Below are 56873 nucleotides of genomic sequence, written 5' to 3' on the forward strand. Positions count from 1 at the left end.
AGACGCGGTCGTCCGGCAGCGGAAACGTCACGTACTTGCCGATGAAGCAGAGGACGACGGCGGTGAGCACCATCGTGGCGTTCCGGTCGGCGCCGCGGCCGCGGGCGGCGAGCAGCAGCCAGCCGAGCAGCAGCACCGCCATGATCATCGGCCAGTTGTTGAAGCGCAGACCGACATTTATACCCCGCACGATGCCGTGCAGATAGGCGCCCACGCTGAAGGCCGGATCGAAGCCGCGCATGTCGTTCTGCAGCGCGATGTTCGAGAAATAATAGTGCGGCCACCAGCCGGGATGCCCGGCCGCCTCGGCAATCGGGCCGTAGAGCAGCACCGCGGCGAGGAAGGCGAGCAGCATCGGCAGCCGCCCCTGCCCGAAGGCCAGCGCTGCCAGCAGCAGCGCGAAGAGGAAGATGATCCCGTCCGGGCGCACCAGGAACATGGCGAGCAGGAACGGCACGGCCAGCCAGTAGCGACCCTTGGCGGCCAGATAGATGCCCGGAATGCCGAACGCCGCCATCATCATGTCAGGCGTCGCCAGCATCGCCATGTCGAAATAGCCGGCGAGCAGCAGCACGGGCGCGGCGAGCAGCAGCGATTGCGAGAAGCCGTGCCGGACCGCCCAGCCCAGCAGGACGAGACCGACGACCAGGGTCGACAGGCTGGCGACGATGGCCGTCGCGGTGACCGGCTCGACCAGCCGGTCGAGATAGCGCAGCGCGAGGATATAGCCGAGCTTCACCCGGTACATCGACAGCTGCGAGACGAAATGCTCGGGGTTGGCGAACTGGTCGACGATGTAGGTGTTGCCGCGGGTGATCTCGTACCACTGGAAGTCGGAGATGCCGTAGCGCGTCGCCTCCCAGGCGGCGGCGTGCAGCGCCTGCGGCTGCTCGTAGCGATCCTCCAGCGAGGCGGCAATGTAGGGCGCCATGTCCCAGTTGTGCTCGGGTTTGATCAGCCCGAACAGCGACGACAGCAGGACGAAGAGCGCGAAGGCGGCGACCGCCAGCCTCGAGAAGACGCGCGACGTCATCAAGGCGGCGACGCGGCGGCCGAGCTCGCGCATCGGGCCGGAGTCGATCGGGCGGTGGAAGTCGGTTGCAATGCTCATGCCGGGCTTCCCCGCGTCAGGTTGATATCGGGCAGGCTTCGGCCGGGCGCGACGTCGCGCGCTCAGCCCATCTGCGACTTCACGAAGTCCTTCACGATCGACACGATGCCGCGCGACAGGAGGTCGTCCAGCGCGTCGCAGAACTGGTCGACATGCTCCTCGCCGCAGATCAGCGGCGGCTCGAGGCGGATGACATTGCGGTTGTACTCGGTGAAGGCGACCAGCACGTCGTAGTCGCGCAGCAGCAGCGCCCCGATGAAGCCCGACAGCGAGCCCTTCAGCTTGTCGTCGAGGATCGCCACCATCGGACGGAGCGCCAGCGGCAGGGTGCGCGAGAAGTCCTGGAACTCCAGCCCGACCATCAGGCCCTGGCCGCGCACTTCCTTGATGATCGTCGGATATTTCTGCCGGATCGCCTCGAGGCGCTCCAGCAGATACGTGCCGACTTCCTCGGCATTGCCGATCAGGTCCTCGTCGTAGAGAACGTTCAGACCCTCGATGGCGGTGACGCAGGCTTCGCCGATGCCGCCGAACGTCGCCTGGGCGTGGATCATCGCGGTCTTCGGCGTGCCGTAGGCCTTCATGTAGACCTCGCGGCGGGCGATCATCGCACCGACGGCGGCCTTGCCGGCGCCAAGCGACTTGGCGAGTGCGGTCACGTCCGGCACGACGCCATGGTGCTCAAAGGCGTAGAAGCGGCCGGTGCGCCCGTAGCCGCACTGTACCTCGTCGGCGACCCACATCACCTTGTGCTTGTCGCAAAGTGCGCGAACGCCCTGCCAGTAGTAGGTCGACGCCTGGACGATGCCGCCGCCGCCCTGCACGGTCTCGAGCACGACGACGCCGATGTCGGGATCGCTCTCGACGCAGGCGGTCAGCGCCTCGAGGTCGCCGAACGGCACCTTGTAGCGGTTCTCCACCAGCTTGAACTCGCCCTGGTAGAGCGTCGAGTCGGTGATCGACAGGACGCCCTTTGTCTTGCCATGGAAGGAGTTCTCGGCATGGACGATCTTGCAGTTCTTCCGGCCCGAGGCGCGCTCGGCGACCTTGACGGCGGCTTCCATCGCTTCCGAGCCGGACGAACCGAGGAAGACCATGTCGAGGCTGCCGGGGCTGACGGCGGCGAGGTTCTTCGCCAGCGCCGAAGCATACTGGGAGAGGAAGGCGATGGCGATCTCGTGCCGCTTCTCGTCCTGGAAGCGCTGGCGCGCTTCGATGATCCGCGGGTGGTTGTGACCAAAGGCCAGCGAGCCGAAGCCGCCGAAGAAATCGAGGATCTTCCGGCCGTTCTGGTCGATGTAGAACATGCCTTCGGCGCTTTCGACCTTCACCTTGTGAAAGCCGAGCAGCTTCATGAAGTGGAACTGGCCGGGGTTGATGTGGTCCTTGAACAGGTCCGCCATCGACTGCGCGTCGAGGGCCTTGGCCTCTTCGACCGACAGCAGTTTCGGCTTGGCCGGGCCGCGGCGTAATGGAGCGTCGAGCGGCGGCGCGGTCACAACGGGACGGTCGAGCATGGCTGCGCTCCTCATTCGGCGGGTTGGATGGAGGTTTCGGCGTCGTCCTGCCGGCCTTCGCGCTTGGCGCGGTATTCGGTGTAGGCGGCGATCAGCATGTCCTCGTCGCGATACTGCGGGACCCAGCCGAGCTGCCGCTCGCCCTTGGAGACGTCGAGAACGCACATCTCGTCGGCGATCAGATACTGCTCGGGGTCCATCAGCGGCAGATTGAGCCGATCCAGCAGATCGAGCGTCCGCTTGACCGCCCAGCCCGGCGTCGGCACGAGCAGCGACTTCGAGCCGGCATGCTTGACGAGGTCGCCCAAGAGCTTCCTTACCGGCGGCGGGTTGAGCGAGCCGAGATTGTAAGCCTCGTTCGGAACGCCTGCCTTCCAGGCAAGACGGGCCGCCTCGGCGCAGTCGAACACCGAGATGAACTGGTACGGGTTCTTGCCCGAGCCGATCATCGGCACCGGCAGGTTGCCATCGACCAGCTTGAACAGCTTTTCGAGGATGCCAAGCCGGCCGGGTCCGATGATCAGGCGCGGCCGGAACAGCGAGATGTTCATGCCCCGCTCGCGCCATTCGGCGGCGAGGTGCTCGGTGTCGAGCTTGGACTGGCCATACTCGCCGAGCGGCGAGACCGGGTGCTCCTCCGTCATCGGATAGATCACCGTGTGGCCGTAGATCATGTCGGTGGTGAAGTGGACGAGGTCCTTCGCCCCAGCCGCATCCATCGCCTCGATGATGTGCTTCGTGCCGTGATAGTTCACCGGGTAGAAGAAGTCGTGGCGCTTGGCGCGAACCTGGATCGGCGAGAGCATCTTGGCCGAGAGATTATAGACCATGTCGCCCGGCTCGATCGGAACGGCGCGCACCGACGCCGGATCGGTGACGTCGGCTCCCATGAAGCGCGAGCGGCGATAATGCGGCAGGTCGCTGCGATAGATGTCGGCGACGACCACTTCCTCGCCGTCGGTCACCAGCTTGCGGGCAAGATGACGGCCGACGAAACCGTCGCCGCCGAACAGGATATGCTTCATCGTGACACCTCACGGGTGGAATCGGTGGGAAGCGCGGCGAGCTCGTTCTCGCCGTGGATGGGCGAGCCGCCCTGGGCGATGAACACGGTACCGACGCAGATCAGCGCGATGCCGGCGATGCGCATGGCGTTGAGATCTTCGCGGAAGACGAAGTAGGCGAAAACCGCGACCGCTACGTAAGCCAGCGAAAGGAACGGATAGGCATAGGACAGCTCGACCTTCGACAGGACGTAGAGGTGCGAGGCCATCGAGATCACGAAAACGCTCAACCCCATGAAAACCCAGGGGCTGAAGACGATCTGCAGGATCTTGAGCAGCGGATTGACGCCGGCGAACGAGAGCGGCCCGAGCTGCATCATGCCGTATTTCAGCATCAGCTGCGCCGCAGCGTTGGTCAGCACCGTAAACAGGATGAACGGCAGAAACTTCAGCATCTCAATAACCTGATTGGAACAAGCAATGGTCCGGCTCGCCGCGACATGCGAACATTACCGCACCGGGCCTTTTGGAAGGTTAATAGGCAGGACTACTTGCTTCGCCGACGATGCTCACTGCGCGGAAGGGTAAATTTTCGCTGAGTGTTTCCGGTAGAACTTTACGCTCGGCAGTCCTGGACGGCGTCAGGCGCAGCGCGGTGCGGCGCCAGAAATCCGAGCAGAAGGCCGGATCCCGCAGCGCCTCCAGCTCGGCCCAGCGGGCGAAGCCGGCGGCGAACGTCTCGGGCGACATCCGCGCATCCTTGTAGGGATTGACCGCCCCGCCCGCCCCGATGGCGATGGCATCGAGATCGGCGAGGAGTCTCAGCGTCCGTTCGCCGCGATGCGGGAAATCCAGCGTCAGCGTGTAGCCCTCGCGGGGAAAGCTGGTGAGGCCCGGGCTCGCCACCGCGCCGAAGCGCTTGAGCACGGTGAGGAACGACCCCTGCCCGGCCTGCTGGGCGCGCATGATCAGCGCCCGCACCGCGGTCGGGCCGGCCGCCAGCGGCACGACGCTCTGGTGCTGGTGCAGGCCGCGCGGGCCGTAGAGCCGGTTCCAGCCACCGATCCGGTCGAGCGGATAGAAGAAGCTGTCGAAGCGCACGACGCGCCGGCGGGAGCCCTTCGGTGCGCGGCGGAAATAGGCCTCGTTGAACGCCGAGAGGCCGAGCCCCCGCAGCGGGCTGACGAAGGGCGTGAACGGGATGCTCGTGATCGGCTTGCCGGCGACGCCCGAACGATCGCCCTCGGCGGCATGGTCGCCGGTGATCAGATGGCCCCGCCCGAGCGAAGCGCCGGTCACCAGCGAGTCGATCCAGGCGACGGCGTATTCGTGCCGGAGGTCGGCCGCTTCCGCGAGCTCGAAATACTCGTCGAGACTGTCGAACCGCGTCGTCGTCTCGTCGATCGACAGTGACGGCACCTTGAGCAGGCGGATCGTCGCCTGCCGAATGAGCCCGGTCAGGCCCATGCCGGCGATGGTCGCCGCGAAGAGCTGCGGCTCGCTGTCCCGGCTGCAGGTCAGCGGCCCCTGGTCGGACCGTTCGAGTTCGAGGCTCTCGACCCAGTTGCCGAAAGTGCCGCGGCGGTGGTGGTTCTTGCCATGGATGTCGTTGGCGATGGCGCCGCCGAGGGTGACGAACTGGGTGCCGGGGGTGACGGGCAGGAACCAGCCGGCCGGCGCGACTTGTCGTGTGATCTCTGACAGCAGGATGCCGGCATCCGCCGTCAGCGTCCCGGCGACCGGATCGAACGCCTGGATCCGGGCGCGGTCGCGGCTGTCGACGAGCGTGCCGGCATCGTTGTGGCAGCTGTCGCCGTAGGAACGGCCGTTCCCATAGGCCAGCAGGCTGCCGTCCGCCCTGCTCGCGAGCGACCCGAGATCGGCGACGGCGATCGCTGCGCGGCGGGCCGGCCTGAGGCGCCCCCAGCTCTGGTAGAGGGGCTCAGACATAGGCGCCGAGCAGGAACATGGTGGCGCCGAGTCCGATCATCATCTGGCTGCGCCAGTCCTGCATGATGAACACCACCGGATCCTCGTGCATCTCGTTGCGCCGGGCGAGGATCCAGATCCGCACGATGATGTAGAGCACCAGCGGGCACAGCGGCCAGACGAGGTACGGGACCGCGAAGTGCTCGCGGATCGCGGGACTGTCGATGTACAGGGCGAGGACGAGGACGGCGGCGAAACCGGACGACATGCCGGCCTGCGACAGCGTCTCGAGGTCGGCGTCGACATAGCCGCGGCCGGTCTTCGAGCGATGCGCGCCAATGCCGAAATCCTGCAGCTCCGTGAAGCGCTTCACCAGTGCCAGCGACAGGAAGAAGAAGACCGAGAAGGCCAGCAACCAGAACGACGACTCGGCACCGGCGGCTTCCGAACCGGCGATGATCCTCGTCGTGTAGAGGCCGGCCAGCGTCAGGACGTCGATCAGCAGCATGCGCTTGAGGAAGAACGAATAGGCCGTGGTGGTGACGATGTAGGCCGCCAGCACGACAGCGAACTCGATCGGCAGGATGGCGGCGACGCCTACGGACAGGGCCAAGAGGCCGCCTGCCAGCTTCAGGCCCGTCGGGATGGAGATCCTCCCGCTCGCGAAGGGGCGGCGGCGCTTGGTCTTGTGCCGGCGGTCGGCGGTCAGGTCGAGAAGGTCGTTCAAGATGTAGACCGCCGAGGCCGCGGCGGAAAAGCTCACGAAGGCGAGGAAACCGGCCAGCAGCATCTGCAGGTCGAGGAACTCGTGGGTCAACGCGATGGGCACGAAGACGAGGACGTTCTTCAGCCATTGATGCGGCCGCATCGCCTTGATGGCCGCCCGGGCCGCGCCGGGTTCGGCGTCGATCCGGGCCGAGCCGGTCCGGGTCTGCCAGGAGTGCGCCGCCTTGTCAGGCGCGACGACCGTCGCGGTGGCAGCCTTTTCGAGGAGGCAGATGTCCTCGTGGGAATTGCCGACATAGTCGAAATCATGCTCGCCATGCTCGGCGAGGATTCGGTCGAGCTTGCGCTCCGAGGTGAGGTTGACCGTGTCCGAGGAGGCCATCACCGCATCGAACAAACCGAGATGATCGGCGACCGCGTGGGCGAGTTTCTCGTTCGCGCCGGTGGCAAGGATGATGGTGCGGCCTGCCGCCTTCTCGCGGCGGAGCAGCGCGACCACTTCCTCCCGGTAAGGCAGCAGCGCGGGGTCCAGTTCGCAGCTGTGGGCGAGCTCCGCCTTCAGCCGCGCCTTGCCCTCAAACAGCCAGCCCGGGACCCGCAGCAACGCGACCGGCCGCTGGCGCGCGACGAGGAAAAGGGTCTCCCACAACAGATCGCTGCGGATGAGCGTGCCGTCGAGGTCGACGAAGATCGGTCGTTCAGTCTGCGGCGCTCTGGCGTCCACCGGTCATGCTCCCCCTGTCGCATCCAGCAACGGATCGCGTGAAGTCCGACCACATCAGTGAGCCAAAGCAGTTTCGACGGGGTGAATTCTGCCCGTCACAGCGGACCTTGCGGAAGATCAAGCTGCAAAGGGAGTCAACAAACTGCCAATTTGCCGGAGAGCAATTGACGAAATGGCAGCCGTCCGGCAGGCCGTCGCCGGCTCGGCCGAGGCAGGGCGGCATCCGTCTTCGCGACCAAGTCGCGGATTTCGCTGATTGTGCCCTTCCGGATTGCCATTCTCTTCCCTATAAGGCGGCCTCAGCCTCTCAGGAAAGATCTGCCGCCGGCCGCGCTATGCGCGGGTTCCGGGATTTCGGCACGCAACAACAGCGGATTTAGCCCTCCCATGCCGAAACGCACCGACATCAAGACGATCCTCATCATCGGTGCAGGCCCGATCATCATCGGCCAGGCCTGCGAGTTCGACTACTCGGGGACCCAGGCCTGCAAGGCGCTGAAGGAAGAGGGCTACCGGATCGTCCTGGTCAACTCGAACCCGGCCACGATCATGACCGATCCCGATCTTGCCGACGCCACCTATATCGAGCCGATCACGCCGGAGATCGTCGCCAAGATCATCGCCAAGGAGCGGCCCGACGCCATCCTCCCGACGATGGGCGGGCAGACCGCGCTGAACACCGCCCTCTCCCTGCGCCGGATGGGCGTGCTGGAGAAATACGGGGTCGAGATGATCGGCGCCGATGCGGACGCAATCGACAAGGCCGAGGACCGCGCCCTGTTCCGCGAGGCGATGGCGAAGATCGGCCTCGCCACGCCGAAGTCGATGCTGGCGAATGCGACGGAAGCCAAGGCTGCCGACCGGCGCGTCCACGACGAGCGCAAGGCGGAGATCATCGCCGAAACCGCCGACGACGCGGAACGCGAGACCCGGCTTGCCGCCCTCGAGCACGACTGGCTGATGGGCGAGCCCGACCGCAAGCAGCGTTACATGTCGCGCGCTCTCGGCTCGGCCGCCGAGGCGCTGGATGAGGTCGGCCTGCCGGCGATCATCCGGCCTTCCTTCACGCTCGGCGGCACCGGCGGCGGCATCGCCTACAACCGCTCGGAATTCTTCGAGATCGTCGAGACCGGCCTCGATGCTTCCCCGACCACCGAGGTGCTGATCGAGGAAAGCGTGCTCGGCTGGAAGGAGTTCGAGATGGAGGTGGTCCGCGACAAGGCGGACAACTGCATCATCGTCTGCTCTATCGAGAACGTCGACCCGATGGGCGTCCACACCGGCGATTCGATCACCGTCGCGCCGGCGCTGACGCTGACCGACAAGGAATACCAGATCATGCGCAACGCCTCGATCGCGGTCTTGCGCGAGATCGGGGTGGAGACCGGTGGCTCCAACGTGCAGTTCGCGGTCAATCCCGAGGACGGCCGTCTCGTCGTCATCGAGATGAACCCGCGCGTGTCGCGCTCCTCGGCGCTGGCGTCGAAGGCGACGGGCTTCCCGATCGCCCGGGTCGCCGCCAAGCTCGCCGTCGGCTACACGCTTGACGAGCTCGACAACGACATTACCGGCGGCGCGACGCCTGCCTCGTTCGAACCGTCGATCGATTATGTCGTCACCAAGATCCCGCGCTTCGCCTTCGAGAAATTCCCGGGCGCTGAGCCGATCCTGACCACCGCGATGAAGTCGGTCGGCGAGGTCATGGCGATTGGCCGGACCTTCGAAGAGTCGCTGCAAAAGGCGCTGCGCGGCCTCGAGACCGGCCTCGACGGGCTCGACGAGATCGAGATCCCCGGCATCGGCGAGGGCGACGACAAGAACGCCATCCGCGCCGCGCTCGGCACGCCGACGCCGGACCGGCTGCTGATGGTCGCCCAGGCGCTGCGCATGGGCACCAGCCCCGAGCAGGTCCACCAGTCCTGCAAGATCGACCCGTGGTTCATCGCCCGCATCAAGGCGATCATCGATCTCGAGGAGCGCGTCCGCGAGCACGGCCTGCCGGAGGATCCCGACAATCTGCGCTTCCTGAAGTCGGCCGGCTTCTCCGACGCGCGGCTGGCAAAGCTTGCCGGCACCGAGGAAGCCTCGGTATTGGCGCTGCGCGAGCGCCTTGACATCCACCCGGCCTACAAGCGGATAGACACCTGCGCCGCCGAGTTCGCCTCGCCCACCCCCTACATGTACTCGACCTACGAGCGGCCCTTCGCTGGTTCGCTGCGCTCGGAAGCCGACGTGAGCAGCGCCAAGAAGGTCGTCATCCTCGGCGGCGGCCCGAACCGGATCGGCCAGGGCATCGAGTTCGACTATTGCTGCTGCCACGCCGCCTTCGCGCTCAACGACGCGGGCTACGAGGCGATCATGATCAACTGCAACCCGGAGACCGTCTCGACCGACTACGACACGTCGGACCGGCTGTATTTCGAGCCGCTGACCGCCGAGGACGTCTTGGAAATCCTGCGCGTCGAGCAGACTGCCGGCACGCTGGTCGGCGTCATCGTTCAGTTCGGCGGCCAGACGCCGCTGAAGCTCGCCGAAGCGCTGGAGCGCGCCGGCATCCCGATCCTCGGCACCTCGCCCGACGCAATCGACCTGGCCGAAGACCGCGACCGCTTCCAGCGGCTGCTCAACGAATTGGGCCTTCGACAGCCGAACAACGGCATCGCCCGTTCGGTCGAGGAGGCGCGCGAGATCGTCAAGCGGATCGACTATCCGGTCGTCATCCGCCCCTCCTACGTGCTGGGCGGCCGGGCGATGGAGATCGTCCGCAACGAGGCGCAGTTCGAGCGCTACATGCACACGGCCGTCGTCGTCTCCGGCAAGTCGCCGGTGCTGATCGATTCTTATCTGTCCGACGCGATCGAGGTCGACGTCGACTGTCTCAGCGACGGCACGGCGACCTACGTCGCCGGCATCATGGAGCACATCGAGGAAGCCGGCATACATTCCGGCGACAGCGCCTGCTCGCTACCGGTGCATTCGCTGTCGCGGGCGATCACCGACGAGCTCTCCCGGCAGACGCGCGAGATGGCGCTGGCGCTGAAGGTCGGCGGGCTGATGAACGTCCAGTTCGCCATCAAGGGCGAGGACATCTACGTGCTCGAGGTCAATCCGCGCGCCTCGCGGACCGTGCCCTTCGTCGCCAAGACCATCGGCTCTCCGATCGCCAAGGTCGCGGCGCGGATCATGGCCGGCGAGACCCTCGATGCGGCCTTCGCGGCCTATGGCGGCGCGCCGGATCCGCACGGGCTGAAGCACATCGCGGTCAAGGAGGCGGTCTTCCCCTTCGCCCGCTTCCCCAATGTCGACACGCTGCTCGGACCCGAGATGCGCTCGACCGGCGAGGTCATGGGCCTCGACTACGACTACACGCTGGCCTTCGCCAAGGCGCAGCTCGGCGCCGGAGTCGAACTGCCCCGCGACGGGACGGTGTTCGTCTCGGTCCGCGACACCGACAAGGACCGGGTCCTCGCGCCCATCCGGCTGCTGCATTCGCTTGGCTTCCGGATCATCGCGACCGGCGGGACGCAGCGTTTCCTGGTGGAGAGCGGCGTGCCGGCGGAGAAGATCAACAAGGTGCTGGAAGGCCGGCCACACATCGAGGATGCGATCCGCAACCGCCGCGTGCAGCTGGTGCTCAACACGACGGAGGGCGCCAAGGCACTCTCCGATTCGCGCTCGCTGCGGCGCGCCGCGCTGATCCACAAGGTGCCGTACTACACGACGCTGGCGGGCATGATCGCCGCCGCCGAAGCCATTGCGGCGCTTCGCGAGGGCAATCTTGAAGTTCGCCCGCTGCAGTCGTATTTTACCGCGGCCTGATTGCAACAACGCCGCTCGGACGGGCGAATCAGACATCTTCGCAGTCCGTACTCACGCTGGTTCCGAACGGGTCGCACCGTCCGGAGCCGGTTTGTTATTGTGCCCCGGCCATGCCGGCAATGAACATAAGACGACCGGTCAGCCGGACGTCGGAAAGGTGGAGGCGATGGACAAGGTCCCGATGACGAGTGCCGGCTTCGAGTCGCTCAAGGAAGAGCTTCGTCGGCGTCAGCAGGAAGAGCGCCCGCGCATCATCGCGGCGATCTCCGAGGCGCGCGCTCACGGCGATCTCTCGGAGAACGCCGAGTATCACGCCGCCAAGGAATCGCAGAGCCTGAACGAGGGCCGGATCTCCGAATTGGAAGACCTGACGGCCCGCGCCGAGGTCATCGACGTCGCCAAGATGTCGGGCGACCGGGTCAAGTTCGGCGCGATCGTCAAGCTGGTCGACGAGGATACCGAGGAAGAGAAGACCTACCAGATCGTTGGCGACCAGGAAGCCGACGTGAAGAATGGCCGGATCTCGATCTCCTCCCCGATCGCGCGGGCGCTGATCGGCAAAGGTGAAGGCGACACGGTCGAGGTCACCGCGCCGGGCGGTGCGCGCTCCTATGAGATCCTCGAGCTCCGCTGGGGCTGATAGTTCCGACATATCCGTGGTCCTCCGCCTGAGTCTCTCGGGCGGATGACCACGGAGAGCAATATGGCTTCCCCCTTGTCCGGCCATGCTCGACCCGAGATTGGCCGGCCCGGTTGCCGGAATGTGATTGCATTCCCGTGATCGGCAAAGGCCTTCGCGATTGCGCGACCCGGTCCGTTTCCCTCGCCCCTTCGGCACGAGAACAGCCCCATGACCATCCGCGACGTCGAGGTCATCGCGCCGAACTTCAAGCGTCGCCTGTCCGGCGTAACCTCGACGATCGTCCAGCTGCTGCCGTTGCAGGCCCGCGACATCGGCATCGCGACGATGGGGCCGGACGTGCTGCCGGACTCCGTCCCGCGGCTCGGCTACGGCGCGCTTCTCGCCTTGTGGCAACGGTCGACCCGGAATAAGCGCCGCATCTGGCACGCCCGACGCAACACCGAGATGCTGGCCGGCGTCGTCCTTCGCGACATCTTGCGGATGAAGCTGCGGCTGCTCTTCACCTCGGCGGCGCAGCGCCGCCACACGGCCTGGACGCGCTTCCTGATCCGGCGGATGGACGCGGTGATCGCCACCAGCGAACGCAGCGCGGCGTTTCTCGACGTGCCCGCCACGGTCATCCTGCACGGCATCGACCTCGACCGTTTCGGCCCGGAAAGCCCGCAGCCGGCGGAGGCTGTCGTCGATGAATTCGAGGGCCGGCGCGTCGTCGGCTGCGCGGGGCGCATCCGCCACCAGAAGGGCACCGACGTCTTCGTCGACGCGATGATCGCCCTGCTGCCCTCGCGGCCAGGCTGGGTCGCCGTGATGACCGGCCGCACCACGGCCGAACATTCAGCCTTCGAAGCCGAACTGCGCGACCGGATCGAGAATGCCGGGCTTTCCGACCGCATCCGGTTCCTCGGCGAGGTCGACGACGTCGCACCGTGGTTCCGCCGCTTCGATCTCTATGTCGCGCCACCACGCAACGAAGGCTTCGGCCTGACGCCGCTGGAGGCGATGGCGAGCGGCACGCCGGTCGTGGCGAGCGACGCCGGCGCGTTCGCCGAGATGATCGTGGATGGCACGACGGGTCGGGTGGTACCGGCCGGCGATGCCGCTGCGCTCGCCGCAGCGATCGCGCCCTTCCTCGACGACGATGCCCTCCGCCGGCGTGCGGGCGAGGCGGCGCTTGCCCATGTCCGGGCGGCGTTCCCGCTGGCCCGCGAGGCAGATCAGATCGGCGCGGTCTACCGCTCGCTCTGGGCGATCGACGATCGCGACTGAAGATCTGCCTCAGGCTCGCCGGCCTGCCGGAACTCGTCGAGATCGACCGCCGGGCATCGAAGCTCCAGCGGCCCCAGCCGCCCCAGCTGATAGCGGATCAGGGCGAACTGCCCGGCGATCCGCCTGGCCCGGTATTTTATCGCGCCCTCGCGCAGCGTCAGCCTCAGGCGCGGCTGGTGGATCTGCGTCACCGTGGCGATGCCGGGATCGATGCCCTCGCCCGCGAGGATATGCGCCTGCACCGCCAGCGCGGGCTCCGCCTGCGCGATCCGCAGTCGCCCGTGCTGGTACATGAAGGCGTCCGCCGGTGCGGCATCGGTGGCAAGGGCGTCCAGCAGCTTTCGCGCACCCGCCGGGCTCACATAATAGGCGGCGGTGCCGGTCTTCTCGCGTGCCACGGCGGTCAGCCGCGTGCCAGCCTGCCCGACAGGCTTCGACCGCCGGAAGAATTTCCGGCGGCCGTACCATTCGAGATTGACGTTGTCCCACTCGGTCGGCGGCGGCGAGCGCAGGAACGCCGCCAGCCGCGGCGAAAGCACCGCGTCGTCCTCCAACACAACGAGGCCGTCGGTGCTGGCGGCGGCGCGCTCCCAGAGCTGCGCGTGGGACAGAAGAACGGCGATCTCGATCCGGGTGATCGGCCGTTGCCAGCGCCGCGACAGGGAAGCGAAGGTCCGGTGGTCGACGTCCGGACCTTCGAGCGCCCGGACCCGCTCGAGGCCGAGGCCGAGCCGGCGGGCCTGCCGCTCCATGAAGTCGCGCCGTTCGACCGCGCGATCGAGATTGATGAAGTAGGCGGGCAGCACCGTATCGACCATTTCCGTCCCTCTCCCCTAGTCCATCCAGACGGACGGAAACAGCAGGATGAGGACCGTCACCAGCTCGAGGCGGCCGAGCAGCATCACCGCCGAGAGAACCCACAAGGCGGCGTCGGGCAGGCTGGCGAAATTGCCGGCGGGGCCGATGATCTGGCCGAAGCCCGGGCCGACATTGGAAATTGCCGTGAGGGAGCCGGAAAACGCCGTGATCAGGTCGAGGCCGATCATCGTCAGAAGCACCGTGCCCATCAGCAGGGTGCCGAAATACAGGAAGAAGAAGATCGTCACGGTCTGGATCGTCTGGGTCGAGATGTCGTCGTTGCCGTATTTCAGGCGGATGACGGAATGCGGCCGGACGAGGCGGCGGAAGCTGGCGCGCACGACGAGATAGAGGATGACGAGCCGGTTGGCCTTGATGCCGCCGGAGGTCGAGCCGGCGCAGCCGCCGAGGAAGGTCGCCAGGAAGAAGATCCCGATCGCCGCGTTCGACCAGAGCGTATAGTCGTCCGAGGCATAGCCCGTGGTGGTGATCACCGAGACGAGGTTGAAGGCCGACGAGATCAGCGCCTCGCCGAACGGCGTCTCGTTGATGATCCGGCGGGTCACCGCGATCGAGAAGCTGAGGACGAGGCAGGTCATCAGGAAGACGAGGATCTGCGGGTCGCGCCAGAGCTGGAAGCGGCGCGGCAGGAAAGCCTTGATGTAGACGACGAAGGGCAAAGCGCCGAGGATCATGAAAAGCGTCGAGGCAACGAGGATGCGGTTGTCCTCGAAGAACCCCATCGAGGCGTCGTGGGTGGAGTAGCCGCCGGTCGAGAGCGTCGTCATGGCGTGATTGATGGCGTCGAAGAAGCTCATTCCCAGCGAGGTATACGCCGCCGCGCACAGCATCGTCAGCGTGACATAGGCGGTGATCAGCCCGCCGGTCAGCTGGTTCACCCGCGGCAGCACCTTGTCCGACTTGTCGGAGCTTTCCATGTGGAACAGCGCCATCCCGCCGGCCTGTAGCGAGGGCAGGATCAGCAACACCATGCCGATGATGCCGATGCCGCCCAACCACTGCAGCAGCGAGCGCCACAGCAGGATACCGGGCGGCAGCGCGTCGAGACCGGAGATCACCGTCGACCCGGTGGTGGTCAGCCCCGACATCGCTTCGAAGAACGCTCCGGCATAGGTGACGTTGACCGAGGAGAAATAGATCGGCAGCGAGCCGACGACCGTCGCGAACAGCCAGACCGTGGTGACCAGCAGGAAGCCGAGGCGCGGCGTGAATTTCGGTCGCTCGCCGCGCGTGGCGACGGCGATCAGCACGCAGACCATGCCGACCATGAAGCCGGAGCCGACGAACACCCGCCAGTCGTCGTTGCTGTCGGCAAGATCGACGAGGGCCGGCAGCACCATCGCGGCAGCGAGGCCTAGCCCGAAGATCGAGGTGACGTGGGCGATAGTCCTGAGGATGGATCGCTCCCGCGGCGTGTCGAAGGCGCACCCGTTGCCGGCGCGATCGGCGCTCTTCTAGCGCCTCCCCCGCCCCTCGGCAATCGCCGCAAACGGGGTCGACGCCCTGTGCCCTCACCTGGGCTGCCGTGTTGCAGCCCGGCAACCCCTCGTCTATTGAACGGTCATGTTTGCGAGGCCATCTGCCAGAGGCCATCGAAGCGAGGCCACCATGACCGAACGCCATGCGGAAGTACTGATCCTGGGTTCCGGCCCTGCCGGCTACACGGCGGCGATCTATGCCGCCCGTGCCATGATGAAGCCGCTGCTCGTCGCCGGCCTGCAGGAGGGTGGGCAGCTCACCATCACCACCGACGTCGAGAACTATCCGGGCTTCGCCGATCCGATCCAGGGTCCTTGGCTGATGGAGCAGATGAAGGCGCAGGCCCTGCACGTCGGCGCCGAGATGGCGAGCGACCTGATCGTCTCGGCCGATCTGCGCCAGCGGCCGTTCCGGCTCATCGGCGATTCCGGCACCGTCTATACCTGCGACGCGCTGATCATCGCGACGGGTGCCCAGGCCAAGTGGCTCGGCCTGCCCAGCGAGAACACCTTCCAGGGCTTCGGCGTCTCGGCCTGCGCAACCTGCGACGGCTTCTTCTATCGCGGCAAGGACGTCGTGGTCGTCGGCGGCGGCAACACCGCCGTCGAGGAAGCGCTGTATCTGTCGAACATCGCCAGCAAGGTGACGGTGGTGCATCGCCGCGACGAGTTCCGCGCCGAGCGCATCCTGCAGAACCGGCTGTTCGCGACGCCCAATGTCGAGGTGATCTGGGACACCGCGATCGACGAGATCGTCGGGCAGACCGAGCCGATGAAGTCGGTCGAGGGCGTGCGGCTGCGCAACCGGGTTTCCGGGGAGATCGTCGAGCGCAAGACCGACGGCGTGTTCGTGGCGATCGGCCATGCCCCGGCGGTCGAGCTGTTCGTCGGTCAGCTGAAGCAGAAGCCGTCCGGCTATCTCTGGGTCGAGCCGGGCACGACGCAGACGTCGGTACCGGGCGTGTTCGCCGCCGGCGACGTGGCCGACGACGTCTATCGGCAGGCGGTCACGGCGGCAGGCCTTGGATGCATGGCAGCCCTCGAAGCCGAGAAATGGCTGGCGGCCCGCAACGCCGACGAGACCCGCGTCGCCGCGGAGTAGCACTCGCCGAAGGCGTTAAGCCTTCTTCCAAGGCCATTCGAGGAAAAACCACCCATGGCGCTCGATTGGGACAAGCTGCGGATCTTCCATGCTGCGGCGGAGGCGGGCTCGTTCACCCACGCCGCGGACGCGCTCAATCTGAGCCAGTCCGCGATCAGCCGGCAGGTCGCCGCGCTCGAGAACGAGATCGGCGTGCCGCTCTTCCACCGCCATGCCCGCGGGCTGGTGCTGTCCGAGCAGGGCGAACTGCTCTTCCAGACCGCCAATGACGTGCTCAAGCGGCTAGAGGCAGTGCGCGTCCAGCTCACCGAGACGCGCGAGAAGCCGACCGGCAAGCTCCGCGTCACCACCACGGTCGGCCTCGGCTCGGGCTGGCTGACCGAGCGGTCGAAGGAGTTCCTCGAGCTCTATCCCGAGCTGGAGTTGCAGCTGGTCTTCGACAACGAGGAGATCGACCTCACCATGCGCAAGGCGGACGCGGCGATCCGCCTGCGCCAGCCGCAGCAGCCGGACCTGATCCAGCGCCGGCTCTTCACCGTGCACCTGCACGTCTATGCGGCGCCTTCGTATCTCGCCCGCTTCGGCACGCCGGAGACGATCGAGGATCTCGACCATCACCGGATCATCACCTTCGGCGAGCCGGCGCCGAACTATCTGCGCAACCTCAACACGCTGGAGACGGTCGGCCTGCCCGAGGGCAAGTCGCGCAGCCCCATCCTGCAGATCAACAATCTCATGGCGATCCGCTCGGCGATCGAGAGCGGCATCGGCCTGGCGCTGCTGCCGGACTACATGGTCGACAAGCGCGCCAAGCTGGTCCAGGTCCTGCCGGAGATGGAGATGCCGACCTTCGACACCTATCTCTGCTACCCCGAGCAGATGCGCAGCGCCGCCAAGCTCAAGGTGTTCCGGGATTTCCTGATCTCCAAGGCCCGCACCTGGGCGTTCTGATCGCCGCGGCACGCCTCATCGTCGTACGGCGATCGCGACCGGATGGTCTGTCACGCCTCTGAACGGAGTGTTGTAGCGATGCCGACAGAGACACCCTCCCGGCTCATCGCCATCGGCGACGTCCATGGCGCGGCCGACGAACTGGCGATGCTGCTGGGCGGCCTCGACAAGGTCGCGCCGGACTGGCCGGTGTATTTCCTGGGCGACATCGTCGACCGCGGGCCCGACAGCCGTCGCGCGATGGACCTCGTCGAAGAGACCTTCGCCGCCCGTCCCGGCTCGAAGCTGCTGCTCGGCAATCACGACGACTGGCTGCTGCGCTTCCTGAACGACCGGCTGTCGCCGGAGGAGGCCCTCCACTGGTTCGCGCAGGGCGGCGCCGAGACGCTGAGCTCCTATGGCGTCACGCCAGGCGCAGGACTGACCGAGGCGCGCCAGCATGTCCTCGCGGACCGGCCGAGCCACCTGGGGCTGCTGAACGCTGCCTCGCTGCTGGAAAGCATCGGCGGCTTCGCCTTCGTCCATGCCGGCATCGATCCGCTCCGCCCGCTCGGCGAGCAGACGCGGCACGACTGCCTCTGGATGCGCGAGCCGTTCCTCGGCCATGTCGGGCGTCTCGACCATGTGGTGGTGCATGGCCATACGCCGCTGAAGGACGGCATTCCGGTCGCCACCGAGAACCGTATTTCGATCGATACCGCCGCTGTCTTGAACGGGGCGTTGACGGCGATCCTGATCGATACCGCCGACGGTACGATCGATTTCCTGCAGACCCGGAACGACGGAAGCGTCTCCGCGGTCGAGCCGCGTCGGCTGAACCGCGGCCTCGGCACGGCCGTGGACCGGAGGCGGAGCCCCGCTCGATCGTCGAACCCGCGCTGAGCGGCGGGGGAAACCACGCTGCAGGCAAAAAAAAGGGCGGCCCTAGGCCGCCCGAGTAAGGCTGGAGTATCAGGTCATGAAAAACCCGATGACCTGATAATGCGCTTACGCATCAATGGTTGCAGAGCTCGCCTACGAATTCGGATTCCGCTGTACGGACGGGCTGGCAGGACCAATTCGCCGACTGCCGATCGTTTGCAACGCAACCATCCTCATGGGTCGGCGTTATCGCGGGAAGCGCGCCGCACTGTCCCACCGCGAGGACGCGGTTTTGCCTGCGACCAAACGGAATGACTTCAGGAGTCCCACGATGTTTCGCGACAAGCCCAGCACCTACGACCGTCTTGCCGACACCCTAAGCGGCATCGGCGACCGCCTCGCGGAGCTCGAGGAGCAGGCCGTCGAGCGGTTCAATCCTGCGCCGAGCCGCGCCGAGCGAATCCGCCGCTCCATCTCGCGCAACATGCCCTTCCATCACGAGCCCACCGGCGTTGCCCGCTACCTGCCGGATTTCATGACGGCGTGGAGCATGCCCTCCACCAACGATGCGCGCCGCCACATGCTGTCGCTCCGCGACTCTGCGGGTGAAGGCGTCGACGATGCCCGGGGATATTTCGCTGATGCGCGCCGGCATCTGCCGGACATCCGCCTGCCCCGCTTTGCCAGCTTTCGCCGCGGCATGGAAACCGAGCGCGGCCTCGATTACCTGCGCAACCGTCCGGAGCTGACGGCTCTCCTCGTCGTCGGTGGTGCGGTCGCGGTTGTCGGCACCGCGTATTACGTGACCAAGAAGGTTCAGGACCACGCCGAGGAGCCCGACTACGACGTCGTGCGCGAGGACGGCACGATCGAGATCCGCGACTATGACGCCATGGTCGTCGCCGAGACGATCAAGAGCGGTTACCACGAGAAGGCCCGGCGGGCCGGCTTCGAGACGCTGGCCGACTACATCTTCGCCCGCAACCGCGAGGGCAAGAAGATCAAGATGACGACGCCGGTGCTGCAGCAGCTGGCCGAGGGCGATGGCCGGACCAAGGGCTGGGCAGTGCGCTTCGTCATGCCGAAGAAGCATACCCTGGCAAGCCTGCCCAAGCCGGCCGACAGCGACGTCACGCTGAAGGACATGCCCGCCCGGCGCATGGCCGCAATCCGCTTCTCCGGCAACTTTAGCGCGACGCTTGCCAGCAAGCAGCTGATGAACCTCTACAACTACCTTGCCGACAACAATCTGAAGCAGAAGGGCGACCCCCAATACGCCTTCTACAACCCGCCCTGGACGCCCGGCTTCATGAAGCGCAACGAGATCCTCATCGAGATCGAGCGCTGATCCAGCCTTTGGCTTCCCGAAAGGAAGCATCCTGACGAAGAATAACGAGGCCCGCTTCCCGGCGGGCCTTTTTCATGTCCGCCCGGGTTCGGAAGCTTGAAATTCGTTAGTTCGCGGACATCCGAAGATTCGTTAAAATTTTTCCCGTTAACCGGAAATCAAACATTGCTAATTGCTGATCCCCATTCTTCTTGCTGAATTGCCAGTCTCCACAGTTATATCGAAACAGTCGGTTTGACAGGAGACCAGGGCCTTGAAGATTTCCGTCGCGCTTGCCGCGACCGCTGTCGTCCTTTCGATCACACCGAGCTTGGCTGGCGGGCGGCCCACGGCCTGCTACGAGCCTGTGCGATCTCCGGCGCTCTATTCAACCGTTGCGGAAGACGTGCTCGTCCGGCCCGGCGGTGTGGTCTACGATGTCGTGCCCGCGCGATACGGCTACGCCACCCGGGAGGTTCTCGTGGAGCCGGAGCAGGTCACCAGCGAACGAATCCCGGCGGAATACACCACCGTCGCAAGGCAGGTACTGCTGCAGCCGCAGCAGGTCATCCGGCGCTCCGCCCCGCCGGTCTACCGCACCGTCGTCGAGACGGTGATGATCGAGCCCGCGCGCGAGACGTGGGAATGGCGCGTCATCAAGGGCAAGCGGGTCTATTGCCGGATCGTCCTGCCGGCCCGGTACGGCACGCGCGAGCGCACGGTCGTCGAGCCTGGCGAGAGCTGGGACGAGGTCATCCCGGCGGAATACGGTGTCGAACATGTGCAGGTGATGCTGGCACCAGAGCGCTATCGCCAGCACGTTATCCCCGCCCGCTACGAGACGGTTCGCGAGCAGGTGGTGATCGAGCCGGAGCAGACGATCGCGCGGGAAATTCCGGCGCAGTACGAGACGCGGCATCGCACCGTGAAGGTGCGCGAAGAGCGCGCTGGATGGCGGCAGGTGCACCTGCGCGGGTCCTGCTGAGCGAAGGCCGCCGACGCGATCCGCCGCGCAGCCAGGGAGTGATCGGCGCCTGCCGTCGACCAGCCTACCCATTGCCGAAGACGCCCCCGACTTCTAGAACCCGGCCTGAACCTGCCCTTCCCGCGTGAGGGTCGGGCGACGACGCCGGCCGGCCGGCGCACGAACGCGAACGGTTCGAGGGAAGACATATTGGAAGATACGGTGAGAATCGGCGTCATCGGCTGCGGCGTGATGGGCAGGAACCACGTCCGGGTGCTGGCCGACACGAAGGGCTTCGAACTCGTCGGCATCGTCGACCACAGCGTCGATGTTCGGGAAGCCGCGGCCAAGGCGAGTGGCGCGGCCGCCTGCGCCACGGTCGAGGAGCTCATCGCGCTCGGCATCGATGCCGCCGTCGTCGCGCTCCCGACATCGCTGCATCACGACGTAGGTGCGCAACTGATCCGGGCCGGCATCCACGTCATGATGGAAAAGCCCATCGCGCGGACCGTCGAGGAGGCCCACGCGCTGATCGCCCTGGCCGAAGCGCACGACCGCCGGCTGATGGTCGGTCACGTGGAACGCTTCAATCCGGCCATCGAGGGCCTGCGCCAGGCGATCGGCGACGAGGAGATCCTGTCCGTCGCCGTGACCCGCGTCGGGCCGTTTCCACCGCGCATCGGCGATGTCGGCATCGTCATCGACCTCGGCGTCCACGACATCGACCTGATCCGCTGGCTGACCCGCTCCGAGATCGTCGACCACCAGACCCTCGTCTCCCGCACGATCGGCGAGCACGAGGACATCGCCTTCATGCAGTTCCGGATGGCGAGCGGAGCGCTGGCCAGCATCAACACCAACTGGCTGACGCCGTTCAAGCAGCGGCGGATCGACGTTTCCACCCGCGGCCGCTTCATCAGCTGCGACATGCTGCTGCGGACCGTGTCGGAATTCTCGCGCTACCAGCCGGATGGCGGCTATCTCCACCGTAGCATCGGCATCGGCTTCCACGAGCCACTCAAGGCGGAATTGCAGGCATTCCGGGCGGCGATCCTCGGCACCGCCCCGGTCGCCGTCAGCGGCGCCGACGGCGCCCGCGCGCTGGAGATCGCGCTGACGTCCCTCGGCGATGCCTGAACAACCGGCCCAGGACGTGTGCTACGCGATGGGCCCGGGCTGATGCCGCCACTGCCGGACAGTTTCGGCGTGGCGGACGGCGTGCTCCGGCTCGACCCGCGCGATCCGGAGTTCTACCAGGACCCCTATCCGGCCTATGGCGAACTGCACCGCCAGGGCGGCATCGCGCGCTGGGCCGAGACCGGGTCGCTCGTCGTCGCCGATCACGGGACGGTCAGCGCCCTGCTGCGGGACCGGCGCTTCGGCCGGATCCTGCCCGCCGGCCTGGATGGCCGGCCCGACTACAGCGACAAGCCCCCGCACCTCGCCGATTTCTACGCCATCGAATCCCGCTCGCTGCTGGACCTTGAGCCGCCGACGCACACGCGCCTGCGAAGCCTCGTCACCCGCGCGTTCGTCTCGCGGCAGATCGAGCGCCTGGCGCCGCGGATCGGCGAGATCGCGAACGGCCTCATCGATCGGTTTGCAGCCGACGGCGAGGTGGAACTGGTCGAGGCCTTCGCGACGCCGTTGCCGGTGCGTGTGATCGCCGAATTGATCGGTGTCCCGGCCGCCGACGCGCCGCTGCTCGTCGACTGGTCGCACCGGATGGTGGCGATGTACCAGCTCGGCCGAACGTCGGCGGTGGAAGCCAGCGCCAATGCGGCTGCGCGCGACTTCGCCGCCTATCTGCGGGCGGTCATCGCCGACAAGCGCCGGCGACCGGCGGAGGATCTGGTCTCGGCGCTGATCGCGGCGGAGAGCGATGGCGGCCGGCTCGACGAGGCCGAGATGGTCGCGACGCTGGCGCTGCTGCTCAACGCCGGCCACGAGGCGACGGTGCATCAGATCGGCAATGCCGTGAAGGCGATCCTCGAGTCGCATCGGGAAGCTGCCGGGCTTTTCTCCAACGCTGATTCAACCGCCGTCACGGTCGAGGAATGCCTGCGCTTCGACACGCCGCTGCATCTGTTCGAGCGGGTGGCGCAGGAGCCGGTGACGCTCCGGGACGGCTGGCAGCTTCAGCGCGGCGACCGGATCGCCCTGCTGCTCGGTGCCGCCAACCACGATCCGGCGGTGTTCGAGCGCCCCGGAGAGTTCCTGGCTGGACGAGCGGCGAAGCCGCACGTCTCGTTCGGCGGCGGCATCCATTTCTGCATCGGCGCGCCGCTGGCGCGGCTGGAACTGGCGATCGCGCTCGAAGCGCTGTTCAAGCGGCTGCCAACCCTGTCGCTCGCCGCCACGCCGCAATACCGCGACAGCTGGCACTTTCGCGGGCTGGAGCGGCTGGCGCTTCGATTCCAGATTCAGGGAAGGCTGCTTAAACCTTGATAACGTAGTTCTTTCTGGTTGGCTCGACGACCGTCCAGCGGCCCTTGAAGCCGGGACGTATGACGAAGCTGTCGCCCGCCACGAGCTTGACCGGCTCGCCGCCCTCCTCGGTCAGCACCGAGACGCCTTCGAGGATGTGGAAGAACTCCCACTCGGTATAGTCGATCTCCCACTCGCCGACCGCCGATTCCCAGATGCCGGCGTAAAGGCCGTTGCCGTCGTCCTCGAGGTTCCAGGTCTTGTTGGTCGGTCGTCCGCTGCGGATCTTCTCCTTGGCGGGCGCGCCGTTCTCGACCGGCACCAGTGCCTTGTCGAAGCGGACGTAATGGTCGGTCATGGGTGTTTCCTCGTCGATTGCGGCCGGCCGGAGATCGGGTGGGTCGGTCGGGAAAGCAAGCCGCAATGCAAAGGGCCGGCCACGTGCAGCGGCCGGCCCCTTAATGAAAGCCGGAGCGTCGTCAGGCCTTGGCGAGCGCCTGGTCGAGGTCGGCGATGATGTCGGCGACATTCTCGATGCCGATCGAGAGGCGCACCACGTCCGGCCCGGCGCCGGCGGCGATCTTCTGCTCGTCCGCAAGCTGCTTGTGGGTCGTCGAGGCCGGGTGGATGACCAGCGAACGCGTGTCGCCGATATTGGCGAGGTGCGAGAACAGCTCCAGCGCCTCGACGAAGGTGACGCCGGCCTCGAATCCGCCCTTCAGGCCGAAGGTGAAGACCGCCCCCGCCCCCTTCGGCGAATATTTCTGCATCATTGCGTGGTTGGGGTGATCGGCGAGCCCGGAATACGACACCCAGCTCACCTTCTCGTGGCCCTTGAGATGCTCGGCGACCGCCAAGGCATTGTCGCAATGGCGCTGCATCCGCAGCGGCAGCGTCTCGATGCCGGTCAGGATCATGAAGGCATTGAAGGGCGAGATCGCCGGGCCGAGGTCGCGCAGGCCCAGAACCCGGCAGGCGATGGCGAAGGCGAAATTGCCGAAGGTCTCGTGCAGGACGATGCCGTTATATTCCGGCCGCGGCTGCGACAGCATCGGATAGCGGTCTGTCGCCGACCAGTCGAACGTGCCGGCGTCGACGATGGCGCCGCCCATCGAGTTGCCGTGGCCGCCCATGAACTTGGTCAGCGAATGGACGACGATGTCGGCGCCATGCTCGATGGGCCGGCAGAGATACGGCGTCGCCATGGTGTTGTCGACGATCAGCGGAATGCCGTGCTTCTGGGCAATGGCCGCGATCGCGGCAATGTCGACGACGATGCCGCCGGGATTGGCGATCGACTCGATGAAGATTGCCCGGGTCTTCTCGGTGATTGCCGCCTCGAAGCTTTCGATATCGTCCGGATCGGCCCATTTCACCCGCCAGTCGAACGACTTGAAGGCGTGGCCGAACTGGTTGATCGAGCCGCCATAGAGCTTCCGCGAGGCGACGAACTCGTCGCCCGGCTGCATCAGGCTCTGGAAGATGATCAGCTGCGCCGCATGGCCGGAGGCCACCGCGACGGCGGCCGTGCCGCCCTCGAGCGCGGCGACGCGTTCCTCCAGGACAGCCTGGGTCGGGTTCATGATGCGGGTGTAGATGTTGCCGAACTGCTGGAGCCCGAACAGCGAGGCCGCATGGTCGACATCGTCGAAGACGAACGACGTCGTCTGGTAGATCGGCGTCGCCCGCGCGCCGGTGGTGGGGTCCGGCTGGGCACCGGCATGGATGGCGAGCGTTTCGAAACCTGGTCCTGACATTGCGTCTCTCTCCCCTTCCTGCCTGATCCGCGGCGTCTGACCGGGCGGCAGCGTTTGCTTTGGACAGGGAATAACACGCCGGAGAGGACGTCGCGAGGCATGGCGCGGTGCGATTGCCCGGCGCCGCGATGCGTCTGTCTTGCAACGGAACCTGCCGCCGCAACATTCCTCCGACGACTGACAAGAAAATGATAGGAACAGCGATGCCGAGCCCCGAGGGAAAGATCCGCTACGCCGTGGTGGGCGCCGGATGGATTGCGCAGGGCGCGTTCATGCCGGGCGTCGGCCAGACGGCCAACTCGGTGCTGGCGGCCGTCGTCACCGGCGACCCGGAAAAGGCCAAGGGCCTTGGTCAACGCTACGGCATCAAGGGCTATGGCTACGAGGATTATTCCGCCTTGCTGGCCAGCGGCGAGGTGGACGCCGTCTACATCGCGACCCCGAACTTTCGGCACCGCGAGTTTGCCGAGCCGGCGCTGCGGGCAGGTATCCATGTGCTCCTCGAAAAGCCGATGGCGGGCAGCCTCGCCGATGCCGAGGCCATAGCGGCCGCCGCCAAGGAGTCGGACGCGAAGCTGATGGTGGCCTATCGCCTGCACTGCGAACCGGGGACGCTCGCCATCGTCGAGGCGATCCGCGCCGGCGAGATCGGCACGCCGCGCTTCTTCACCTCGACCTTTTCCCAATGCGTCAAGGCCTCGAACCACCGCGCCCTGAACGGCTACTGGGCCGGCCCCGTGCCCGACATGGGCACCTACCCGATCAACGCCGTCCGCAATTTCTTCGAGGCCGAGCCGACCCGCGTCATGGCGTTCGCTTCGAGCGTGCCCGAGCGCGACCTCGGCTGCGACGACACGGTGAGCGTGATCCTCGGCTTCCCAGAAGGGCGCAGCGCCAGCTTCACGGTGAGCTATTCGGCCGAGAACATCGACCGGTTGCATGTGGTCGGCAGTGACGGCGTCATCGAGGCCTCGCCAGCTTTCGGATTCGGAGACGGCACCTCGATCGACTTCCGCCTTACGAAGGATGGCGAGATGGAGGAGCGAAAGGCGCCGGTGGTCGATCATTTCGGCGGCGAGACCGCCTATTTCTCGGACTGCATCCTGAACGACCGCGAGCCGGAGCCCGACGGCGAGGAAGGCCTTCTCGACATGATCGTCCTCGATGCCATCGAACGGGCGATCGAAACAGGCGAGCCGCAGGACCTTGCGCCCCGCACGCGCCGGCGCCGCATCGGTGAGGACCAGGCTCGCGCACTGCGGCTGGCGCCGACACCGGACTTCGTCAACACCGAAGTTCCGATGGAGTAGCGCACGCTCTCACGGTTTCCCGGATTACTCCCCGCATCAGCAATGCCGGCAGTTATGAAAGGCGTGGCGCCTTCGCCTCCTGCGTGCAAGGTGGTCAGCCTGCACGCCATCGAATATGCGACGATATCGCGGCAATGACGACCGTGACGGACTGCGCTCCGGTGCCCGGAGATTCTTCGCGCGGCAGCACGCCTCATCTTCCCGAGGCGATCGTCCGGAAAAGTGACCCAACACTTCGTTCAGACGCATGATCTATAGCCGGCGACGGATGAAGACAGCCGCTGTCGCCGCGATGACGCGCCAGGCGAGGAGAGACCAGCGCCGTGCACGAATTCCTGTCGGCCATGAACCGCTTACGCGACCGGATGAGCATGAAGCAGCAGTCGGCTTTGCTGACCGCCCTGCTTTCGATCCTCGTGGTGGCGGCAATGACGCTCGCTACAGCGGTTCTGATCCGCGACCGCGCGATGGAAAGCGCCAAAGCCGAGATGCAGGACCTCGCGCAGGCGATGGCCGACCGCCTCGACCAGGAGATGTTCGAGCGTTTCCGCGAGATCGGCAATTTCGCGTCGCTGCATCCGCTGCACGATAGCTGGGACAGCGATCGGGACGGCATCCGGCGCCTTCTCGACCAGTTGCAGACAACGCTGCCGCGCTACGCCTGGATTGGCTACGCCTCGCTCGACGGCGTCGTCCAGGCCTCGACCAGAGGCACGCTCGAAGGCGTCTCCGTCGCCGAGCGGCCGTGGTTCATCGACGCCTTGCAGGCGCCATCGGCCCTCGATCTGCACGAAGCCAAGCTGCTGGCAGACGTACTCGGTCCCTCCGAAGACGGCGAGCCCTTCCGTTTCGTCGATGTCGCTGCCCCGGTGCGCGACGCCTCGGGGAACGTCACGGGCGTGCTCGGCGCTCACCTCAGCTGGTCCTGGGCACAATCGGTGCGAAGCTACCTCCTCGGCAGCCTCGAGCCTCGGCTGAGGACCGATCTGTGGGTGACGGCGTCGGATGGAAACGCCATCCTCGGCGCGCCGTTCGGCCAGCCGGTCCTGTCGCAACAACAGCTGCAACTCGCCGAGCAGACCTATATCGGCGGCGAAGGCGACGCGACCTATCTAGCCGCAGCCGTCGCCACCAAGGGCTACGAGAGCTATCCGGGCCTCGGCTGGATCGTCATCGCCAAGCGACCGATGGCGGTCGTGCTCGCGGACGCCAACCGCTTCATCCTGGCCATCATCCTGATCGGCACATTCGCCGCGCTTGCCGGCATCGGCGCGGCCTTCCTGATTGCCGGGCGCGTAACCCGTCCGCTGAACCGGCTTACCGCCGACGCCGACCGGCTCGGCCGCGAGGAAGAGATTGTCGCCTTCGGGCGCCAGCGTGGCTCATCCGACATTCTCCAGTTGTCCAACTCGCTGCGCTCACTCATGCGTCGGGTCGACGCCGCCGAAAGCGACGCGACGGAGGCCCGCGACCTGATGCAGCAGTCGGAGCGGGCCTACTCGGTCAAGACGCTCGAGCATCTGGAGACCGTGCGGACGCTGCGGCTTCTCGCCGACACCGACCCGATGACGGGCCTTTTGAACCGGCGCAGCTTTCTTGGCGACGCCAAGGATGTGCTCGCCTTCTTTCGACGCTACGAAAGCAAGTTCGCGATCCTGATGATCGACATCGACAATTTCAAACACGTCAACGATACCCACGGCCATGCCGTCGGCGACGAGGTGATCCGTACGATCGGCCGGGTGCTCGCCGAGGCGGCCCGCCAGACCGATCGAGTCGCTCGCTTCGGCGGCGAGGAATTCGTCGTCCTGCTTCGCGAGGTGGACGAGGCCGCGCTCACCAGCTGGGCGGAGCGCATGCGCAGTGCCGTGCAGATGGCCACCGTGACGACGCCGGCTGGCGCCGTCGGCGTGACGGTCAGCGTCGGGGCAACCTTGGTGTCACCCGGCGACCGGGATATCGAGGACGTCCTGCACCGGGCAGATCTTGCGCTCTATCGCTCGAAATCCAACGGCCGGAACCGGATGACCATATCGCAGGGCCCTGAAGCGGCCGGTCAGCCAGCCTGACGATCTCGGATGCCGCCGCATAGCCGATCATCTGCGAGGGGTGAGCCCAAAGCTCTGATAGCCCGCCCCGCGCGTCGGCTTCTTCGACGAAATCACCCGTGAATTGACGCCGTTCCAGCCGATCTCTCCCGAGAGCCGGGCGAACTCGATTTTCGGGCAGCGGTCCATGATCACCGTCAACCCCGCCGCTTCGGCTTTGGCGGCTGCCTCGTCGTGGCGCACGCCCAGCTGCGTCCAGATCACCTTCGGCTTCGGCTCCAGCGCCAGCGCCTGGTCAACGATGCCCGGCACTGCGTCACTGGCGCGAAAGATGTCGACCATTTCGACCGGCTCGGGAATGCTCGCCAGATCGGCGTAGACCGTCTGCCCGAGGATTTCCTGGCCGGCGAGGCCGGGATTGACCGGGATGACGCGGAAGCCCTTCGCCAGCAGGTATTTCAGGACGAAATAGGAAGGCCGGATCTCCTTGGCGCTGGCGCCGACCATGGCGATGGTGCGGATTTCCGTCAGGATGCGGCGGATGACGGCGTCGTCGTAGCGCAGCGGAGCCGCACTCATTCGTGCGTCCATTCCGGCTTGCGCTTCTCCAGGAACGCGCCGATCCCCTCCTCCGCATCCTTCGCCAACATGTTTTCCACCATCACGCCGGCGGCGTATGCGTAGGCGTCGGAGAGGCCCATCTCGGCCTGGCGATAGAAGGCTTCCTTGCCGGTCTTCACCGTCAGCGACGACTTGGAGGCGATGGTGGTGGCGTATTTGCCGACCACCGTGCCGAGATATTCCGGCGGCACCACACGGTTTACCAGGCCGAAATCGCGGGCGCTGCGGGCGTCGATCGTCTCGCCGGTCAAGAGCATCTCCATCGCGTGCTTGGGCGAGAGATTGCGCGACAGCGCCACCATCGGGGTCGAGCAGAACAGGCCGATATTGACACCCGGTGTGCAGAACTGCGATTCCTCGGACGCGATTGCGAGATCGCAGGACGCCACCAGCTGGCAGCCGGCGGCGGTCGCGAGGCCGTTTACCTCGGCGATCACCGGGTTCGGGTGGCGGACGATCGCCTGCATCAGCTCGGCGCATTTCTGCATGGTGGTCGTGAAGAACGCCCGACCGCCATCGGCGTCGCTGCGATGCGCGGTCAGTTCCTTGAGGTCGTGGCCGGCGGAAAACACCTTGCCCTCCCCGGCAATGACCACGACCCGGTTGGTCCTGTCCGCAGCCGCTTCGGCAAGACCAGCGAGCAACGCGTCCATCACAGCCAGCGACAGGGCATTGGCCGGCGGCGTCGAAATGACGAGGCGCGTAAGGCTCGGGGCGCGCTGGACGACGACGACCGGCCCCTCGCCTGCCATGTTGAGTTCGAGAATGTCTGCCATGGAATGCGCAACCTGTTTTCTGGCCGGGTGGCCTTTCGGTCGGCAGCTAGATAGGACGAATCTAGCCTGTCCGCCAACGCTGCGCGCCCGCAGCCCGCCCGAAGGACCCCTGCCCGTGCAGCCGATCATGACCGTCGCGGCGATCAATCGCTTTCTCGAGACGGACTTTCCGCAACTCGGCGGCAGTGACGGCGGCTATTCGGTCGTCGACGTCGCGCCCGGCACTGCCGTACTTCGCCTCCTTACAGGCTCGCAGCATCTGCGGCCGGGCGGCACCGTCTCCGGCCCGACGCTCTTTGCGCTCGCCGACGTCGCCGCCTATGTCGCGATCCTTGCGCATATCGGCCCGGTGGCGCTCGCCGTCACCACGAATCTGTCGATCAACTTCCTGCGCAAGCCAGAGCCCGGCGCGCTCTTCGGCCGTGCCCGGATCCTGAAGCTCGGCAAGCGGCTGGCCGTCGTCGAGGTGGCGATCAGCCCGGAAGACGAAGGAGAAACCGTCGCCCACGCCGTCGCGACCTATTCCATCCCACCGCGGGCGAGCGAGGCAGAAACGGTCCAGGTATAATGGTACCTTATGGTATCAATCCCCTGCCCCACAAAGGATTGCCGGCAGCCGGCCGTCGCGCTTTGACGTTGACACCAGACTGTTCTGCCCGTATGTCCCCGCCCAGAGAGAGCGGCCGTGAGCCGCGCTTTTCGTTTGGCGGCCGCAGCGGTTGCCTCATGCTCACGAACGACCCAAAGGCAACCCATGAAAACCTTCTCGCAGAAGACCGAGACGGTGGAGAAGAAGTGGATTCTGATCGACGCCGAAGGGCTCGTCGTCGGTCGCCTCGCCTCCATCGTTGCGCTTCGCCTCCGTGGCAAGCACAAGCCGACCTACACGCCGCATGTCGACGACGGTGACAACATCATCATCGTCAATGCCGACAAGATCGTGCTGACCGGCAAGAAATACGAAAACAAGACCTATTACTGGCACACCGGCTACGCCGGCGGCATCAAGGAGCGCAAGGCGCGCCATATCCTCGAGGGCCGCTTTCCCGAGCGCGTCGTCGAGAAGGCTATCGAGCGCATGATCCCGCGGGGTCCGCTCGGCCGTCGCCAGATGAAGAACCTCAGGGTCTATGCCGGCGCGGAACATCCGCACGTGGCGCAGAACCCGGTCACGCTGGATGTCGGCGCGATGAACTCCAAGAACACGAGGGCCGTTTGATGTCCCAGCTCTCCTCACTTGAAGAACTCGGCTCGGCCGAGACGATCACCCAGCCGGAAGCGCCGGTCTACGTCCAGAAGCTCGACCAGTTCGGCCGCGCCTATGCGACGGGCAAGCGCAAGGACGCCGTCGCACGCGTCTGGATCAAGCCGGGCACCGGCAAGATCATCATCAACGAGCGGGACTTCGGCACGTATTTTGCCCGTCCGGTTCTCCAGATGGTGCTGCGTCAGCCGATCGTCGCGGCCAATCGCGACGGCCAGTTCGACATCATCGCGACGGTCGCCGGCGGCGGTCTCTCCGGCCAGGCCGGTGCGGTCCGTCACGGCATCTCCAAGGCGCTGACCTACTACGAGCCAGGCCTGCGCGCCGTGCTCAAGAAGGGCGGCTTCCTGACGCGCGACTCGCGTACGGTCGAGCGCAAGAAGTACGGCCGGGCGAAGGCTCGCCGTTCGTTCCAGTTCTCGAAGCGCTGATCGACCAGCGTTTCTCATCCAGAAAAAAGGGCCGCCGGAGAGATCCGGCGGCCCTTTTTCGTTGCAGCTGATTTTTGCGTTGGCCGGTTCGCGGAATGGATCCGCCCGGTGGAAATCCCGTCGCCGCTATTCGACGGTGACGGACTTGGCCAGGTTGCGCGGCTGGTCGACATCCGTGCCCATCTGCACGGCCGTATGATAGGCCAGCATCTGCAGCGGGATGGCGTAGATGATCGGGGTGAGGATCTCCGGCATGTCCGGGAGGACCACGGTGCTTGCCATGTCGCTCCCGGAGCCGGCGGCGCCCTTGGCGTCGGTGAACAGGATGATCCGCCCGCCGCGCGCCGCGACCTCCTGCATGTTCGACATGGTCTTCTCGAAGCTGCGGTCGTGAGGTGCGATGACCACCACCGGCATCGTGTCGTCGATCAGCGCGATCGGCCCGTGCTTGAGTTCGCCCGCCGCATAGCCTTCGGCGTGGATGTAGCTGATCTCCTTGAGCTTCAGCGCACCCTCCATGGCCAGCGGATACGAGAAGCCGCGACCGAGGAACAGCGCATGACGCTTGGTCGCCATCTCGCGCGACAGCGCCTCGACGGTGTCCTCCAGCGCCAGCGCCTCGTTGGCGAGCCGCGGCACCTCGGCGAGCGAGCGCGTCAGTTCCAGTTCGCGCTCCGGCGAGATCACTCCGCGCGCGACGCCGGCATGGATCGCCAGGGCGGCGAGGCTGATCAGCTGGCAGGTGAAGGCCTTGGTGGAGGCAACGCCGATCTCGGGACCCGCCAGCGTCGGCAGCACGACGTCGCTCTCGCGGGCGATGGTCGATTCCTGCACGTTCACGACCGAAGCGATGCGCAGCCCCTCGCCCTTGGCATAGCGCAGCGAGGCCAGCGTATCGGCGGTCTCGCCCGACTGCGAGACGAACAGCGCGAGGTCGACGTCGCCGAGCGGGCTCTCGCGGTAGCGGAACTCCGACGCGACATCGAGATCGCAGGGGATGCGCGCATAGCGCTCTAAATAATAGCGCCCCACCAGCGCGGCGTAATAGCCGGTGCCGCAGGCCGACAAAGCGATGCGGCGGACGTTCGAGAAGTCCAGCGTCTGGCCGTTCGGAATGCGGGTGCGGCCGGTGGTCATATCGACGAAGGCGCCGAGCGTGTGGGAGAGGACCTCCGGCTGCTCGTAGATCTCCTTCTGCATGAAGTGGCGGTGGTTGCCCTTGTCGACGTAGAACGCCTTGCCAGTGGAGCGCCGCACCGGGCGGATGACCGGATTGCCGTGCTCGTCGAAGATCTCGATCGTCGCATGGCGGAGCACCGCCATGTCACCTTCCTCGAGATAGCGGACGATGTCGGTGAACGGAGACAGGGCAATGGCGTCGGAGCCGAGGAACATCTCGCCCTCGCCCTCGCCCACCGCCAGCGGGCTGCCCCGCCGTGCGCCGATCAGAAGGTTCTCTTCGCCGTCGAACAGGAAGGCGAGCGAAAATGCGCCTTCCAACCGCCCGAGCACGGCCATCACGGCCTCCTTCGGCGCCAGTCCGCGCCTGAGTTCCCGGTTCACGAGATGGGCCACGGTCTCGGTGTCGGTCTGGCTTTCGAAGACCGCGCCATCCGCCTCGAGTTCGGCGCGCAGTTCACGGTAGTTCTCGATGATGCCGTTGTGGACTATGGCAAGCTTGCCAGCCATGTGCGGGTGGGCGTTGGCTTCGGTCGCGGCGCCATGCGTCGCCCAGCGGGTATGGCCGATGCCGATCGTGCCGGACAGCGGATCGCCCTCCAGCCGGCGCTGCAGATTGACCAGCTTGCCCTCGGCCCGGCGCCGCGTCAGCACCCCGTCTTCGAGGGTCGCGATGCCGGCGGAATCATAGCCGCGATATTCGAGGCGCTTGAGCGCGTCGACCAGACGTCCTGCGACGGGTTCGTGACTGACGATGCCGATGATGCCGCACATGGTGGAACGAGCCCCTGTCTTGTCGCGCAAGGCCGCCACGGCGGCCTGCCGTCTCTACCGCAACGCACGCACCGCGGGGATTCACGATTGGTGACGGGAAATTACCGCGCCGCCGGATTTTGCCCGGGCCGCCTTCGCCGCCTTGTTGCGCTCGGTGATCTCGCGGCCGCGGCCTGGCTTGTTCACCTGCCGCTGCCTCGCGATCGCCAGCGCGTCGTCCGGCACGTCGTCGGTGATCACGCTGCCGGTGCCGACATAGGCGCCGCCGCCGATCCGCACCGGCGCAACCAGCGCCGAGTTCGAGCCGATGAACGCCCCTGCCCCGATCTCGGTCAGGTGCTTCATCGCGCCATCGTAATTGCAGGTGATCGTTCCCGCGCCCAGATTGGCAGCGTCACCGACCGTCGCGTCGCCAACATAGGAGAGGTGGTTGATCTTCGCCCCCTCGCCGATATCGGCGTTCTTCACCTCGCAGAAATTGCCCACCTTGGAGCCGGCGGCGAGGCGCGTGCCCGGCCGAAGCCGCGCGAACGGGCCGACGGAGACGCCCTCGCCGATCGACGCCTGCTCGATGTGGCAGAAGGCGTGGATGGTGGCTCCCGAGGCGACACGGACACCGGGACCGAAGACGACGCTCGGCTCGATCGTGACGTCGGCGGCAATCTCGGTGTCATGCGAAAAATAGACGGTGGCGGGATCCTGCAGCGTGACGCCATCCAGCATCGCTGCGCGGCGCCGACGATCCTGCCAGAGCGCCTCGACCGCCGCGAGTTCGGCGCGGTTGTTGACGCCCGTCACCTCGTCCGCATCGGCCTCGATCGCCCTGACGCTGCGCCCGGCGCGCCGCGCGATCTCCACGAGGTCGGTCAGATAGTATTCGCCCTTGGCGTTGGCGTTGCCGATCGAGTCGAACATTTCCAGTGCGTCCGCACCTGCAAACGCCATCACCCCGGCGTTGCAGAATCCGATCGCCCGCTCCTCGGCGCTGGCGTCTTTCTCCTCGCGGATCGCCACAAGTTCCCCGTCCTGTTCGACGAGGCGCCCGTAGCCCGTCGGATCGGCGGGACGGAAGCCGACGACGCAAACGGCGGCGCCTGCGGCGAGCACCGCACGGGCGCGCGCCAGCGTTTCCGGCCGGATGAGCGGCGTGTCGGCGAACAGCACCAGTACATCGTCGGCGCCATCCGCGATGGCGGTGCGGGCAGCGAGAACCGCGTGGGCAGTCCCCAGCCGTTCGTGCTGCGGAAAGGTCGCCACCGTGCCGACATCCTGCCGGACCGCGGCTTCCACCGCCTCGCCATCACGGCCGACGACGACGGCCAGGTCGCTCGAGCCTGCCGCGGCGGCCGCGCGGGCGACATGCCGGATCATTTCCAGGCCGGCGACCGGGTGCAGCACCTTCGACATCGAGGACTTCATCCGCGTGCCTTCGCCTGCCGCAAGGATGATCGATAGGCAGCGTCGCACCATGGTCCACTCGTCGTTCTGTTCGGGGAGCTCGCCCATAGCACGGGCCGACAAAGTCTGGAACGGCGGCCGGCGGGCGTTCAATACGGGCACGGCAGTGACGTCGGCGGTCAGATCGTCCCGACAAGCCGACCACGGATCGCCGAAGTCAGTCGTCGGCGTCTGTCGTCACGCGGGTTATGCCGAGCAAGGGGGGCGCGGTCCTTTCGCGCTCGACCATGGCCTGGATCTCCTGGCTCGGCACGAATTCCTGCACCGTCGATTTCAGCAGGCGAATGGCCCCCGGCAGATCGTTGTCGCGGATCATCTCCTCCATCTGCTCGAATATCCGCTGTACCAGCCGCCATTCGATCGGCCGCGGGAATGCGGCCAGGATGTTGGCGATTCCCGTGCGGTCGGTCAGCTCGTCCGGGTCGAACAGTTCCTCGTAGAGTTTTTCGCCGGGGCGCAGGCCGGTGTAGAGAATCTTGATGTCGGCGTCGGGCCGCATGCCGGAGAGCCGGATGACGTTGCGGGCGAGGTCGGCGATCTTCACCGGCGAGCCCATGTCGAGCACGAAGATCCGGCCGCGCTGTTCGCGGTTGCTCAGGCTGTGAGCCGCCGACTGGAGGATCAGCAGGCAGGCCTCCGAGATCGTCATGAAATAGCGTTCGATCTCTGGATGGGTGACGGTCAGCGGCCCGCCTTCCTTGAGCTGCTTCTCGAACAGTGGGATCACCGATCCCGCCGAGCCGAGCACGTTGCCGAAGCGCACGGTGATGAACCGCGTGTCGCCCTCGCCGCTGTTGAGATCCATCGCCTGGCAGAACATCTCGGCGAGGCGCTTGCTGCCGCCCATGACGTTCCAGGGACGGACCGCCTTGTCGGTGGAGACGAGGATCATCGCCTCGACCTTCGCCGCGGCCGCTGCCTCGGCGACGTTGCGCGTGCCGATGGCGTTGGTATGCAGCCCTTCCAGTGGCTGCGCCTCGACGATCGGGACGTGCTTCAGCGCCGCGGCGTGGAACACGACCGATGGCTGCGTGGCATTGATCACCCGCGCGATGCTGTCGCGTTCGCGCACGTTGCAGAGGGCGGCGTGGAGCCTGATCCGCGGGTTGCGCTGGCGCAGTTCGCGCTCGATCGAATAGATCAGGTATTCGCTGGCATCGACGAGGACGAGATTGCTGGGCTCCAGCGCGGCGATCTGGCGGGCGAGCTCTGATCCGATCGAGCCGCCGGCACCGGTGATCATGATCGTGCGGTTCTTGATCATCGCCGCCACCGGCGCGCCGTCGAGGTGGAGCGGTTCGCGCTGCAGCAGGTCTTCCAGCTTGACCGGACGCACGTTCGAGACGGCGTCGAGGTCCTGCATGTCGAACATGTCCGGCAGGCAGAGAACCTCCAGCTTCAGCCTGCCGGCGAGTTCGACGAGATCTTCCAGATGGGCGTAACGCGAAAATTCCTTGCGCGATCGGGTGAGGACCACGGCGTCGGGCCGACGCCCCTGCCCTTCGAAGCGCGCAACGGCCTCTTCCATCGCGTCGAGCGTCCCGACGATCGGGACCCCGCGGATGAAGCGGCCGGAGCGTCTGCCGCGTTCGTCGATGATCGCCAGGACCTCGAAGCGGGACTGGTGCCCCTCTTCGGTCGCCTTGATGAAGGCGTCCGCCGTATCCGTGGCGCCGACGAGGAGGACGCGCTTGCCGCTCTGCGTCGTGCTGTCGTTGTCGCGCTTGCGGTCCCGCTGGTTGCGATAGCTCCGGTACCCGGCCCGCGGCGCGGCGAGGAGGATGATCAGAAAGGCCCAGGCGATGATCGGCGCCGAACGCGGGATCGACTCCAAGCGTACCAGCATGAAGTGAAAGACGATGAACAGGCAGGTGGCGATGGTGGCCGTCTTGGCGATCGCCACGAAGTCCAGCAGCGACGCGTAGCGCCAGATGCCGCGATTCATGCCGACGACGAACCCGACGATGCCGACCACGACGCCGAATACCAGCGCCGCCAGCGTATAGGTCGGGAGGTTCTGGACGAAAACGTCCCTGTCCAGCCGCAGCGCCAGCGAGAGGAGCAGGGCGATGACACCCATCAGCGTATCGTGCACCCATGCTGCGCCGCGCAGCATCACCATCCGCAACAGGTTTTTCGACATCTTGATGGTCATTCGTTCAGGGCGCTACCGAGCTGAAAATGCAGCTTTACAGTATATACGGGTGAATTGTGCGTTGCCAGACCGGCAGAAAAATGACGTGCCGGTCCGCGCTCGGGCAGACTGAAGGTTTGCGGCGTCGCGACGTCAGTGCCTCCATCCCCAGGGATAGTGGCAGCGACAAGGAAAACTGCAGACTTCCTCTTGACGACCCTCTGCGTTTCCCGCAAAGCGCCCGCGGTCGGGGCGCGCAGATGCGCCGCATTTCCCGACGTCATGTCGAAAGGTTCCGTCGCACCTGCGCCGGCGCAGAAGCTTCGGCATGTTTCTCATTGACGAGGACGGGGTCACCGATGGCACGACTGGATTACGTATTCACAAGCGAGAGCGTGTCGGAAGGCCATCCTGACAAGGTCTGCGACCGGATTTCCGACGAGATCGTCGATCTGGTCTACCGCGAAGCGAAGAAGACGGGCGTCGATCCGTGGTCGGTGCGCATCGCCTGCGAGACGCTGGCGACGACGAATCGCGTGGTCATCGCCGGCGAAGTCCGGTTGCCGAAGTCGCTGATGAAGATCGACAAGCACGGCAACGAGGTCATCAACCCGTCGCGGTTCAAGTCGGCCGCCCGGCGGGCGATCCGCGACATCGGCTACGAGCAGGACGGGTTCCACTGGAAGACCGCCAAGATCGACGTGCTGCTGCACTCGCAGTCGGCTGATATTGCCCAAGGCGTGGACCGCGCGGCAGACGTCGACGCCAAGGGCAGCAACCAGCAGGCCGAGGGCGCGGGCGACCAGGGCATCATGTTCGGTTACGCCTGCCGCGAGACGCCGGAGCTGATGCCGGCGCCGATCTATTACGCCCACAAGATCCTCGAACTCCTCGCCAAGGCGCGCAAGTCGGGTCAAGGCGAGGCGGCCAAGCTCGGGCCGGACGCCAAGAGCCAGATCACCGTGCGCTATGAGGGCGGCAAGCCGGTCGAGGTGACGCAGATCGTCCTGTCGACGCAGCATACCGACGAAAGCTGGGACTCCGCCAAGGTGCGCGAAGTCGTCGAGCCCTACATTCGGGAAGCCCTCCGCGACCTGCCGGTCGCCAAGGATTGCGCCTGGTACATCAACCCGACGGGCAAGTTCGTGATCGGCGGGCCTGATGGCGACGCGGGCCTGACCGGCCGCAAGATCATCGTCGACACCTATGGGGGCGCGGCACCACACGGCGGCGGCGCGTTCTCGGGCAAGGACACGACCAAGGTCGACCGTTCGGCCGCCTATGCTGCGCGCTACCTGGCCAAGAACGTCGTGGCGGCCAAGCTCGCCGACCGCTGCACCATCCAGATCGCCTACGCGATCGGCGTGGCGCAGCCGCTGGCGATCTATGTCGACCTGCACGGTACCGGCCACGGGGTCGGCGAGGAGCAGATCGAGACGGCGATCCGCGAAGTGATGGATCTGTCGCCGACCGGCATCCGCCAGCATCTCGACCTCAACAAGCCGATCTATGCCAAGACCTCCGCCTATGGCCATTTCGGCCGCAAGGCAGGCCGTGACGGCACCTTCTCCTGGGAGAAGACCGACATCGCCCAGAAGCTCAAGGCCGCCGCTCTCGGCCGCTGAGTCGCCCAATCGGAAGAGCCTGTCCGAAGCTAGCGGGCAGGCTCTCCGACGCGTTCGTCAACCTGCCGCCGATCGCCTGTCCAGCATGGGCGCCGATCGCGCGACAATGAGGTCACCGGGATGACGCGCAAGAGCATCGACCACGCCTTTACCAGCCAGAGCGCGCTCGGCGCCGCCGGGGACCCGACCTATGCGGGCGCCCTCTCCTTCATGCGTCGCCGCCTGACGAAATCGCCGGCCGGCGCCGATGTCACGGTCTGGGGCATCCCCTTCGATGCCTCGGTCTCCAACCGGCCGGGTTGCCGCTTCGGGCCGCAGGCGCTGCGGCGCGCCTCGGCGATCTTCGACAACGACCCGCAGTATCCCTTCGACCGCGACCTGTTCGCGGCGATGAGCGTCGTCGACTACGGCGACTGCGCGCTCGACTATCGCCTTCCCGAAATAGCTCACGAGACCATGCGGCAGGAGGCGGAAGCCATCCTGGCCGAGACCGGCTTCCTGCTGACGCTGGGCGGCGACCACTCGATCACCTTCCCGCTGCTGCAGGCGCATGTCGCAAGGCACGGCCGGCTGTCGCTCGTTCAGTTCGATGCGCATCAGGACACCTGGCCGGTCGCCAGCGGCTCGCATGGTCGTCCCCGCGTCGACCACGGCTCCTTCGTCAAGGCCGCCGTCGACGCCGACCTGATCGACCCCGCCACATCCATCCAGATCGGCATCCGCACCCACGCGCCGGAGGATTGCGGCATCGCCATCCTCGACGGCGAGGCGGTGGAGGACATGTCGGCCGCCGCGATCGCCGAGGCGATTCTCGCCCGCACCGCCGGCAGCGACGTCTATCTCTCCTTCGACATCGACTGCCTCGACGCGGCCTTCGCGCCGGGCACGGGCACGCCTGTCGCGGGCGGCCCGACCAGTGCCAAGATCCTCTCGGTTTTGCGCCGGCTGGGCGCACTGCCGCTGGTCGGGGCCGACGTCGTCGAGGTCTCGCCGCCCTACGACCACGCCGACATCACCGCCATCGCCGGCGCCACGGTTGCGATGTACGTCCTCGGCCTGCTGGCCGAGCGGAAAAGCGCCTGAGACAGTCTGGAGCGCCGCGGAGCCGGACGCGTCCAAGACGGCTCGGCGCGAATCGTGATTCATTGACACGATTGTTGAATGGCGCCGGGGGCAATTTTCGCTCACCAGCGACGAAAGCCGGACGCCCCGGCGATTCGCCATCCGGACAGGCTTCATGACCCAGAACATTCCCTTCATCGACCTTGCGACGCAGCGTGACCGGATCCGCGACAAGGTCGACCGGCGGATGGCCGCCGTGCTCGACCACGGCGCCTTCATCCTCGGCCCGGAGATCCGCGAGCTGGAAGCGGCTCTGTCGGGCTTCGGCAAGATGGCCCACACGCTCTCCTGCGCGTCAGGCACAGACGCGCTGGCGCTGCCGCTGATGGCGTGGGACGTGAAGGTCGGTGACGCGGTGTTCTGCCCGAGCTTCACCTTCGCGGCGACGGCGGAAGTGGTGGCCTGGCTCGGCGCGACGCCGTATTTCGTCGATGTCGACCCCGAAACGTTCAACATGGACCCGGGCAGCCTCGAAGCGGCGATCGCCGAAGTCGAAGCCGCCGGCAAGCTGCGGCCCCGCGCGATCATCGCGGTCGACCTGTTCGGCCAGCCGGCGGACTATCCGGCGATCCGCCAGATCGCCGACGCGCACGGGCTGAAGCTGATCTCCGACGCGGCGCAGGGCTATGGCGGGACGATCGACGGCGAACTGTCGAGCCGCTGGTCGCATGTCGTATCGACCAGCTTCTTCCCGGCCAAGCCGCTCGGCTGCTACGGCGACGGCGGCGCGGTGCAGACCGACGACGCCGAACTGTTCGACATCATGGCCTCGCTGCGCGTCCACGGCCAGAACGTCGAGGACAAGTACGACAACATCCGCATCGGCATGAACGCCCGCATGGACACGCTGCAGGCGGCGATCCTGCTCGAGAAGCTGGCGATCTTCCCGGACGAGCTGGCGGCGCGCTCGCGCATCGCCGCGCGCTACTCGGCGCGCCTGTCGAACATCGCGACGCCGCAGAAGCTGTTGCGCGACGCGACCTCGACCTGGGCGCAGTACACGGTGCGGCTGCCATCCGGCGCCGACCGGGCCGCGGTGGCCGCGTCGCTGCGCGAGGCCGGCGTGCCGACGGCGATCTATTATCCGCGGCCGCTGCACCAGCAGACAGCGTACAAGCGATTCCCGGTGGTCGGCGGCGCGCTTCCGGTTTCGGACGCGCTGGCAAAGGATGTCATCAGCCTGCCGATGCACGCCTATCTGGACGAGCCGACCCAGGACTACATCATCGACGCGCTGGCGACCGCTCTCGCCGCCTGAAGACCGCATCAACAGCTTTGCCTGCCGGCGACCCCTCTGGACGTCACGGCGAAAGTGCGTACATGCGGGCGGCGTCGCCGGCCATCGTCGGCGTCACGGCAGCAGCATGATGGGAATGGACGATGACCGACAAGATCCGGATCGGCGTACTGGGCGCGAGCGGCTATACCGGCGCCGATCTGGTGCGCCTCGCCGCCCGCCATCCGGCGATCGAGATCGGCGTACTGACGGCGAACAGCCATGCCGGCAAGCCAATGCGCGAGGTGTTCCGGCATTTCTCCCATATCGACCTGCCAGATCTCGTGCGCATCGACGAGGCCGACTGGAGCGCCGTCGACGCGGTGTTCTGCGGCCTGCCGCACGGCACCACGCAAGCGATCACGCGCGAGATCTTCGCGACCTATCCCGAGACCAGGATCATCGACATGTCGGCCGACTTCCGGCTGCGTGATGCCGCGGTCTACAAGGAATGGTACGGGCTCGACCACGGCGCCATGGATATCCAGGGCGAGGCCGTCTACGGCCTCACCGAGATCTACCGTGAGGCCATCGCCGACGCGCGGCTGATCGCCTGCCCCGGCTGCTATCCGACCGCCGTCCTGCTGTCCCTCGTGCCGCTGGCGCGGGCCGGGCTGATCGATACGGCCGACATCGTCATCGACGCGAAATCGGGCGTCTCGGGCGCCGGCCGCAGCCTGAAGGAGAACACGCTGTTCTGCGAGGCGGGCGAAGGCATCTCGCCCTACGCGGTCGGCAAGCATCGCCACATGGCCGAGATCGAGCAGGAGATCGCCGTCGCGGCCGGTGTCCCGGACACGCGGATCAACTTCACCCCGCATCTGATCCCGATGAGCCGGGGCGAGCTCTGCACCAGCTATGTCCGACTCGAGGGCGGAGCGAGCGCGGCAGACCTGCGCAACCGGCTCGCCGAGGCCTATGCCGACGAGCCGTTCGTCACCGTCCTCGAGGAAGGCGTGCTGCCGCAGACGCAGATGGTGCGCGGCTCGAACTATGTCGCGATGAATGTCGTGCCGGACCGCATTCCCGGCCGGGCCATCGTGATCTCGGCGCTGGACAATCTGGTGAAGGGATCGGCCGGCCAGGCGATCCAGAACTTCAACGTCGCCTTCGGCCTCGAAGAGACGCTGGGCATCGAGCAGCTGCCGCTGTTCCCCTGATACCGCTGTCGGCAAAGCCTCGATCCTTGGTGGGTCGAGGCTTCGCCAACCTGTCTACTGCGCGAGGTAGGCGCGTTCCGGATACTCGCCTTTCAGGCTGCGCAGATGGACGACGGCCATCGCCAGCACGACCACGCCGCCGGCCTGATGCGCAAGGCCCCAGCCGATCGGCACGGCGAGCAGCAGCGTGACGATGCCGATCGAGGCCTGCGCCAGCACCAGGAAGAACAGCACCACCGCAACCTTTGCGTGCCGCGTTCCGGGCGCGAGGACCAGCGAAGCGACGGCGTGAACCGCCACGACAGCGAACAGCGTGTAGGCGCCAACGCGGTGGACGAACTGCACCGTCATCACGTTTTCGAAGATATTGCGCCACGTCGGCTGCATCGTCAGCAGCCCGCCGGGGATCCAGGCGCCGTCCATCAGCGGCCAGGTGTTGAAGGTCAGGCCGGCATTCAGCCCAGCGACCAGGCCGCCGAGATAGATCTGGACGAAGGTCAGGAAGAGGATCAGCCCGGCGACGCCGAACGATCCCCGTGTCGGCGGCGCCTCGAAGCGTGGCCGGGCGAGGCCGCGCGCCACCCATATGATCGCCGCGACGATGACGCAGGCCAGCGTCAGATGCATCGCGAGGCGGTACTGGCTGACGTCGGTGCGGACGCTGAGCCCAGAAGCCACCATCCACCAGCCGATGCCGCCCTGCAGCGCGCCGAGGGCGAGGATGCCGAGCAGCCGCGGCTTCAGGAACGTTTCGATCCGGCCGGTCAGCCAGAAGAACGCCAGCGGTACCGCGAAGACGATGCCGACGCCGCGGGCGAGGAAGCGATGCGCCCATTCCCACCAGTAGATGGTCTTGAACTCGTCGAGACTCATGCCCCGGTTGATCTGCTGGTATTGCGGGATCTGGCGGTAGAGGTCGAACTCCTCCTGCCACTCGGCCACCGAAAGAGGCGGCACGACGCCGTGGATCGGCTTCCATTCGGTGATCGAAAGGCCCGATTCAGTCAGCCGCGTCGCGCCGCCGACGACGATCAGGGCGAAGATCACCAGGGCGACCGTGTAGAGCCAGGCGCGAATGGCCGAACGGTCACGATCACGCGGAGACGTCTCGGACGGCGCGGCGGTGGAAGAGGCCAGTGTGTTCATGCCGGTCGAATTGCACGCGGCTCACGGCGGATCAAGGGCGCGAAGGTCGCAGGCGGCCCACTGGAAAGAGGCGGCCCCGGCGTCCATAGAGAGGCGGCACGCGCCATCACCGCAGATGGCTGCGGGCGCGATTGTCAGTGGAAGGCCTTCCATGCCCGTCAGGCTCAAGAAATTCCTCGGCGCGATCATCCTGATCGTGCTGGTCGTCGTCTACGCCGTCCTCGCGACGGCCTTTGCGACCGTTTACCTCGCCGAGTCGAGCGGCTGGATCCACCTGGCCTATTTCCTGTTCACCGGCCTTCTCTGGATACTGCCGGCCATGCTGGTGATCAAATGGATGGAGACGGCGCCGCGACGCTGACCGGCGCCGACGCCTTTCAGAGAATCCCCGTCGCAGCCATGTGCTTCAGCCGTTGAGCGGTGTCGGCGCCGGATTGCCACCCAAGCCGCTGCTGCAAGTGGCTCGTATCGATGACAAAGGGCGTCGAAAGATCGCGCCAGCGCGCCGCCCTGCCCGTCCAGCCGGCCGCCTTCGCCATCAGGCCCGCCGGTGCCGGCAGTACCATCGCGCGGCGTCCCCAGCCCTCGCGCAGGGCGCGCACGATGTCCGCCGGGGAAAGCGGCCCATCGTCGGCAACCAGGAAAGTCTCGCCGGCCGCAGCCGGGTGCTCCAACGAGAGCGTGATCGCGGTGCAGAGCTGATCGATGGCGAGGAGGCTGCGCGGCGCGCCGAGCCTGTCCAGCGGCAGCGGCAGCCTGCGCCGTGCGAGCTCCATCAGCGCCCCGAAGCCGCCTCTGGCGCCGGTGCCATAGACCGGTGCGGGTCGAAGGACGCAGCCTTGCGTCCCCGTACCTGCCAGAGCGTCCCAAAACGCCGCCTCCGCTTCGGCCTTCGATGTCGCATAGGCGCTGGCCGGCGCCAGCGGATCGCTCTCGTGGATCGGCCCGTCGTGCGGGGCGTGCACATGGGCCGTGCTGACGAAGATCATCCGTCCAACCCCTTCGCGACCGACGCGGCGGGCCAACGCCGCGGTTCCTTCGACATTCGCGCGGCGGATCGCGGCGAGGTCGCCGGCCATGGGGTCGCCGCGTCCCGGGTTAAGGGCCCCCAGATGCACGATCGCCTCGATGCCGTCCGGCCAGTGTTGCCATGCCTCGATATCCGCGAGGTCCACCGGACCCCGGATCGTGCCCGGGCTGGCCGACGCCGCGCCGCTGCGCGTCAGGGCTGTCACGTCATGACCGCGCTCCTGCAGCCAGGGATGCAGGTGCCGGCCGACGAAGCCGGTCGAGCCGGTGAGCAGGATGCGCATGGAGAAGTCCCCGTGTGGCTGGTCAGGCGTCCGTCGAGACTCTAGAGCAGGAACGAATGGGCGCCGGCAAGGCGGCTCGCCTCGAGGGGCCGGTCGAAGGCGAGGCGCCTCAACTCGATCCTTCGGCGGAACGGCTGCATGAAACGTCTCTTCGATTTCACCGTCAGCGCGATCGGCCTCCTGGTTCTCGGATGGCTGATCCTGGTGCTGGTGATCGCCATCCGCCTGACCTCGCCGGGTCCCGGCCTGTTTTGGCAGGACCGGATCGGCCGCGGGCAAAAGCCGTTTCGCTGCTGCAAGCTGCGGACGATGGCCGAGGGCACGCCCCACGTGGCGACGCATCAGGCAGCCGCGGCGAGCATCACCCGGCTCGGCCGCTGGCTGCGGCGGGTCAAGCTCGACGAACTGCCGCAACTGTGGAACGTGCTGAAGGGCGAGATGAGCCTCGTCGGCCCGCGCCCCTGCCTGCCGGTACAGGCCGAACTGATCGCCGCCCGCGAGCGGCGTGGCGTCTTCGCCCTGCGGCCGGGCATCACCGGCCGGGCGCAGGTGCTCAGCGTCGACATGTCCGACCCCGAGCGCCTGGCGCGGATCGACGCCGAATACGCGGCGTCGCGAACCTTTGCGGGAGATGTTCGGCTGCTGGCTCAGACCTTCATCGGTGCCGGCCGCGGCGATCGGGTCGCGCTCTAGCCCATGCGGTGTGCGGCATGGGCAGGGGGACGTGTCGAGTATCGGAGCCGGAAGGCTTCTCGCCGGATCGACACCAGCACCAGCGTCATGAACGAGAACGTCGACAGGACCATCCATTCGTTCAGCAGCACGCCGTGGAACGAACCGAAGGTGACGACGAGGAACACGAAGGCGTAGGACGTCTCCACCACTCGCCCGCCAGGCGCAGCCCGGGTCACCTGGACCAGGAATACGCCGAAAATCCCGAGAAGAAGGCCGAGGCCGACCAGCCCATTGGATGCCGCCTCGTCCAGGAACATGTTGTGGAGGTGGGTGAAGCTGCCGACATAGCCGGCATTGTCGGCGGCAACGGCCGCGGCGACCGCTGCTACGCGATTGGTGCTGCCGACGCCCGTCAGGGGGTTGTCGGCTATGACCGCGAGGGTTCCGCCCCACATCACCGCGCGAACGTCGACGGATCCGGTCGCGACGCCGGTTTCTTCCAGCCGCTGGATCTCCTTCACGCCGGCGTCCCAGCGATTCTCCACAACGGAGGCTGCCGGGACCGCCATCGCCAATGCCACCGCGACGGCCGGCAGCGCCAGCCACCGTATCCGCGTCGGGATTTCACGCCAGCGCGGCAGGAGCGACAGGAGATCGAGGACGGCGACGAGAACGTAGACGAACCAGGCCGCGCGCGTGCCGGTGAGCAGCACGGGAACGAGCGAGACATAGGTCCACAGCCGGCTGTTCGGCAGATAGGGCTCCGGCCGCCTCGCCTCCATCCGCGCCGCCAGACCCGCTACGGCGACTAAAAAAGCCAGGATCGCTTCGTTGAGCCCGAGGCCGAGGCGATTGTCATTCAGCAGCGGATCGAAGGGGATCAGCACCATCACGGCGAGAATCGCGAGCCGGGAACCGAGGATCAGCGTGTCGAGCGGCTGCCGGATCAGGCTGATCGACATCGGCAGGAACACGAAGCCCAGCATGATCCCGGTATAGGTCAGGAAGCGGTTGTCGAGGATCGGTTCGTCGCGAGCCAGGACCAGAAGCACCGTCCATGCGACGTAGCAGACGATGATCGCGCAGAATGCCGGGTCGGCGTAGCGCCATGTTCGATGCCGGGCGAATCCGAGATTGACCCCGATCAGGCCAAACAGGCTGAAAATCCATTTGGCGAAAGGGTTGCCGAGTACCAGCAGCACCACGCCGAGGGTTAGGAAGGGCGAGTCGAAGGGCCGCCGCGCCAGAAGCCATCGCTTGATCATCGACGGTCCGATGCCAGTGCCGCGTAGGTCGCACGACGTAAGAACTCGGATGTCCGGAACGCCAGCGTCGTCATCCGCCGCCATGGTGCCAGCCTTGCCCTGGCATACATCTTCGTGCCGCCGATCAGGCTTTTCTTCGTGGCGGCGTTGCTGGTGACGAGGTCGGGGCGAACGTGCCGGATGCGCAGGCCGAGGGCCCAGCCGCGCTCCAGCGCCACGTCATAGGGCAGTCGCATCGGAACGAGCTTATCGCGCAGGATCGTCGCGGCGCGGCGGTTGATCAGGTAGCAGGCGGAGCTGCCGGTCGGACCAAACCACGCGAGACCCAACACTCGTCCTCCGGGAAGCCTGCGACGCGAACGGAGCGCCGGCATGCGATGGTGCATCAGCTTGACGAGGTCCCAGTCGTCGACCGCCGCGATGGCCTCGACAACGGGCACGAAGTCAGCGGTCGGGCGAACATCGTCCTCGAAGATCACCGCGGCATCGGCGTCACCGGACAGAAAACTGTCGAAGGCATCGAGATGGCTGGCGTAGCAGCCATATTCGCCATCCATCGGAACCTTGCCGTGCAACCGCCTGAACCCTGCCTCGTCGAGGACCCGTCGCCGCGTCTCGACAGAAGCAGCGGCGCCGTCGACCGCCGGCACACGCTCCAAGGTCAGGCCGCTGCTGGCAGCGTCGGCTGAGATGGCCGCGAGCCGGTCGGGAGAACGATCGAGATTGATGACGTAGTAGGCGATCTTCAAACCAAGACTTTCACCTGGGGGCGGCGGCGTCTGCCTCCGCGCCTCGAAAGCGCAGATCACAAGCCGGTGTCAAGGCAATGCAGGCCCGCAACTGCGGAGCGGGCCTCGTGACAGGCGATTGCGGCAATGCAATGCCCGACGCTGTCGGACCACACCGCTGCATGCAGGGCAGCAACCGTGGGCCTCGCCAGGCGCGGCGACGACTGCAACCATCCGATCAGCCGATCACGGAACCCCGCATTACTGCACTCCGTCCCGCTGCGCGTTTTACCGCCGGTTAACCATAACGATCTATCAACATGAACTCAGCTGCCTGCTGCCACGGCGGGAACCGACGGATCGGACATGATGCGAAAGACGACCCTGGCGCTGATCGGCGCGATGATGGCGTCCTTGCCGGGATGCGCTTCCTACAAGCCCGTCCCGCCGGCATTCCATGCCGTCCTCAACCAGCCCTATCACCTCGACAGCGGCGACGTGCTGCGCGTTACCGTTTTCGAGCAGGCCGGCCTGACCAATGCCTATCCCGTCGACAAGGCCGGCTACATCGCCTTCCCGCTGGTCGGATCGGTGCCGGCGCGCGGCCGCACGCCGCAGCAACTCGAAGCAACAATCGCCGACAGGCTGCGCGGCGGCTATCTGCGGGATCCGAACGTCACCGTGCAGGTGGACCAGTATCGACCGTTCTTCATCATGGGCGAGGTGACGACGGGCGGGCAGTACACCTACGTGCCCGGCATGACCGTGCAGAAGGCGGTCGCCATCGCTGGTGGGTTCACACCCCGCGCCGAGCAGGAATCGGTGGACATCACCCGGCAGGTCGGTGGCCGCATCCTCACCGGACGGGTGCTGACATCGGATCCGATCGTTCCAGGCGACACGCTCTACATCCGCGAACGCTGGCTCTAGTTCGAGCCGCACGTTCGCCCCCTTCGCAGTGCCGGCGGCCGGCGGCCTGCCACCTGACGCGGGAAAGGTTGCGCGTACCCGCCACTGTCTCGAATGCGTCGCTGCGCGGCAACGCATTCTTAGCCGCCCTGTGCCAGTGTGTTTCTCGAGCAGGCCCTGCCCCACGCGACCGGTAACATCGGCCGGACACGTGACGCGTCGGCCTGGATTTCGGGCGGAAGCAGGGTCATGGCAAATTACGAGAATGGCCTGCCGTTCACCCGGGAAGCCCTGCGCGCATTTCGTGCAGATACCGCCGACGAAGCGACGGCGCTCAACGCTTTCGCCAGGCGCGCCGCGCTTCAATACCAGAACAATTTCATCACCCCGCGGCTGCTCGCGGGCGTCTGGCGCGGCATCGAGTTCGCGCTGCTGATGGGGCTCGGGCTGGTGATCTTCATCGCCTATGTCGGCTCGTCCAGCCACCTGTGGCTGTCCTACCTCATCCTCTCGGTGCTGGGCGCGGCCGCCGGTGTCATCGCGATCGGCCTCCTGGACGGCTACGATCTGGGCGTCCTCAAGGGCAGCCTGGCGCAGTTCTGGCGTGTCGCAGTCGCCTGGGCGGGGACCCTGTCGCTGCTGACCGCGGCCCTGTTCTTCGTGTTCAACGACGGCGCCCATTCCCGCGTCTGGCTCGGCACCTGGCTTGTCGCCGGCTGCGGAACACTGTTCGTCGGGCGATTCGTGCTTCGCGCCAAGATCCGCCGCTGGGCCCGCAACGGCCGCATGGAACGGCGTGCCGTCGTCGTCGGCGGCGGCAAGGGCGCCGAAGACCTGATCCGCGGGCTGGAGAGCCAGCAGGACAGCGACATCCGAATCTGCGGCATCTTCGACGACCGGGACGATGCCCGTTCGCCGCCGATCGTCGCCGGCTACCCCAAGCTCGGCAACATCCGCGAACTGGTGGAATTCGCCCGGCTGGCGCGGATCGACATGCTGATCGTGACGCTGCCGCTGTCGGCCGAGCAGCGCCTCCTTTCGCTCCTCAAGCATCTGTGGGTGCTACCGCTGGACATCCGCCTGTCGGCGCATTCGGCGCAGCTGCGGTTCCGCCCGCGCACCTATTCCTTCGTCGGCGACATCCCCCTCATCGACGTGTTCGACCAGCCGTTGGCGGACTGGGACAGGGTCGGCAAGCGCGTGTTCGACGTGATCCTGGCCAGCCTGGCGCTGGTCGCCCTCTCGCCGGTGATGCTGGTCACTGCGCTGGCGATCAGGCTCGACTCGCGCGGGCCGGTGCTGTTCCGGCAGAAGCGCCACGGATTCAACAACCAGATCGTCGAGATCTACAAGTTCCGCTCGCTCTTCCACGAGATGTCGGATCCCCTCGCCCGGCAGATCGTCACTCGGGACGACAAGCGGGTGACCCGGGTGGGCCGCTTCATCCGGAAGACATCGATCGACGAGCTGCCGCAGCTGTTCAACGTGCTGCGGGGCGAGCTCTCGCTGGTCGGGCCGCGCCCGCATGCCGTACACGCGATATCCAGCCGCAACGAAACGTTCGTGCAGATCGTCGACGGCTATTTCGGCCGCCACAAGGTCAAGCCGGGGATCACCGGCTGGGCCCAGATCAAGGGATGGCGCGGCGAGATCGACAGTCCCGAAAAGCTCGAGAAGCGTTTCGAACACGACCTCTATTACATCGAGAACTGGTCGCTGCTGCTCGACCTCTACATTCTCGCCATGACCCCGATCAGCCTGCTGAAATCCGAATCCGCCTACTGATCCGGCCCGGGCAGAATGCCGGCGCGGCGCAGCAGGGAGCGATCGCCGACGGCGATGAAATCGGGGTTGGCAAACGGGTCTTCGCCGTCGCTTCCCGTGAGGCCGTAGGCGAGCGGCATGCCGTCGACGCGAACGGTGAGCCCACCGGCAGCCCGCAGGATCGCGTCGCCTGCCGCCGTGTCCCATTGCATCGTGCGCCCGAAGCGCGGGTAGAGATCGGCCCTGCCTTCGGCCAGCAGGCAGAATTTCAGCGACGAGCCGATGGACTGCCGCTCCCCCACCACGACACGGGAAAGATAGCTTTCCGTCCGCGGTGTCAGGTGGCTGCGGCTGGCGACGACGTCGAGCGCCGACAGCGCCGCCCGGGCGGCAAGCGGGTGAACCGCATCGTCACGTTCCACGACCGGGGGAGACCCGATTCCACCATGGAAGACCACGCCGGTCGCGGGGATCCCGACGCAGCCGAAGACCGGGATGCCGGCCTCGATCAGCGCGACATTGACCGTGTAGTCCGGCGTGCCGGCAATGAAGCTCTTGGTGCCGTCGAGCGGATCGATCAGCAGGAAGCGGCGGCCGACCTCAGGGATATGGCCAGCGGCAAACCGCTCCTCGGCCACGATCGGGACGTCGGAAGCTGCCTCGATGACGGCAATAATCGCCCGCTCGGCGGCTTCATCGGCTTCGGTCACCGGAGAACGGTCGGACTTGTAAGCCACCTCGCCAGCCGCCGCCGCTTGCGCGACGATCGCCGCCATGCCGGCGCGGACGGCCTCCACCATCACCGCCGGATCGATCGAAGATCTTGTCACCAGTTTCCTCTCACACTCTCCGGCGGCGTCGGCACTGCCCTCGTGGCACAGGACCGCCGCCGTGGCATCCCGTCCGTACGGCAGGCTCAACTATGGCAGACGGTCCCGAGCCGATCCACCAGGGTCTGCACGTCGGAGTCGCCGAGGAGCGGCGCAATCAGCGTTGCCGTTGGATCGGGCACGCTAACGGCAGGCGTCGCACCGCGTAAGGCCAGACGATTGAGGGCGATTCGGTTTTGTCGGTCTTGCAGGCGACGCAGATTCGTACGGTAGTCATCCGTGGATGCCCGGCTGCCAGCGAATGGCCATGCCATCGCGAGTCGGGCAGACCCAGTCCCACGCGGCGCCATCGACGATATTCGAGAGTGGTCGGAGCGAGAGGATTCGAACCTCCGACCCCTTGGACCCCATCCAAGTGCGCTACCAGGCTGCGCTACGCTCCGACTGCCAAAAGCCCTAGAGAAAACGGGGTTCGGACGCAAGAGCCTTCCGACGATGCATGGGGCATCTACGGGTTTCCGGCATTTTCCTCTTCCGGGCAGGCGGCAGACCCGGTAACGACCTTTCGTGTCAGGGGCCGGCGGCAGCGAGGGCGCCAACGCCGTCACTTTGCCGCGGATATTGCAGGCCAACGGGGAGACGAGCCATGGAAGCGCTGAAATTTGGCACCAGTGGATTGCGCGGGCTGGTCTCGGATCTCGTCGGCGGGCCGAGCTTCGCCTATGCCCTGGCGTTCCTGCGCCATGTAGCGTCGTCGGACGAGAGCGGGGCCCGGCGGGTCGTCTATCTCGGCCGCGATCTCAGGGGCAGCAGCCCGGAGATTCTCGGCGACTGCGCCGCAGCCGCGGCGGTCGCCGGCTTCGAGGCCATCGATTGCGGCGCCCTGCCCACCCCGGCCCTGGCGTTCCGATCGCTGCGGGAGGCCTGTCCGGCCATCATGGTCACCGGCAGCCATATTCCGGACGATCGCAACGGCTTGAAGTTCTACGGCCGCGACGGTGAGATCACCAAGGCGGACGAAGCGGGGATCCTGGCGGCCTTCGCGGCAATTGGCGACACCGAGCGGAATTCGCAGGCGTTGGCCGTCCCCGAGGACGCGACGGCGCTCGACGAATACGAGCAGCGCTATCTCGATTGCTTCCTGCCCGACGCCCTGGGCGGGTTGCGGATCGGCGTCTACCAGCACAGCTCCGTCGCCCGCGACCTGCTGATGCGATTGCTCAAGCGGCTCGGGGCGCAGCCGACGGCGCTGGCCCGCTCCGACCGCTTCATTCCCGTCGACACCGAGGCCCATCGGCCCGAGGACGTCGCCAGCATCGCGGAATGGACGAGCGAGGACGGCTTCGACGCGATCGTCTCCACCGATGGCGACGGCGACCGCCCGCTGATCGCCGACGAGCGCGGCACCCTGCTCAGGGGTGACCTGATCGGGCTGCTGACCGCCAGGCACCTCGATCTCACGATGATCGTCACCCCGGTCACCTCGAGCGCGTCGATCGAAAGGGCCGGCATCGCCGACCGCGTCGTGCGTACCCGGGTCGGCTCGCCCTTCGTCATCGCCGGCATGGCGGCCGCTGCGGCGGACGGCGCCGAGCGGATCGCCGGCTTCGAGGCGAATGGCGGGTTCCTGCTCTATTCGGACGTGGTGCTCGAGGGCGTGACCTTGACTGCGTTGCCGACGCGGGACGCGGTGCTGCCCATGATCGCCGTGCTCGCCGAGGCACGCGAGCGCGGCAAGAAGCTGAGCGAACTGGTAAGCGAACTCGACGCCGGCCATGCTGCGGCCCACAGGCTGGCCAATGTCCCCGGCGAGCGCAGCGCGGCATTCCTGACGCGCCTGTCCGGCGACGAAAACTTCCGACACGAGTATTTCGCGCCGGTCGGAACGGTGGCCGGCATCGACACGATCGACGGCGTCCGGACGCTCCTTGCCGACGGCAGTTCCATCCATTACCGCGCCTCCGGCAATGCGCCCGAACTGCGCTGCTATGTCGAGGCCGGCACCGAGGCCGAAGCGGCGCGGCTGCTGGCGTGGGGCCTGAAGCAAGCCGGCGCCGAAATCGGCTGATCGCGTCGGGATCTGACGTGCGAACGTCGTGCTCCGGGACCGGCTTCGCGGCGACCGGCCTCAGGGCTATGGTAGGCATGTCGCTTGCCCATCCAGCGACAACGGTACGAGTTTAGGAATCACGAATGGCGGTCATGGTCACCGGCGGCGCCGGCTATATCGGCAGCCACATGGCGTGGAAACTCGTCGAGGCGGGCGAGAAGGTGGTCGTGGTCGATCGGTTGAGCACGGGCTTCGAATGGGCCGTGCCGGCGGAGGCCGAGCTGGTCGTTGCCGACATTGCCGATCAGGACCGGATCGAGAGGGCGATGCGCGAGCACGGCGTGGATGCCGTCATCCATTTCGCGGGTTCGATCATCGTGCCGGAATCGGTCCTCGACCCCCTCGCCTATTATCGCAACAACACGGTCGCGTCCCGTAGCCTCATCGAGAGCGCGGTGCGGTCCGGCGTTTCGAATTTCATCTTCTCATCGACCGCGGCGGTATACGGCAGTCCGTCGGAAATCCCGGTCCGGGAAGGTGCCGCGCTCGCGCCGGAATCGCCCTACGGCACGTCGAAGCTGATGACCGAGATGATGCTGCGCGACACGGCGGCGGCCCACGACCTGCGCTATGCGGCGCTGCGCTATTTCAACGTCGCCGGGGCCGACCCCGAGGGCCGCAGCGGCCAATCGACCGAGAGCGCGACACATCTGGTCAAGGTCGCGGCGGAGGCCGCGACGGGCAAGCGGGATCACCTCTCGGTCTTCGGCACCGATTATCCGACCCCGGACGGCACCTGCATCCGCGACTACATCCATGTCAGCGACCTGGTCGACGCCCATTACCTCGCGCTTCGGCGCCTGCGTGCCGGCGGCGGCAACCTCGTGGCCAATTGCGGCTACGGGAGGGGCTATTCGGTGCTCGAGGTGATTAATGCGGTGAAGCGCGTCGCCGGCCATGACTTCGAGGTCAGGCGCGAAGAACGCCGGCCAGGCGATCCGGTGGCGATCGTCGCCAACGCCGACCTCGCCCGCCGCGAACTCGGCTGGTCGCCCCGTTTCGACGACCTGGAGACGATCGTGGCGCATGCGCTGCGCTGGGAAGAGATCCTACGAACCCGCAACACGACGCACCCGATGCGGCGGGGCAACGTCGTCGCCGGCTGAATGGCTTCTGCCGGAGCCTTGGACCGGAGGCGGAACTGATGCCTAGCGAACCTGGTCGAGCAGGCGCTTGCACTCCAGCAACTGGATGACGACGTCGTCGAGCGCCTTTGCCGCCTCGCGGGTCAGCCCCGACGATGGTGCCTGGGCGGCCGGGTCGCGCCGCAGCAGCCCCGCGAAGGACTTCGACGGCTTGCGCTCCGCCTCGACGCCCGGGTCCACTGCCGCCATCTGCCGAGGCTCCGCCGCGATGATGTCGATGTCGTCGAGGTGCACCTCGCCGGGTGCCGCGTCAGTTGGTGCGGGCGCCGCGCTGCGCCCCGCCTGGATCTGCTCGATCGCGCCGGTATCGCCAGAGCCGATGGCCACGACGAAGCGGTGGCCATTCTCCTTCAATATCCGCTGGACGCCCTTGATGGTGAAGCCCTTGACGTAGAGCAGGTAGCGGATCCCCCGCAGCAGCTCGACATCGTCAGGGCGATAATAGCGACGGCCGCCGCCGCGCTTCATGGGCTTGATCTGCGGAAAACGCGTCTCCCAGAACCGCAGCACGTGCTGCGGCAGGTCGAGATCGTCCGCGACCTCGCTGATCGTGCGGAAGGCGTCGACGCTCTTGTCGGTCATCGGCGGTGCGTCCGTGGCTGCACGCGCTATTCCGCGGCCTTCAGGACTTCAAGATCGTCGCGCCGCTCGCCGTGCGCTTCCAGGATACGATCCTTGAGGACGTTGGACGGCTTGAACACCGCGACCCGGCGGGGCGAGATCGGCACTTCCTCACCGGTCTTCGGATTGCGCCCGACGCGCTCGTTCTTGTCGCGGACGAGGAAGGATCCGAAGGACGATATCTTCACCGACTCGCCGGCTGCGATGGTCGTACACATCTCCTCCAGCACCATTTCGACGAGCTGAGCCGATTCGGTCCGGGACAGGCCGATCCTGCGAAATACCGCCTCTGCAAGATCTGCTCTGGTGAGAGTTCTTTCTCCCATGCGTTTCCCCCTGATTGCCCGGACGTCCCCGGAGCTCAACGTTGTGCCGTCATCGCCGTAAGTCACGAGATAGTCTGACGAAACGACAGTCGAATCAAGATACGATATTCACCAGCGGACCAGAACGGCGCCCCAGGTGAAACCGCCGCCCATCGCTTCGAGCAGGACCAGATCGCCGCTCTTGATGCGGCCATCGCGCACCGCCACGTCGAGCGCGAGCGGGATCGAGGCGGCGGACGTGTTTCCGTGGCCCTCGACCGTGATGATCACCTTCTCCGCGGCGATGCCGAGCTTCTTGGCGGAAGCGTCGATGATGCGCCGGTTGGCCTGGTGAGGCACGAACCAGTCGACATCGTCGGGTCCGATCCCCGCAGCTGTAAAGGACTCCTCGATGACGTCGGTGATCATGCCGACGGCGTGCTTGAAGACCTCGCGCCCTTCCATCCGCAGCTTGCCGACCGTGCCGGTGGTGGAAGGCCCGCCATCGACATACAGCTTGGACTGGTGCGCTCCGTCGGACCGCAGCCGCGAGACGAGGACGCCGCGCGGTTCTTCCGTATCGCCCGCCTCGACCGCTTCGAGCACGACGGCGCCCGCGCCGTCGCCGAACAGCACGCAGGTGGAGCGGTCCTGCCAGTCGAGAATGCGCGAGAAGGTCTCGGCGCCGACGATCAGCGCGCGCCGGGCCATGCCACTCTTCAGGTAGAGGTCCGCCGTCGTCAGGGCATAGACGAAGCCACTGCACACAGCCTGGATGTCGAAGGCGAAACCGTGGGCGATCCCGAGTTGCGCCTGCAGTTGCACGGCTGAGGCCGGAAAGGTGTTGTTTGGCGTCGCGGTCGCGAGCACGATCAGGTCGATATCGTCAGGCGTCAGGCCGGCCGCGTCGAGGGCCCGGCGGGAGGCTGTATCGGCCAGCGAGACGGTGGTTTCGCCCTCCCCGGCGATGTGGCGCGACGCGATCCCTGTGCGCTGGCGGATCCACTCGTCGGAGGTCTCGACGATGCCCTCGAAATCCTGGTTCCACATGATCCGCTCAGGCAGGCAGGATCCGGTCCCGCGCACCACGGACATCAGTCGTGACGTCATTGCATGCTTTCCGCGATATCTGTCGTTTCGCCTGACAGGCGATGGAAGCGGTCGAGATCGGCCTCGATCTTCTCCCGCAGCCCGTTGCGCGCCATGGCGTGGGCGAGGTCGATAGCGGCGGCGATGCCTTCCGGGCTAGCGCCGCCATGGCTCTTGATGACGATGCCGTTGAGGCCGAGGAACACGCCGCCATTCACCTTGCTCGGGTCCATCTTGTCCCGCAGCCGATCGAACGCGCTCCTGGCCAGGAGGTAGCCCGCCTTCGCCAGCCATGTCCGCGACATCGCCGCCTTCAGATAGGCGGCGATCTGGCGGGCGGTCCCCTCGGCTGTCTTCAGCGCGATGTTGCCGACGAAGCCTTCCGTCACCACCACGTCGACGATGCCCTGGCCAAGATCGTTGCCTTCGACGAAGCCGCGATAGTCGATGCCCGGGATCGGCATTTCCTTGAGCAGCCGGCCCGCCTCGCGGATATCGTCCTGGCCCTTGACCTCCTCGACGCCGATATTGAGCAGCCCGACGGTCGGGCGCTCGAGACCGAAGAGCGCCCGCGCCATGGCGCCGCCCATCATCGAGAAGTCGATCAGCTGCTGCGCGTCGGCGCCGATGGTCGCGCCGACGTCGAGGACGATGCTCTCGCCCTTCAGCGTCGGCCAGATCGCGGCGATTGCCGGGCGCTCGATATTCGCCATGGTGCGCAGGCAGAACTTCGCCATCGCCATCAGCGCGCCGGTGTTGCCGGCCGAGACGGCGACGTCCGCCTCGCCGGTCTTCACCGCGTCGATGGCGCGCCACATCGACGATTTGTACCGGCCCTGGCGCAGCGCCTGCGAGGGCTTTTCGTCCATGCGGATGGAGATATCGCAGTGATGGAAGACGGAGGCCGCCGCGAGTTCCGGATGCGCATCCAGAACAGGCTGGACCACATCGCTTTCGCCGAACAGTACGAAGCGGGTATCCGGGTGCCGCTTGAGCGCGATCGCGGCTCCCGCCAGAACCACCGCCGGCCCGTGATCGCCGCCCATGGCGTCGATCGAGATCGTGATGCCGGTGCTTGCAGTCAAATGATTCTCGCTTTCCCGCGCTGCCGCAACGCGGCGCGGCGCGAAGATATCCGTTTGCGCGGGAACGGCAACCGCCGATCGTCGGTCATTTGTTGCCCTTGTCGTCGGGCGCGACGAGCGAGGAAAGCGCGCCGAAGGCGGAGCGTCGGCCCGCATCAGGATCCGGATCGGTGTCGACTTCGTCGAAGGCTTCACCCTCGGCGCGAGGATAGGGATCGAGTGCCA

At 66.5% G+C, this 56873-nt stretch carries 50 protein-coding genes and 1 tRNA gene (2 of these 51 cut by a window edge); 25 read left to right on the forward strand and 26 right to left on the reverse strand.

What is annotated here, in order from left to right; all coding sequences use genetic code 11:
* The 6 genes from GTW51_RS09220 to GTW51_RS09245 form a co-directional block, all read right to left on the reverse strand.
* Positions 1-1111: the 5' portion of a hypothetical protein gene (locus tag GTW51_RS09220; protein ID WP_163043631.1), read on the reverse strand. Its footprint begins 107 nt before the window's first position; 1111 of the gene's 1218 nt are visible here — the first part of the coding sequence; the start codon lies at positions 1109-1111; the stop codon falls past the left edge of the window.
* Between the two features lie 62 nt (positions 1112-1173).
* Complete coding sequence (locus tag GTW51_RS09225; protein WP_203565991.1) at positions 1174-2628, reverse strand: aspartate aminotransferase family protein; 1455 nt, start codon at positions 2626-2628, stop codon at positions 1174-1176.
* Between the two features lie 11 nt (positions 2629-2639).
* A complete protein-coding gene (locus tag GTW51_RS09230; protein ID WP_163043633.1) occupies positions 2640-3653 on the reverse strand; it encodes an NAD-dependent epimerase/dehydratase family protein in 1014 nt (337 codons plus the stop codon).
* Positions 3650-4084 carry an EamA family transporter gene (locus GTW51_RS09235; protein ID WP_163043777.1) on the reverse strand — a complete coding sequence of 145 codons (435 nt, stop codon included), beginning with the start codon at positions 4082-4084 and terminating at the stop codon, positions 3650-3652. The genes GTW51_RS09230 and GTW51_RS09235 overlap by 4 nt, the downstream gene beginning before the upstream one ends.
* Before the next feature lie 82 nt (positions 4085-4166).
* Entirely contained in the window at positions 4167-5582 is a 1416-nt protein-coding gene (locus tag GTW51_RS09240) for an FAD-binding oxidoreductase (RefSeq protein WP_163043634.1), read from the reverse strand.
* Positions 5575-7011 (reverse strand): UbiA family prenyltransferase, encoded by a 1437-nt coding sequence (locus tag GTW51_RS09245; protein WP_163043635.1) that lies wholly within the window; start codon positions 7009-7011, stop codon positions 5575-5577. Before GTW51_RS09245 ends, GTW51_RS09240 begins: the two co-directional genes overlap by 8 nt.
* A gap of 387 nt (positions 7012-7398) precedes the next feature.
* Between GTW51_RS09245 and carB the strand changes: the two genes are divergently transcribed.
* From carB to GTW51_RS09260, 3 genes are all read left to right on the forward strand, one after another.
* Positions 7399-10830: a carbamoyl-phosphate synthase large subunit gene (gene carB / locus GTW51_RS09250; protein ID WP_163043636.1), complete on the forward strand. Its 3432-nt coding sequence runs from the start codon at positions 7399-7401 to the stop codon at positions 10828-10830.
* A gap of 166 nt (positions 10831-10996) precedes the next feature.
* Positions 10997-11470 carry a transcription elongation factor GreA gene (gene greA / locus GTW51_RS09255; protein WP_163043778.1) on the forward strand — a complete coding sequence of 158 codons (474 nt, stop codon included), beginning with the start codon at positions 10997-10999 and terminating at the stop codon, positions 11468-11470.
* Positions 11471-11680: 210 nt separating this feature from the next.
* Entirely contained in the window at positions 11681-12739 is a 1059-nt protein-coding gene (locus GTW51_RS09260; protein ID WP_163043637.1) for a glycosyltransferase family 4 protein, read from the forward strand.
* On the opposite strand, the gene GTW51_RS09265 is transcribed toward GTW51_RS09260, so the two are convergent.
* Together GTW51_RS09265 and GTW51_RS09270 are read right to left on the reverse strand one after the other, a co-directional pair.
* The gene (locus GTW51_RS09265) at positions 12703-13557 is read right to left on the reverse strand and encodes a glycosyltransferase family 25 protein (RefSeq protein ID WP_163043638.1); all 855 of its coding nucleotides are present in this window, start codon (positions 13555-13557) and stop codon (positions 12703-12705) included. The genes GTW51_RS09260 and GTW51_RS09265 overlap by 37 nt on opposite strands.
* Positions 13558-13572: 15 nt before the next feature.
* Entirely contained in the window at positions 13573-14958 is a 1386-nt protein-coding gene (locus tag GTW51_RS09270; RefSeq protein WP_163043639.1) for a TrkH family potassium uptake protein, read from the reverse strand.
* Between the two features lie 268 nt (positions 14959-15226).
* On the opposite strand from GTW51_RS09270, the gene trxB reads away from it, so the two are divergent.
* The 7 genes from trxB (at position 15227) to GTW51_RS09305 (ending at position 22749) form a co-directional block, all read left to right on the forward strand.
* Complete coding sequence (gene trxB, locus GTW51_RS09275) at positions 15227-16198, forward strand: thioredoxin-disulfide reductase (protein WP_163043640.1); 972 nt, start codon at positions 15227-15229, stop codon at positions 16196-16198.
* Between the two features lie 54 nt (positions 16199-16252).
* Complete coding sequence (locus GTW51_RS09280) at positions 16253-17149, forward strand: LysR family transcriptional regulator (RefSeq protein ID WP_163043641.1); 897 nt, start codon at positions 16253-16255, stop codon at positions 17147-17149.
* Positions 17150-17227: 78 nt separating this feature from the next.
* Entirely contained in the window at positions 17228-18031 is an 804-nt protein-coding gene (locus tag GTW51_RS09285; protein WP_163043642.1) for a metallophosphoesterase, read from the forward strand.
* Positions 18032-18341: 310 nt separating this feature from the next.
* A complete protein-coding gene (locus tag GTW51_RS09290) occupies positions 18342-19358 on the forward strand; it encodes an SOUL family heme-binding protein (protein WP_163043643.1) in 1017 nt (338 codons plus the stop codon).
* Between the two features lie 253 nt (positions 19359-19611).
* Positions 19612-20322 carry a hypothetical protein gene (locus tag GTW51_RS09295; RefSeq protein ID WP_163043644.1) on the forward strand — a complete coding sequence of 237 codons (711 nt, stop codon included), beginning with the start codon at positions 19612-19614 and terminating at the stop codon, positions 20320-20322.
* Positions 20323-20523: 201 nt separating this feature from the next.
* Positions 20524-21438 (forward strand): Gfo/Idh/MocA family oxidoreductase, encoded by a 915-nt coding sequence (locus GTW51_RS09300; protein ID WP_343033980.1) that lies wholly within the window; start codon positions 20524-20526, stop codon positions 21436-21438.
* Positions 21439-21480: 42 nt separating this feature from the next.
* A complete protein-coding gene (locus tag GTW51_RS09305; RefSeq protein WP_163043779.1) occupies positions 21481-22749 on the forward strand; it encodes a cytochrome P450 in 1269 nt (422 codons plus the stop codon).
* On the opposite strand, the gene GTW51_RS09310 is transcribed toward GTW51_RS09305, so the two are convergent.
* Positions 22739-23086, reverse strand: coding sequence for a cupin domain-containing protein (locus GTW51_RS09310; RefSeq protein WP_163043645.1), 348 nt, complete (start codon positions 23084-23086; stop codon positions 22739-22741). The genes GTW51_RS09305 and GTW51_RS09310 overlap by 11 nt on opposite strands.
* 121 nt (positions 23087-23207) lie before the next feature.
* A complete protein-coding gene (locus GTW51_RS09315) occupies positions 23208-24485 on the reverse strand; it encodes an O-acetylhomoserine aminocarboxypropyltransferase (protein WP_163043646.1) in 1278 nt (425 codons plus the stop codon).
* Positions 24486-24688: 203 nt separating this feature from the next.
* Between GTW51_RS09315 and GTW51_RS09320 the strand changes: the two genes are divergently transcribed.
* Both GTW51_RS09320 and GTW51_RS09325 read left to right on the forward strand, forming a co-directional pair.
* Complete coding sequence (locus GTW51_RS09320; protein WP_163043647.1) at positions 24689-25795, forward strand: Gfo/Idh/MocA family protein; 1107 nt, start codon at positions 24689-24691, stop codon at positions 25793-25795.
* Positions 25796-26139: 344 nt separating this feature from the next.
* Positions 26140-27864: a sensor domain-containing diguanylate cyclase gene (locus tag GTW51_RS09325; RefSeq protein ID WP_163043648.1), complete on the forward strand. Its 1725-nt coding sequence runs from the start codon at positions 26140-26142 to the stop codon at positions 27862-27864.
* A 27-nt stretch (positions 27865-27891) separates the two neighbouring features.
* On the opposite strand, the gene GTW51_RS09330 is transcribed toward GTW51_RS09325, so the two are convergent.
* Together GTW51_RS09330 and GTW51_RS09335 are read right to left on the reverse strand one after the other, a co-directional pair.
* Positions 27892-28422 carry a CoA-binding protein gene (locus GTW51_RS09330; protein WP_163043649.1) on the reverse strand — a complete coding sequence of 177 codons (531 nt, stop codon included), beginning with the start codon at positions 28420-28422 and terminating at the stop codon, positions 27892-27894.
* Positions 28419-29240: an enoyl-CoA hydratase gene (locus tag GTW51_RS09335; protein WP_163043650.1), complete on the reverse strand. Its 822-nt coding sequence runs from the start codon at positions 29238-29240 to the stop codon at positions 28419-28421. Before GTW51_RS09335 ends, GTW51_RS09330 begins: the two co-directional genes overlap by 4 nt.
* A gap of 127 nt (positions 29241-29367) precedes the next feature.
* On the opposite strand from GTW51_RS09335, the gene GTW51_RS09340 reads away from it, so the two are divergent.
* The 3 genes from GTW51_RS09340 (at position 29368) to rpsI (ending at position 30935) form a co-directional block, all read left to right on the forward strand.
* The gene (locus GTW51_RS09340; protein WP_246232907.1) at positions 29368-29808 is read left to right on the forward strand and encodes a PaaI family thioesterase; all 441 of its coding nucleotides are present in this window, start codon (positions 29368-29370) and stop codon (positions 29806-29808) included.
* 186 nt (positions 29809-29994) lie between these two features.
* Positions 29995-30459, forward strand: coding sequence for a 50S ribosomal protein L13 (gene rplM / locus GTW51_RS09345; RefSeq protein ID WP_163043651.1), 465 nt, complete (start codon positions 29995-29997; stop codon positions 30457-30459).
* Entirely contained in the window at positions 30459-30935 is a 477-nt protein-coding gene (rpsI, locus tag GTW51_RS09350) for a 30S ribosomal protein S9 (RefSeq protein ID WP_163043652.1), read from the forward strand. Before rplM ends, rpsI begins: the two co-directional genes overlap by 1 nt.
* Before the next feature lie 126 nt (positions 30936-31061).
* Here rpsI and glmS read toward each other — a convergent pair whose 3' ends face one another.
* From glmS to GTW51_RS09365, 3 genes are all read right to left on the reverse strand, one after another.
* Positions 31062-32888 (reverse strand): glutamine--fructose-6-phosphate transaminase (isomerizing), encoded by a 1827-nt coding sequence (glmS, locus tag GTW51_RS09355; protein ID WP_163043653.1) that lies wholly within the window; start codon positions 32886-32888, stop codon positions 31062-31064.
* A gap of 81 nt (positions 32889-32969) precedes the next feature.
* Positions 32970-34358: a bifunctional UDP-N-acetylglucosamine diphosphorylase/glucosamine-1-phosphate N-acetyltransferase GlmU gene (gene glmU, locus GTW51_RS09360; RefSeq protein ID WP_163043781.1), complete on the reverse strand. Its 1389-nt coding sequence runs from the start codon at positions 34356-34358 to the stop codon at positions 32970-32972.
* Positions 34359-34503: 145 nt separating this feature from the next.
* Positions 34504-36501 (reverse strand): polysaccharide biosynthesis protein, encoded by a 1998-nt coding sequence (locus GTW51_RS09365; protein ID WP_203565993.1) that lies wholly within the window; start codon positions 36499-36501, stop codon positions 34504-34506.
* Positions 36502-36839: 338 nt separating this feature from the next.
* On the opposite strand from GTW51_RS09365, the gene metK reads away from it, so the two are divergent.
* The 4 genes from metK to argC all read left to right on the forward strand — a co-directional run bounded on the left by metK (position 36840) and on the right by argC (position 41663).
* Entirely contained in the window at positions 36840-38105 is a 1266-nt protein-coding gene (gene metK / locus GTW51_RS09370; protein ID WP_163043655.1) for a methionine adenosyltransferase, read from the forward strand.
* Positions 38106-38225: 120 nt separating this feature from the next.
* Entirely contained in the window at positions 38226-39188 is a 963-nt protein-coding gene (gene speB, locus GTW51_RS09375) for an agmatinase (protein WP_163043656.1), read from the forward strand.
* Positions 39189-39342: 154 nt separating this feature from the next.
* A complete protein-coding gene (locus tag GTW51_RS09380; RefSeq protein ID WP_163043657.1) occupies positions 39343-40485 on the forward strand; it encodes a DegT/DnrJ/EryC1/StrS family aminotransferase in 1143 nt (380 codons plus the stop codon).
* Between the two features lie 122 nt (positions 40486-40607).
* Positions 40608-41663: an N-acetyl-gamma-glutamyl-phosphate reductase gene (gene argC, locus GTW51_RS09385; RefSeq protein ID WP_163043658.1), complete on the forward strand. Its 1056-nt coding sequence runs from the start codon at positions 40608-40610 to the stop codon at positions 41661-41663.
* Between the two features lie 54 nt (positions 41664-41717).
* Here the strand turns inward: argC and GTW51_RS09390 are convergent, their stop codons facing one another.
* The gene (locus tag GTW51_RS09390; protein WP_163043659.1) at positions 41718-42809 is read right to left on the reverse strand and encodes a COX15/CtaA family protein; all 1092 of its coding nucleotides are present in this window, start codon (positions 42807-42809) and stop codon (positions 41718-41720) included.
* 151 nt (positions 42810-42960) lie between these two features.
* On the opposite strand from GTW51_RS09390, the gene GTW51_RS09395 reads away from it, so the two are divergent.
* Positions 42961-43170, forward strand: coding sequence for a DUF2842 domain-containing protein (locus GTW51_RS09395; protein WP_163043660.1), 210 nt, complete (start codon positions 42961-42963; stop codon positions 43168-43170).
* 16 nt (positions 43171-43186) lie between these two features.
* Here the strand turns inward: GTW51_RS09395 and GTW51_RS09400 are convergent, their stop codons facing one another.
* Entirely contained in the window at positions 43187-44122 is a 936-nt protein-coding gene (locus GTW51_RS09400; RefSeq protein ID WP_163043661.1) for an NAD-dependent epimerase/dehydratase family protein, read from the reverse strand.
* A 138-nt stretch (positions 44123-44260) separates the two neighbouring features.
* On the opposite strand from GTW51_RS09400, the gene GTW51_RS09405 reads away from it, so the two are divergent.
* Entirely contained in the window at positions 44261-44815 is a 555-nt protein-coding gene (locus GTW51_RS09405; RefSeq protein ID WP_163043662.1) for a sugar transferase, read from the forward strand.
* Here GTW51_RS09405 and GTW51_RS09410 read toward each other — a convergent pair.
* The gene (locus GTW51_RS09410) at positions 44812-46062 is read right to left on the reverse strand and encodes an O-antigen ligase family protein (protein WP_163043663.1); all 1251 of its coding nucleotides are present in this window, start codon (positions 46060-46062) and stop codon (positions 44812-44814) included. The genes GTW51_RS09405 and GTW51_RS09410 overlap by 4 nt on opposite strands.
* Complete coding sequence (locus tag GTW51_RS09415; RefSeq protein WP_163043664.1) at positions 46059-46811, reverse strand: glycosyltransferase family 25 protein; 753 nt, start codon at positions 46809-46811, stop codon at positions 46059-46061. Before GTW51_RS09415 ends, GTW51_RS09410 begins: the two co-directional genes overlap by 4 nt.
* Positions 46812-47156: 345 nt before the next feature.
* On the opposite strand from GTW51_RS09415, the gene GTW51_RS09420 reads away from it, so the two are divergent.
* Together GTW51_RS09420 and GTW51_RS09425 are read left to right on the forward strand one after the other, a co-directional pair.
* Complete coding sequence (locus GTW51_RS09420) at positions 47157-47720, forward strand: polysaccharide biosynthesis/export family protein (protein WP_203565994.1); 564 nt, start codon at positions 47157-47159, stop codon at positions 47718-47720.
* 228 nt (positions 47721-47948) lie between these two features.
* Positions 47949-49484 carry an undecaprenyl-phosphate glucose phosphotransferase gene (locus GTW51_RS09425; RefSeq protein ID WP_163043666.1) on the forward strand — a complete coding sequence of 512 codons (1536 nt, stop codon included), beginning with the start codon at positions 47949-47951 and terminating at the stop codon, positions 49482-49484.
* Here the strand turns inward: GTW51_RS09425 and GTW51_RS09430 are convergent.
* Positions 49478-50293 carry an inositol monophosphatase family protein gene (locus tag GTW51_RS09430; protein ID WP_163043667.1) on the reverse strand — a complete coding sequence of 272 codons (816 nt, stop codon included), beginning with the start codon at positions 50291-50293 and terminating at the stop codon, positions 49478-49480. The genes GTW51_RS09425 and GTW51_RS09430 overlap by 7 nt on opposite strands.
* Positions 50294-50659: 366 nt before the next feature.
* Positions 50660-50736: transfer RNA gene (locus GTW51_RS09435), tRNA-Pro, on the reverse strand.
* Between the two features lie 203 nt (positions 50737-50939).
* Between GTW51_RS09435 and GTW51_RS09440 the strand changes: the two genes are divergently transcribed.
* Together GTW51_RS09440 and galE are read left to right on the forward strand one after the other, a co-directional pair.
* The gene (locus tag GTW51_RS09440; protein ID WP_163043668.1) at positions 50940-52361 is read left to right on the forward strand and encodes a phosphomannomutase; all 1422 of its coding nucleotides are present in this window, start codon (positions 50940-50942) and stop codon (positions 52359-52361) included.
* 125 nt (positions 52362-52486) lie between these two features.
* Positions 52487-53509 carry a UDP-glucose 4-epimerase GalE gene (gene galE, locus GTW51_RS09445; RefSeq protein ID WP_163043669.1) on the forward strand — a complete coding sequence of 341 codons (1023 nt, stop codon included), beginning with the start codon at positions 52487-52489 and terminating at the stop codon, positions 53507-53509.
* A gap of 42 nt (positions 53510-53551) precedes the next feature.
* On the opposite strand, the gene GTW51_RS09450 is transcribed toward galE, so the two are convergent.
* From GTW51_RS09450 to GTW51_RS09470, 5 genes are all read right to left on the reverse strand, one after another.
* Positions 53552-54130 (reverse strand): MerR family transcriptional regulator, encoded by a 579-nt coding sequence (locus GTW51_RS09450; protein WP_163043670.1) that lies wholly within the window; start codon positions 54128-54130, stop codon positions 53552-53554.
* A 26-nt stretch (positions 54131-54156) separates the two neighbouring features.
* Positions 54157-54495 (reverse strand): integration host factor subunit alpha, encoded by a 339-nt coding sequence (locus GTW51_RS09455; protein WP_163043671.1) that lies wholly within the window; start codon positions 54493-54495, stop codon positions 54157-54159.
* 108 nt (positions 54496-54603) lie between these two features.
* A complete protein-coding gene (locus GTW51_RS09460) occupies positions 54604-55584 on the reverse strand; it encodes a beta-ketoacyl-ACP synthase III (protein WP_163043672.1) in 981 nt (326 codons plus the stop codon).
* Positions 55581-56648, reverse strand: a complete 1068-nt coding sequence (gene plsX / locus GTW51_RS09465) for a phosphate acyltransferase PlsX (protein WP_281354598.1) — start codon at positions 56646-56648, stop codon at positions 55581-55583. The genes GTW51_RS09460 and plsX overlap by 4 nt, the downstream gene beginning before the upstream one ends.
* 85 nt (positions 56649-56733) lie before the next feature.
* Positions 56734-56873: the final stretch of a YceD family protein gene (locus GTW51_RS09470; RefSeq protein ID WP_163043674.1), read on the reverse strand. The gene runs 439 nt beyond the window's last position; the window shows 140 of its 579 coding nt (coding positions 440-579); its start codon lies beyond the right edge, outside the window; the stop codon is at positions 56734-56736.

Source organism: Aurantimonas aggregata (genome assembly GCF_010500835.1).
Taxonomy (GTDB): domain Bacteria; phylum Pseudomonadota; class Alphaproteobacteria; order Rhizobiales; family Rhizobiaceae; genus Aurantimonas; species Aurantimonas aggregata.

Excerpts from the sequence above, each read along its gene's own strand:
- GTW51_RS09225 (WP_203565991.1), bottom strand. The coding sequence starts at position 2,628 with ATGCTCGACCGTCCCGTTGTGACCGCGCCGCCGCTCGACGCTCCATTA.
- GTW51_RS09230 (WP_163043633.1), bottom strand. The coding sequence starts at position 3,653 with ATGAAGCATATCCTGTTCGGCGGCGACGGTTTCGTCGGCCGTCATCTT.
- GTW51_RS09240 (WP_163043634.1), bottom strand. The coding sequence starts at position 5,582 with ATGTCTGAGCCCCTCTACCAGAGCTGGGGGCGCCTCAGGCCGGCCCGC.
- carB (WP_163043636.1), top strand. The coding sequence starts at position 7,399 with ATGCCGAAACGCACCGACATCAAGACGATCCTCATCATCGGTGCAGGC.
- greA (WP_163043778.1), top strand. The coding sequence starts at position 10,997 with ATGGACAAGGTCCCGATGACGAGTGCCGGCTTCGAGTCGCTCAAGGAA.
- GTW51_RS09260 (WP_163043637.1), top strand. The coding sequence starts at position 11,681 with ATGACCATCCGCGACGTCGAGGTCATCGCGCCGAACTTCAAGCGTCGC.
- GTW51_RS09265 (WP_163043638.1), bottom strand. The coding sequence starts at position 13,557 with ATGGTCGATACGGTGCTGCCCGCCTACTTCATCAATCTCGATCGCGCG.
- GTW51_RS09270 (WP_163043639.1), bottom strand. The coding sequence starts at position 14,958 with ATGGTGCTGCCGGCCCTCGTCGATCTTGCCGACAGCAACGACGACTGG.
- trxB (WP_163043640.1), top strand. The coding sequence starts at position 15,227 with ATGACCGAACGCCATGCGGAAGTACTGATCCTGGGTTCCGGCCCTGCC.
- GTW51_RS09280 (WP_163043641.1), top strand. The coding sequence starts at position 16,253 with ATGGCGCTCGATTGGGACAAGCTGCGGATCTTCCATGCTGCGGCGGAG.
- GTW51_RS09285 (WP_163043642.1), top strand. The coding sequence starts at position 17,228 with ATGCCGACAGAGACACCCTCCCGGCTCATCGCCATCGGCGACGTCCAT.
- GTW51_RS09290 (WP_163043643.1), top strand. The coding sequence starts at position 18,342 with ATGTTTCGCGACAAGCCCAGCACCTACGACCGTCTTGCCGACACCCTA.
- GTW51_RS09305 (WP_163043779.1), top strand. The coding sequence starts at position 21,481 with ATGCCGCCACTGCCGGACAGTTTCGGCGTGGCGGACGGCGTGCTCCGG.
- GTW51_RS09310 (WP_163043645.1), bottom strand. The coding sequence starts at position 23,086 with ATGACCGACCATTACGTCCGCTTCGACAAGGCACTGGTGCCGGTCGAG.
- GTW51_RS09315 (WP_163043646.1), bottom strand. The coding sequence starts at position 24,485 with ATGTCAGGACCAGGTTTCGAAACGCTCGCCATCCATGCCGGTGCCCAG.
- GTW51_RS09320 (WP_163043647.1), top strand. The coding sequence starts at position 24,689 with ATGCCGAGCCCCGAGGGAAAGATCCGCTACGCCGTGGTGGGCGCCGGA.
- GTW51_RS09325 (WP_163043648.1), top strand. The coding sequence starts at position 26,140 with ATGAACCGCTTACGCGACCGGATGAGCATGAAGCAGCAGTCGGCTTTG.
- GTW51_RS09330 (WP_163043649.1), bottom strand. The coding sequence starts at position 28,422 with ATGAGTGCGGCTCCGCTGCGCTACGACGACGCCGTCATCCGCCGCATC.
- GTW51_RS09335 (WP_163043650.1), bottom strand. The coding sequence starts at position 29,240 with ATGGCAGACATTCTCGAACTCAACATGGCAGGCGAGGGGCCGGTCGTC.
- GTW51_RS09340 (WP_246232907.1), top strand. The coding sequence starts at position 29,368 with ATGACCGTCGCGGCGATCAATCGCTTTCTCGAGACGGACTTTCCGCAA.
- rplM (WP_163043651.1), top strand. The coding sequence starts at position 29,995 with ATGAAAACCTTCTCGCAGAAGACCGAGACGGTGGAGAAGAAGTGGATT.
- rpsI (WP_163043652.1), top strand. The coding sequence starts at position 30,459 with ATGTCCCAGCTCTCCTCACTTGAAGAACTCGGCTCGGCCGAGACGATC.
- glmS (WP_163043653.1), bottom strand. The coding sequence starts at position 32,888 with ATGTGCGGCATCATCGGCATCGTCAGTCACGAACCCGTCGCAGGACGT.
- glmU (WP_163043781.1), bottom strand. The coding sequence starts at position 34,358 with ATGGTGCGACGCTGCCTATCGATCATCCTTGCGGCAGGCGAAGGCACG.
- GTW51_RS09365 (WP_203565993.1), bottom strand. The coding sequence starts at position 36,501 with ATGACCATCAAGATGTCGAAAAACCTGTTGCGGATGGTGATGCTGCGC.
- metK (WP_163043655.1), top strand. The coding sequence starts at position 36,840 with ATGGCACGACTGGATTACGTATTCACAAGCGAGAGCGTGTCGGAAGGC.
- speB (WP_163043656.1), top strand. The coding sequence starts at position 38,226 with ATGACGCGCAAGAGCATCGACCACGCCTTTACCAGCCAGAGCGCGCTC.
- GTW51_RS09380 (WP_163043657.1), top strand. The coding sequence starts at position 39,343 with ATGACCCAGAACATTCCCTTCATCGACCTTGCGACGCAGCGTGACCGG.
- argC (WP_163043658.1), top strand. The coding sequence starts at position 40,608 with ATGACCGACAAGATCCGGATCGGCGTACTGGGCGCGAGCGGCTATACC.
- GTW51_RS09390 (WP_163043659.1), bottom strand. The coding sequence starts at position 42,809 with ATGAACACACTGGCCTCTTCCACCGCCGCGCCGTCCGAGACGTCTCCG.
- GTW51_RS09395 (WP_163043660.1), top strand. The coding sequence starts at position 42,961 with ATGCCCGTCAGGCTCAAGAAATTCCTCGGCGCGATCATCCTGATCGTG.
- GTW51_RS09400 (WP_163043661.1), bottom strand. The coding sequence starts at position 44,122 with ATGCGCATCCTGCTCACCGGCTCGACCGGCTTCGTCGGCCGGCACCTG.
- GTW51_RS09405 (WP_163043662.1), top strand. The coding sequence starts at position 44,261 with ATGAAACGTCTCTTCGATTTCACCGTCAGCGCGATCGGCCTCCTGGTT.
- GTW51_RS09410 (WP_163043663.1), bottom strand. The coding sequence starts at position 46,062 with ATGATCAAGCGATGGCTTCTGGCGCGGCGGCCCTTCGACTCGCCCTTC.
- GTW51_RS09420 (WP_203565994.1), top strand. The coding sequence starts at position 47,157 with ATGATGCGAAAGACGACCCTGGCGCTGATCGGCGCGATGATGGCGTCC.
- GTW51_RS09425 (WP_163043666.1), top strand. The coding sequence starts at position 47,949 with ATGGCAAATTACGAGAATGGCCTGCCGTTCACCCGGGAAGCCCTGCGC.
- GTW51_RS09440 (WP_163043668.1), top strand. The coding sequence starts at position 50,940 with ATGGAAGCGCTGAAATTTGGCACCAGTGGATTGCGCGGGCTGGTCTCG.
- galE (WP_163043669.1), top strand. The coding sequence starts at position 52,487 with ATGGCGGTCATGGTCACCGGCGGCGCCGGCTATATCGGCAGCCACATG.
- GTW51_RS09450 (WP_163043670.1), bottom strand. The coding sequence starts at position 54,130 with ATGACCGACAAGAGCGTCGACGCCTTCCGCACGATCAGCGAGGTCGCG.
- GTW51_RS09455 (WP_163043671.1), bottom strand. The coding sequence starts at position 54,495 with ATGGGAGAAAGAACTCTCACCAGAGCAGATCTTGCAGAGGCGGTATTT.
- GTW51_RS09460 (WP_163043672.1), bottom strand. The coding sequence starts at position 55,584 with ATGACGTCACGACTGATGTCCGTGGTGCGCGGGACCGGATCCTGCCTG.